At 45.7% G+C, this 45,317-nt stretch carries 52 protein-coding genes; 18 read left to right on the top strand and 34 right to left on the bottom strand.

All coding sequences use genetic code 11. The features are described 5' to 3' along the window. Positions 1–424: 424 nt before the first annotated feature. The 9 genes from petJ to QUA16_RS05385 form a co-directional block, all read right to left on the bottom strand. Positions 425–763 (bottom strand): cytochrome c6 PetJ, encoded by a 339-nt coding sequence (gene petJ / locus QUA16_RS05425; RefSeq protein WP_333102037.1) that lies wholly within the window; start codon positions 761–763, stop codon positions 425–427. Positions 764–1,365: 602 nt separating this feature from the next. Beyond that, positions 1,366–1,866, bottom strand: coding sequence for a photosystem II cytochrome PsbV2 (psbV2, locus tag QUA16_RS05420; RefSeq protein ID WP_190663568.1), 501 nt, complete (start codon positions 1,864–1,866; stop codon positions 1,366–1,368). A gap of 154 nt (positions 1,867–2,020) precedes the next feature. Continuing rightward, entirely contained in the window at positions 2,021–2,509 is a 489-nt protein-coding gene (psbV, locus tag QUA16_RS05415) for a photosystem II cytochrome c-550 (protein ID WP_333058459.1), read from the bottom strand. Between the two features lie 247 nt (positions 2,510–2,756). After that, a complete protein-coding gene (locus tag QUA16_RS05410) occupies positions 2,757–2,948 on the bottom strand; it encodes a translation initiation factor IF-2 (protein WP_333058460.1) in 192 nt (63 codons plus the stop codon). A gap of 380 nt (positions 2,949–3,328) precedes the next feature. Then, positions 3,329–4,279, bottom strand: coding sequence for an acetyl-CoA carboxylase, carboxyltransferase subunit beta (accD, locus tag QUA16_RS05405; protein WP_333102039.1), 951 nt, complete (start codon positions 4,277–4,279; stop codon positions 3,329–3,331). Positions 4,280–4,295: 16 nt separating this feature from the next. Next, the gene (locus tag QUA16_RS05400; RefSeq protein WP_333102040.1) at positions 4,296–4,424 is read right to left on the bottom strand and encodes a hypothetical protein; all 129 of its coding nucleotides are present in this window, start codon (positions 4,422–4,424) and stop codon (positions 4,296–4,298) included. Between the two features lie 64 nt (positions 4,425–4,488). After that, positions 4,489–4,704 carry a hypothetical protein gene (locus tag QUA16_RS05395; protein WP_333102041.1) on the bottom strand — a complete coding sequence of 72 codons (216 nt, stop codon included), beginning with the start codon at positions 4,702–4,704 and terminating at the stop codon, positions 4,489–4,491. A 61-nt stretch (positions 4,705–4,765) separates the two neighbouring features. Further along, positions 4,766–5,596 (bottom strand): prepilin peptidase, encoded by an 831-nt coding sequence (locus tag QUA16_RS05390; RefSeq protein ID WP_333102042.1) that lies wholly within the window; start codon positions 5,594–5,596, stop codon positions 4,766–4,768. A gap of 292 nt (positions 5,597–5,888) precedes the next feature. Continuing rightward, complete coding sequence (locus QUA16_RS05385; RefSeq protein WP_333102043.1) at positions 5,889–6,149, bottom strand: hypothetical protein; 261 nt, start codon at positions 6,147–6,149, stop codon at positions 5,889–5,891. An 89-nt stretch (positions 6,150–6,238) separates the two neighbouring features. Between QUA16_RS05385 and QUA16_RS05380 the strand changes: the two genes are divergently transcribed. The 6 genes from QUA16_RS05380 to QUA16_RS05355 all read left to right on the top strand — a co-directional run bounded on the left by QUA16_RS05380 (position 6,239) and on the right by QUA16_RS05355 (position 13,497). Continuing rightward, positions 6,239–7,816, top strand: coding sequence for an adenylate/guanylate cyclase domain-containing protein (locus QUA16_RS05380; RefSeq protein ID WP_333102044.1), 1,578 nt, complete (start codon positions 6,239–6,241; stop codon positions 7,814–7,816). A 274-nt stretch (positions 7,817–8,090) separates the two neighbouring features. Next, complete coding sequence (locus tag QUA16_RS05375) at positions 8,091–9,155, top strand: sulfonate ABC transporter substrate-binding protein (RefSeq protein ID WP_333102045.1); 1,065 nt, start codon at positions 8,091–8,093, stop codon at positions 9,153–9,155. A 24-nt stretch (positions 9,156–9,179) separates the two neighbouring features. Beyond that, entirely contained in the window at positions 9,180–10,883 is a 1,704-nt protein-coding gene (locus QUA16_RS05370; RefSeq protein WP_333102046.1) for a fumarate reductase/succinate dehydrogenase flavoprotein subunit, read from the top strand. Between the two features lie 287 nt (positions 10,884–11,170). Further along, a complete protein-coding gene (locus tag QUA16_RS05365; protein ID WP_172190211.1) occupies positions 11,171–11,398 on the top strand; it encodes a 4Fe-4S dicluster domain-containing protein in 228 nt (75 codons plus the stop codon). A 31-nt stretch (positions 11,399–11,429) separates the two neighbouring features. After that, complete coding sequence (locus tag QUA16_RS05360) at positions 11,430–12,404, top strand: HEAT repeat domain-containing protein (protein ID WP_333102047.1); 975 nt, start codon at positions 11,430–11,432, stop codon at positions 12,402–12,404. Continuing rightward, entirely contained in the window at positions 12,397–13,497 is a 1,101-nt protein-coding gene (locus QUA16_RS05355; protein ID WP_333102048.1) for an Mrp/NBP35 family ATP-binding protein, read from the top strand. The genes QUA16_RS05360 and QUA16_RS05355 overlap by 8 nt, the downstream gene beginning before the upstream one ends. Positions 13,498–13,593: 96 nt before the next feature. On the opposite strand, the gene QUA16_RS05350 is transcribed toward QUA16_RS05355, so the two are convergent. From QUA16_RS05350 to QUA16_RS05325, 6 genes are all read right to left on the bottom strand, one after another. Beyond that, a complete protein-coding gene (locus tag QUA16_RS05350; RefSeq protein ID WP_333102049.1) occupies positions 13,594–14,190 on the bottom strand; it encodes a TetR/AcrR family transcriptional regulator in 597 nt (198 codons plus the stop codon). Positions 14,191–14,232: 42 nt separating this feature from the next. After that, positions 14,233–15,015, bottom strand: a complete 783-nt coding sequence (locus QUA16_RS05345) for an ABC transporter permease (protein WP_333102050.1) — start codon at positions 15,013–15,015, stop codon at positions 14,233–14,235. Between the two features lie 9 nt (positions 15,016–15,024). Further along, complete coding sequence (locus QUA16_RS05340) at positions 15,025–16,272, bottom strand: ABC transporter substrate-binding protein (protein ID WP_333102051.1); 1,248 nt, start codon at positions 16,270–16,272, stop codon at positions 15,025–15,027. Between the two features lie 3 nt (positions 16,273–16,275). Continuing rightward, positions 16,276–17,127 carry an ABC transporter ATP-binding protein gene (locus QUA16_RS05335; protein WP_333102052.1) on the bottom strand — a complete coding sequence of 284 codons (852 nt, stop codon included), beginning with the start codon at positions 17,125–17,127 and terminating at the stop codon, positions 16,276–16,278. Positions 17,128–17,227: 100 nt separating this feature from the next. Further along, entirely contained in the window at positions 17,228–18,394 is a 1,167-nt protein-coding gene (locus QUA16_RS05330) for an acyl-CoA dehydrogenase family protein (protein WP_333102053.1), read from the bottom strand. Positions 18,395–18,562: 168 nt separating this feature from the next. After that, positions 18,563–19,099 (bottom strand): OsmC family protein, encoded by a 537-nt coding sequence (locus QUA16_RS05325; protein ID WP_333102055.1) that lies wholly within the window; start codon positions 19,097–19,099, stop codon positions 18,563–18,565. Between the two features lie 345 nt (positions 19,100–19,444). Between QUA16_RS05325 and QUA16_RS05320 the strand changes: the two genes are divergently transcribed. From QUA16_RS05320 to ssuC, 5 genes are all read left to right on the top strand, one after another. Further along, on the top strand, positions 19,445–20,743 hold the full coding sequence (locus QUA16_RS05320) for an O-acetylhomoserine aminocarboxypropyltransferase/cysteine synthase (RefSeq protein ID WP_333102056.1): 1,299 nt from the start codon (positions 19,445–19,447) through the stop codon (positions 20,741–20,743). 3 nt (positions 20,744–20,746) lie between these two features. After that, on the top strand, positions 20,747–21,802 hold the full coding sequence (gene metX / locus QUA16_RS05315) for a homoserine O-acetyltransferase MetX (RefSeq protein ID WP_333102057.1): 1,056 nt from the start codon (positions 20,747–20,749) through the stop codon (positions 21,800–21,802). A 275-nt stretch (positions 21,803–22,077) separates the two neighbouring features. Beyond that, positions 22,078–23,160 carry a sulfonate ABC transporter substrate-binding protein gene (locus QUA16_RS05310; RefSeq protein ID WP_333181041.1) on the top strand — a complete coding sequence of 361 codons (1,083 nt, stop codon included), beginning with the start codon at positions 22,078–22,080 and terminating at the stop codon, positions 23,158–23,160. Between the two features lie 22 nt (positions 23,161–23,182). Next, complete coding sequence (ssuD, locus tag QUA16_RS05305) at positions 23,183–24,361, top strand: FMNH2-dependent alkanesulfonate monooxygenase (protein ID WP_333102059.1); 1,179 nt, start codon at positions 23,183–23,185, stop codon at positions 24,359–24,361. Further along, the gene (gene ssuC / locus QUA16_RS05300) at positions 24,358–25,143 is read left to right on the top strand and encodes an aliphatic sulfonate ABC transporter permease SsuC (protein WP_333102060.1); all 786 of its coding nucleotides are present in this window, start codon (positions 24,358–24,360) and stop codon (positions 25,141–25,143) included. The genes ssuD and ssuC overlap by 4 nt, the downstream gene beginning before the upstream one ends. Positions 25,144–25,264: 121 nt before the next feature. Here ssuC and QUA16_RS05295 read toward each other — a convergent pair whose 3' ends face one another. Then, entirely contained in the window at positions 25,265–26,551 is a 1,287-nt protein-coding gene (locus QUA16_RS05295) for an aliphatic sulfonate ABC transporter substrate-binding protein (RefSeq protein ID WP_333102061.1), read from the bottom strand. 218 nt (positions 26,552–26,769) lie between these two features. Here QUA16_RS05295 and QUA16_RS05290 point away from each other — a divergent pair, with 218 nt between their 5' ends. Further along, entirely contained in the window at positions 26,770–27,438 is a 669-nt protein-coding gene (locus QUA16_RS05290; RefSeq protein WP_333102062.1) for a cadmium resistance transporter, read from the top strand. 87 nt (positions 27,439–27,525) lie between these two features. Here the strand turns inward: QUA16_RS05290 and QUA16_RS05285 are convergent, their stop codons facing one another. The 7 genes from QUA16_RS05285 to QUA16_RS05255 all read right to left on the bottom strand — a co-directional run bounded on the left by QUA16_RS05285 (position 27,526) and on the right by QUA16_RS05255 (position 33,329). Further along, positions 27,526–28,734, bottom strand: coding sequence for an acyl-CoA dehydrogenase family protein (locus tag QUA16_RS05285; RefSeq protein ID WP_333102063.1), 1,209 nt, complete (start codon positions 28,732–28,734; stop codon positions 27,526–27,528). Between the two features lie 63 nt (positions 28,735–28,797). After that, the gene (locus tag QUA16_RS05280; protein ID WP_333102064.1) at positions 28,798–29,619 is read right to left on the bottom strand and encodes a class I SAM-dependent methyltransferase; all 822 of its coding nucleotides are present in this window, start codon (positions 29,617–29,619) and stop codon (positions 28,798–28,800) included. Between the two features lie 275 nt (positions 29,620–29,894). Further along, on the bottom strand, positions 29,895–30,647 hold the full coding sequence (locus QUA16_RS05275) for an ABC transporter ATP-binding protein (protein ID WP_333102065.1): 753 nt from the start codon (positions 30,645–30,647) through the stop codon (positions 29,895–29,897). A gap of 52 nt (positions 30,648–30,699) precedes the next feature. After that, positions 30,700–31,527 carry an ABC transporter permease gene (locus QUA16_RS05270; protein ID WP_333102066.1) on the bottom strand — a complete coding sequence of 276 codons (828 nt, stop codon included), beginning with the start codon at positions 31,525–31,527 and terminating at the stop codon, positions 30,700–30,702. Positions 31,528–31,815: 288 nt separating this feature from the next. After that, positions 31,816–32,862, bottom strand: a complete 1,047-nt coding sequence (locus QUA16_RS05265) for an aliphatic sulfonate ABC transporter substrate-binding protein (protein ID WP_333102067.1) — start codon at positions 32,860–32,862, stop codon at positions 31,816–31,818. Positions 32,863–32,964: 102 nt separating this feature from the next. Then, on the bottom strand, positions 32,965–33,168 hold the full coding sequence (locus tag QUA16_RS05260) for an FAD/NAD(P)-binding protein (protein WP_445305405.1): 204 nt from the start codon (positions 33,166–33,168) through the stop codon (positions 32,965–32,967). Positions 33,169–33,203: 35 nt separating this feature from the next. Next, the gene (locus tag QUA16_RS05255) at positions 33,204–33,329 is read right to left on the bottom strand and encodes a hypothetical protein (RefSeq protein ID WP_333102068.1); all 126 of its coding nucleotides are present in this window, start codon (positions 33,327–33,329) and stop codon (positions 33,204–33,206) included. A gap of 138 nt (positions 33,330–33,467) precedes the next feature. On the opposite strand from QUA16_RS05255, the gene QUA16_RS05250 reads away from it, so the two are divergent. The 4 genes from QUA16_RS05250 (at position 33,468) to QUA16_RS05235 (ending at position 35,700) form a co-directional block, all read left to right on the top strand. Continuing rightward, positions 33,468–34,070, top strand: a complete 603-nt coding sequence (locus QUA16_RS05250; RefSeq protein WP_333102069.1) for a carbonic anhydrase — start codon at positions 33,468–33,470, stop codon at positions 34,068–34,070. Positions 34,071–34,265: 195 nt separating this feature from the next. After that, positions 34,266–34,658 (top strand): carboxymuconolactone decarboxylase family protein, encoded by a 393-nt coding sequence (locus QUA16_RS05245; RefSeq protein ID WP_333102070.1) that lies wholly within the window; start codon positions 34,266–34,268, stop codon positions 34,656–34,658. 36 nt (positions 34,659–34,694) lie between these two features. Next, complete coding sequence (locus QUA16_RS05240; protein WP_333102072.1) at positions 34,695–35,342, top strand: 2-oxoglutarate and iron-dependent oxygenase domain-containing protein; 648 nt, start codon at positions 34,695–34,697, stop codon at positions 35,340–35,342. Beyond that, entirely contained in the window at positions 35,293–35,700 is a 408-nt protein-coding gene (locus QUA16_RS05235; protein ID WP_333102073.1) for a 2OG-Fe(II) oxygenase family protein, read from the top strand. The genes QUA16_RS05240 and QUA16_RS05235 overlap by 50 nt, the downstream gene beginning before the upstream one ends. A 164-nt stretch (positions 35,701–35,864) precedes the next feature. On the opposite strand, the gene QUA16_RS05230 is transcribed toward QUA16_RS05235, so the two are convergent. Beyond that, positions 35,865–36,899 carry a sulfonate ABC transporter substrate-binding protein gene (locus QUA16_RS05230; RefSeq protein ID WP_333102074.1) on the bottom strand — a complete coding sequence of 345 codons (1,035 nt, stop codon included), beginning with the start codon at positions 36,897–36,899 and terminating at the stop codon, positions 35,865–35,867. Between the two features lie 33 nt (positions 36,900–36,932). Beyond that, positions 36,933–37,490, bottom strand: a complete 558-nt coding sequence (gene ssuE, locus QUA16_RS05225; protein WP_333102075.1) for an NADPH-dependent FMN reductase — start codon at positions 37,488–37,490, stop codon at positions 36,933–36,935. A 539-nt stretch (positions 37,491–38,029) separates the two neighbouring features. Here ssuE and QUA16_RS05220 point away from each other — a divergent pair. Then, positions 38,030–38,848, top strand: a complete 819-nt coding sequence (locus QUA16_RS05220) for an ATP-binding cassette domain-containing protein (protein ID WP_333102076.1) — start codon at positions 38,030–38,032, stop codon at positions 38,846–38,848. Between the two features lie 97 nt (positions 38,849–38,945). Here the strand turns inward: QUA16_RS05220 and QUA16_RS05215 are convergent, their stop codons facing one another. From QUA16_RS05215 to QUA16_RS05185, 7 genes are all read right to left on the bottom strand, one after another. Further along, positions 38,946–39,455, bottom strand: coding sequence for an N-acetyltransferase (locus QUA16_RS05215; RefSeq protein ID WP_333102077.1), 510 nt, complete (start codon positions 39,453–39,455; stop codon positions 38,946–38,948). Between the two features lie 423 nt (positions 39,456–39,878). After that, positions 39,879–40,151, bottom strand: a complete 273-nt coding sequence (locus QUA16_RS05210) for a YgiT-type zinc finger protein (protein ID WP_333181040.1) — start codon at positions 40,149–40,151, stop codon at positions 39,879–39,881. Then, complete coding sequence (locus tag QUA16_RS05205; protein WP_333102079.1) at positions 40,126–40,323, bottom strand: hypothetical protein; 198 nt, start codon at positions 40,321–40,323, stop codon at positions 40,126–40,128. The genes QUA16_RS05210 and QUA16_RS05205 overlap by 26 nt, the downstream gene beginning before the upstream one ends. 105 nt (positions 40,324–40,428) lie before the next feature. Further along, positions 40,429–40,590 carry a hypothetical protein gene (locus tag QUA16_RS05200; RefSeq protein WP_333102080.1) on the bottom strand — a complete coding sequence of 54 codons (162 nt, stop codon included), beginning with the start codon at positions 40,588–40,590 and terminating at the stop codon, positions 40,429–40,431. Positions 40,591–40,705: 115 nt separating this feature from the next. After that, positions 40,706–41,794 (bottom strand): tetratricopeptide repeat protein, encoded by a 1,089-nt coding sequence (locus QUA16_RS05195; RefSeq protein WP_333102081.1) that lies wholly within the window; start codon positions 41,792–41,794, stop codon positions 40,706–40,708. 191 nt (positions 41,795–41,985) lie between these two features. After that, positions 41,986–42,252, bottom strand: coding sequence for a hypothetical protein (locus QUA16_RS05190; RefSeq protein ID WP_333102082.1), 267 nt, complete (start codon positions 42,250–42,252; stop codon positions 41,986–41,988). A gap of 105 nt (positions 42,253–42,357) precedes the next feature. Continuing rightward, the gene (locus QUA16_RS05185; protein ID WP_333102083.1) at positions 42,358–42,522 is read right to left on the bottom strand and encodes a hypothetical protein; all 165 of its coding nucleotides are present in this window, start codon (positions 42,520–42,522) and stop codon (positions 42,358–42,360) included. Between the two features lie 390 nt (positions 42,523–42,912). Between QUA16_RS05185 and QUA16_RS05180 the strand changes: the two genes are divergently transcribed. Further along, complete coding sequence (locus tag QUA16_RS05180) at positions 42,913–43,845, top strand: LysR family transcriptional regulator (RefSeq protein WP_333102084.1); 933 nt, start codon at positions 42,913–42,915, stop codon at positions 43,843–43,845. 153 nt (positions 43,846–43,998) lie between these two features. On the opposite strand, the gene QUA16_RS05175 is transcribed toward QUA16_RS05180, so the two are convergent. Continuing rightward, positions 43,999–44,331, bottom strand: coding sequence for a hypothetical protein (locus tag QUA16_RS05175; protein WP_333102085.1), 333 nt, complete (start codon positions 44,329–44,331; stop codon positions 43,999–44,001). Next, positions 44,328–44,990 (bottom strand): Uma2 family endonuclease, encoded by a 663-nt coding sequence (locus QUA16_RS05170; protein WP_333102087.1) that lies wholly within the window; start codon positions 44,988–44,990, stop codon positions 44,328–44,330. Before QUA16_RS05170 ends, QUA16_RS05175 begins: the two co-directional genes overlap by 4 nt. Positions 44,991–45,317: the final 327 nt, after the last annotated feature.

Below are 45,317 nucleotides of genomic sequence, written 5' to 3'. Positions count from 1 at the left end.
CCAGAACCGTGCTCAAAAGCTGAAACGAATTGCTGTACAACGGGAAAAGACGATAACGCAAATGATTGAAGACTGGAGCGATAAACTCAAAGAAGAAAAGCCGTCCTAGAAGGACGGGGCTTGTACCCATTTCTTTGGTCAGCATTTAGCAATCTCAAATCTTTAAATCTTCAAATCTTCAAATCTTCAATTCTTCAATTCTTCAATTCTTCAATCCAAAATCTAAAATCTAAAATCTAAAATAAAATGTCCCTCCCTCGCCCTTGAGCTAATAAAAATTGGATTTCTGGCGCGCTTTCCCAAATAGGTTAAGATCGCTGCAAACCGATGTTTATTCGCCAAAGGGTGAGAGAGGGTGCGATCGGGTGGACAAGTTTTAAATTAAATCAAACCCGCCCAGGCTGCCCGACTTCAAAAAAGCAGTTTAGCCTTTCCAGTCTTTCTCAGATTGCTGGAGCACGTAGGTTGCTACATCGTCGATTTGTTCGGGCTTCAAGCGGCCGGCGAAAGCAGGCATAGCATTTTTGCCCTTAGTTACCTGAGTGGTAATAGCTTCCAGAGAATTCATGCCGTACTTCTCAAGAGCACTCTTTTTCAAGGTTTTCATGGCCATAACCACGTTGCCGCCACCGATGTGACAAGCAGCACAGTTCGCGCTAAAGACTTTAGCTCCTTTAACAGCATCACCTGCCAAAGCAGGGCGACCAAAGCCGACGGTAAAAATTGCGATCGCTAACAGGGCGATCGATAAGAGTCTTTTCAACGCAGTTCTCCTCTAATGGACACGCAAGGGGTGATTCTTTAGATATTTTACCTGGTGAAATACCTAGCACTGACCTTTTTTACAGTGTAGGCTTCGTGTCTCGTTTGCCGTTGCTCTGTTGGGTATCTCATTACAGAGATTCGTCACTGAAGACGATCCGAGTCTTACACAGCATTTCTGGGCTTTTACACCCTTTATCCCTTCGTAGGGAACCCACGCAGAAGCCCTGTTTCCCAAGGCAAAAACTATTTTCGTACAACAAACTTGGATTGTATTTTATGGTGGGACGTGCCTTACCAACCAGCGGTCTGTTCTTTCCCCCTTTCTCTCGCAGTTGTCCTTGGCCAAGCATATTACTGCTACTGTAGCCTGTTGTTTGCAGTCGAGTGGGTGGGTCGCAACCACTTATATCTTACACATTTTTTTGCTAGAGAAACAGTAAATTGTCGCTCTTTTTCATAGACGTTGCGAAAGCTTATATCCCGACGCCCAATTGAGTACAATTACAGCGTGGGACTTACGCCAAATTAGTTAAAACAGGCGCGATCGCTCAGTTGCATCGCCTTCTTTCGAGTAATTTACCACTTTTTGGCAGTAGCAGTTCAACTCTCAAAATTCTCCACGCCCCAGCCCGGAGCTTTCTGAGCAGCCCGGATCACAAAAGCCGCTAAATTTTCAATCTCAGCCTGTGGCATCCAGCTTTCCGGCACTTGGCGGCACCAAAAAGTCTCCTCAGTACCGTCATAAGTCATGGGTTCTCTCAGATACGCCACCAGACTATTGATATTGTTGCGGGGAGGGGTTGCCCCTTTGAGGTCAGCCAAAGACAGAGATATCGTCGGATCGGGCAAATTAGCCCCTCCGACGTGACAATTCAGGCAATTTTGCTCGAACAATACCTTGCCCGCAGACAAATCCTGAGCCGAAAACAACCGAGTATGTCCCTCAGAGTCCAACTCCAGAGCCACAGGTTCGCTGGCTTGTAAATACCTATTCACGTAAGAATCGGCAGCAGCCAAAACAGGTTGAGGAGCCAACAGCACGAGTGGCAAAATAATTAACATCCCCAACAGAAAGCAGACAAAAGCACCACGACGCAGCATGAGGGACTACAACCTTTTGCGAGAATCAATGAGCCGGAGGTAAATTTTAGATTTCAGATTTTAGAGCGAAAAACGACCAGCCAGCAATTCTTGCCGAACTTCAGCCCTCTCCCAATCCAAAATCCAAAATCTAAAATTTAAAATCTAAAATCGATTAGCGAGCGCCTTTGCCACCAGCCCACTGCTTGGAGACAATTTTCGGCTGCAACAGAATGTGACCGGCAATGGCGTACAAATCGTCATCCGAGAGATTTCTCATCTCAGCGAAAATATCCGCACTCTTCATGCTCGGATGCAGTTCCGAAATTTCCTCAAACCCGTCATAAGTGGTGGGATTTTTCATAAAGTCCACCAGCGACTCAATATTATTCCGGGGCGGGTTGGCCAAAGCCAGAGTTTCCGGGCTCAAATTCACGTTCGGGTCAGTTTTGGTCATGCCCGCAGCGTGACATTGAGCGCAAGCCGAATTGAACAGGCGTTTGCCTTGCTCAACTTGTTTGAGGCTCAGCACCACTGGAGTACCCTTGTCATTCAAAGGCAGAGTGCGAAGTTCAGGACTCAGTTCGATAGCCATCGCACTGCTGACAAATAACTGAAAGCTCAAGAATACAGCGGTCAGAGCAATGAAATATCTTTTAAGCATGGTTCTCCTTAAAAAAATCCGGCAAATTATTGAACCCTAAGAGATCATAAGCTGCTACGCATCTAAATTGAATACAGAGACTGGCAGGATGCCCGTCCCACAACAAGAATTGTAGAAAAATTGACTGTCAAATTAGATGCACAACAGCTTAGCTGGCAAACAGATTTCTGTTCAAAATTCCATGATTCTGCAACAACTGGCGAAAGTTTGTGCAGCCATACCTTTAAAGGTAGAGGAATTTTGCGATCTAATCTGCAAGAAGTTTTGAGTCGCGCCTTTTTTCGAGAGTGGACATAATTGCCTTAACATCCTCCAAAGCCAAACGGGTTTGAGGGTGCTTGTAGGCAATTTCCAACTCGTCGCACAAGCGGATCACTTCTTCAACAGGGACGTTGAAGTCCTCTGCTATTTCTGCGATGGACAGGTCTGCAAAACCCATAATTTTTAGGTCGCTGACAGGTCAAAATTGAGTTGACGGCTATTAACTGAAAGCCGGACAATTTTAGAAAGCGCTGTTAGCTTGTTCTGTTAGTTTGTTCTGAGATTTTGTTCGATCGCAAGCTAACTCACCGCTAACTGCGACTAGGCATTTTTGCCCAGCCTAACTTCAGGGCCAATCAACTTCCGATCAATATCATCCCACTGCTGGGTCGTTATTACCAAGAGGACTTGCGCGGGCGGGGCTCAAAACCCGGTGTCTGCGTGAACGTCTCGTTAACAAACTCAATATTTTTGGTAGAAGCCGGGTTTTGAGCAATTCCTCAGAAATTTCCCTCGGTGCCCCGGACTCACCAACAGACAATCCTCCGGCGCGGCAGCTTAGGGAGAAAGTTTGAAAGCGTGAGTCTGCGGGGGCAAAGCGTGGCTATCGCTGCCATTGAGGGCGGGAAATTCCGAGTCGGCCAAGAAAGGCTGTTGCTGGTGGAGGCTGATGAGCTGACCGAGAGTTTTCTTTAATTGAGTCCGGGGTACAATCAAGTCTACAAAACCGTGGGCGAATGAGTATTCGGAAGTTTGATAATTTTCCGGCAGCTTTTCCCGCAGAGTTTGTTCGATTACCCGGCCGCCCGTAAAGGCCACAGTAGCTTTTGGCTCTGCAATTATAATGTCTCCCAGCATGGCAAAACTGGCGGTGACGCCACCGGTGGTCGGGTGGGTCAAAATCGGGATGTAAAGCAGTCTCGCTTCCCGGTGGCGTTCCAGAGCCCCGGAAATTTTAGCCATTTGCATCAAGCTGAGCATTCCTTCTTGCATTCTTGCACCGCCGGAAGCGCAGACAATGATCACGGACAAGCGTTCCCGCGTGGCGTGTTCGATGAGGCGAGTCAGCTTTTCTCCGACAACTGAGCCCATGCTGCCGCCGATGAACTGAAATTCCATGACTCCGAGGGCGACTGGCAAATTTTCGAGTTTGCCGATGCCTGTTTCTACGGCGTCTAGGTGGCCTGTTTTTTCTTGAAATTCCCGGAGTCGATCGCTATATTTTTTTCGATCGCGAAATTTAAGGGGATCTGTGGCGTGCAGTCCTTCGTTAAGGGGCACCCAGGTATTGGGATCGATCAATTGCTCGATGCGATCGTCACTGTAAACTCTGATATGATGCCCGCATTCCAAGCAAACCATTTGATTTGCTCGCAGGTCTTTGGTATAACTCAGGGCATCGCAAGCTTCGCATTTATTCCAAAGTCCGTCCGCAATTTCTCGTTCCGGCCGTTCTTGGGAGTTCGGTACTGATTTTCGTCGATTTGCAAACCAATCAAATAGAGACATTAAAACTTGGTATTTGTTAACTGTTGACTGTTGACTGTTGACTGTTGACTGTTGACTGTTGACTGTTGACTGTTGACTGTTGACTGTTGACTGTTGGCTGTTGGCTGTTGGCTGTTGTTATTTGTGAGTTGTTAGCTGCTACCAATAACTAATAACTAATAACTAATAACCAATAACCAATAACAACAGACAATAAACAACAGACTTGACTACTGACTATTGTCCTCTTCAACTGGACTGATGAGGAGCCATGCTGTTCGCTGGTGTTGTGGAAGAACTTGCAGGGCTGTAGCACTTCCAGCCCCGAAATAAGATGCTATGCCCAAGTCTACAATCCGGGCCGGGATTTCATGAGCAGCTAGGAGCTGCTGCATTAATTCCGCTTCCCAACGAAAGCTAGTAGTTGTAAGTGTAATCCAAGACACGGAACAATTTTACCAATTTTTGAGACAATATTATGTTCGATCGCGCCTGACTACCTGCCGATCAGAAACTAAAATTCGGGAAAAACAACTGCCAGTAACTAGATAAGATCGCTTCGCCCCACAGAGCAGTAATTGCTGTACCGAGAGCCAGAAACGGGCCGAAAGGCATGGGTTGACGCCGATCGAGTAACCCGATAGCGATCGCCCCACCACCAACAAAAGCCCCGGCGACACAGGCAATGAATCCCGCTAGCAGCAAGTATTTCCAGCCCAGCCAAGCTCCCATCAAGGCGGCCAATTTGGTATCTCCGGCGCCCATAGCATTCTGCCCCAGCCCGATCGTCCCGGCAAGTCCGATCGCGTCAAACAGCCACAACCCGACAACTGATCCGGCGATCCCATCGAGTACCAGATAGTTTACCGAGTCGATCAAACTAAATGTCGGCCACCAACCTTTGGCCATTTGGAAAACCAATCCGAGCACCAAACCCGATCGAGTTAAAGAATTAGGCAAAGTCATTGTATCGCAATCAATCAAAGACAAAGCCAACAGCCAGCTAAACAAAGCCCAAAAACCAAGAGTTTGCACTGTTACGCCAAACCGCCAGAAGATTAGCAAAAACAGCAAACCCGTAGCTGCTTCCACCAGTGGATAGCGGGCCGAAATCCGACTGCGGCAGTGATTGCAGCGTCCCCGCAGCCATAGCCAACCGAAAACGGGTATATTTTCGTAATTTCTGAGTTGATTTAAACATTTGGGACAGCGAGAAGGAGGGTGGATCACCGACAAACCCGCAGGCAACCGATAGACTACCACATTTAGAAAGCTGCCAATAGCCGATCCGACAATAAAGACGATCGCCATGACAAGGCAATTAAAGATTATTTCCATTAAGTTGACTGTTCACTGTTGACTGTTCACTGTTGACTGTTCACTGTTCACTGTTGTCTGTGGTTATTTATTAATTGTTAGATTGTGTCCGGTCAATTACCAATAAGGTTTGTAGTAGGGACTTTAGTCAAAAGTAAAATTATGAGGACTAAAGTTCTCACTACAAACCTATTTTTTGACACTCGTTCGAGCCAACATAAATATTAGTTTTCAATGCCCCATGCCCCATGCCCCATGCCCCATGCCCCATGCCCCCATGCCCCATGCCCCATGCCCCATGACCAATTACTAATTAATACATTTGAGATTCAATTTCGTCAAAAGTAACAAAACGTTCACCCGGCAATAAAATCGGCTGCGAAGCAAAAATTAACTGACCTCGATCGCTTCCTTGACTGACAACTACACCCGCCGGACGCTGCATCTGCTCGGAATGCACTTTCAGATACATACCATAGGCCGATCGAGCAGCTCGGATCAAATCGGGAGCTAGCAAGGTGTGACTTTCGGAAGTTTCTATAGTGGGTTCTGGGTTTGGCTGGTATGGGGTCACTGGAAACTTATCATAATGGTATAAAGTCGAGCTATTGGTGTTGCCTCTACATTGATAGAACTTACCCTATTTTTTAAGAATAAACTTAGGTGGAAATTATTAATAGATTAACCTACAATCCTCCCTTGGCTGCGATCGAACTGCGGCTGCGAGCGCTCCTTTCGGCTCAACTGTACGCTGCTGCGTGGGTAGATCCATCCCCCGCAACGCTAATGGGGGTTTTCGAGCACCTGCGAACTCTGCGCTACATCCTCCACGACTACGTGCCCCGGCCCGTGTCCGAATCTCCGCCCAACCCCGGCGAGGTGCGCTACCAGTGGCAAACAGGCACTTTGCTGTTCACTGATTTGGCAGGGTTTACCTCGCTGTTGGAAGCGAACGCGGCCCAAGGGCGCAAGGGAGCTGAAAGCCTGCTGGGCGTGATTAACGACTATTTTGCCTCGATGATCGAAATTGTCAGCAAATCGGGCGGGGATTTGCTGGAGTTTACCGGAGATGCGATGCTGGTGCAGTTTCCGTCAGGGGTTTACCAAGAGGATACAGCGAGGGCGGTGCGGGCGGGTTTGCGGATGCAGCGGGCGATGGCTGAATTTGCCAATATTGAAACGGCGCGGGGTGTTTTGTCTTTGAGGATGCGGGTGGGCATCCACTGCGGCCGCTATATTAGTGCTGACATCGGTACCCCGCTGCGGATGGCTCACGTACTGCTGGGGCATTCAGTCCAGCAAGCCAAGCAAGCTGAGGGTTGTGGGACTGTGGGGCGGGTGTGTGTGACTGAAATTGCTAGAGAGTCTTTGGGAGAGGAATTTCGTTTTGAACCGGGCAAACCGGGTTATTTTTTGGTGGCGGACGATTTCACGGACGATCGACTCGGAGAGTATGATATCACTTTGACTCGGCGGCGGATGCCAAGTTCGGTATTGCTCGATCGCAGCGTTGCGGGTTTGGTAAGCGAAATCGGGCAAGCTGTGAATCGGCTTGAACCCCTTGCTAGTTATATTCCCAAAACTATCCTGAGACTGCTGGTGGAAAATGCAGACAGGCGGAAAATTCCGCCGGATTTTCCTGAACCGACGGTGATGTTTGTCAACTTGATAGGTTTACCGGAGTCTGTGGAGAAAGCTTCGCCGGAGGAAGAAGTCAATCTGGTAGTGAGTTTTTCTCGGGTGTTTGCGTCGATAGATGCTGTAGTCTCAGCTAAAGGGGGCGTGTTGCAAAAAGTAACGGCGCACTTAGATGGTTCGGATATGCTGATTTATTTTGGCGTGCCCGACGCTCACACGGATGACGCCAGCCGCGCGGCTAGTGCGGCGATTGCGATCCGAGATATCATTTCAGGTTTGCCACCAGTAATTATCGGCGGTGAAGAGGTGGGAGTAAGCTGTCAAATTGGGCTATCCCTGGGGCCGGTGTTTGCTGCTGAGGTTGGGGAACCGCGAGGGCGCAGGGAGTTTAATATCCTCGGCGATACGGTGAATACGGCGGCTCGGTTGATGAGCAAGGCTGCGGAAAACCAAATTTTGATTGGTGAAAGGGTGTGTGAGTCGATCGGGCTAAACTTTATTTGCGACGCTTTGGGATCTGTTGCTCTGAAGGGGAAATCTGCTCAAACTCCGATTTTTGCTTTGCAAGGTGCAAAAGGGGAGAAGGGAAAAGGGGGCGTTTAAATAACTTTGCTGGGCAATAATGGCATACTACTGGTCAATTGAGAGCATGACCAACCATTACCGCATCATTATTATGCGCGATCGTACCCCAAAAATTAAAGTACGGTAAATTGCTATAATTACCGCATATTGCCTGTAATACCGACAAACCCTAATATATCTGTAAAAATAAAATTATCCTTCCTCTGCTTAACTATTAACTCCGGTAAATCAATCGATATATAGTGGTATACTGCCAGTAAAGTTACTCTCAATCCCTTTCTTGTTGGCATTTATGTTGATTAAGCTCGCAGAAACCCACCTCTTAGGCATTTTGAGCTACTGCCGCCAAATTTTCCTTTCTCGGAGAGTTGGCAGTCTTTCCCTGCTATTTGCAACCGGACTCGGCTTGAGTTTGGTAGTGGCGGCTTGTTCTCCTACCGCTACCACACAGCACACGGCCACTGCGAACACTTACGCACCTCCAAAAAGCGTTACAGTTAGCATCGGCTACCAGAAATCTGCTACCGTTCTCAACGCCCTCAAAACCAAAGGTGACTTAGAAAAAGCCTTAGCAGCCTCCAAATCTTCTGTAAAATTTGTAGAATTTCCTGCTGGGCCTCCTCTATTAGAAGGAATGAACGCAGGCAGTATTGACTTTGGCTACACAGGAGAAGCACCGCCAGTTTTTGCTCAAGCTGCTGGAACCCCATTAGTTTATGTTGCTTACGAAACATCAAATCCTAAGTCTGAAGGTATCCTAGTTCCCAAGGATTCACCTATAAAAACTGTTGCAGATCTTAAAGGCAAAAAAGTAGCTTTTGCCAAAGGTTCTAACACAAATTACCTCCTAGTTAAAGCCTTAGAAGCGGCTGGACTGCAATATAGCGACATCAACCCAGCTTTCCTCAAACCAGCAGAAGCCCGCGCCGCTTTTGAAGGGGGAAATGTCGATGCTTGGGCAATTTGGGACCCGTACTTGGCCGCAGCAGAAAAATCCACAGGCGCGAGACTTATAACAGATGCAACAGGAATCGCTGCCAATCGAGGTTACTATCTTGCCCGCAAGGGTTTTGTGGACGAACATCCTGAGATTTTGAAACTCATTTTAGATGAAGTCAAAAAGGTAGATCGATGGGCGGCCGACAATCCCGTAGAAGTGGCTAAATTTCTGGAGACGCAATTAGGAATAGAAGCCTCCGTGTTAGAAGTGTCTGAAAAGCGACGCAAGTATGGCGTTTTTCCCCTCAGCGATGAAGAGATTGCCGGACAGCAACAAATTGCTGATACCTTCCAAAAACTGCAACTTATTCCTAAGCCCGTCCAAATTAAAGAAATCGTTTTGAAAGATGGTAAGTAGGGTCATTAGCCAGGAGAAATTAACGTGAATACTCAATGGATAAAAACTGATGTGGTTGTAATTGGTGGCGGTACGGCTGGCACGATGGCTGGTATCAAAGCTAAACAGGCAAATCCTGACAGCGAAGTGCTGATTTTAGAAAAGGCAAATATTCGCAGAAGTGGCGCGATCGCAATGGGAATGGACGGTGTAAACACTGCCGTCATTCCCGGTCATTCTACACCAGAACAGTACGTTCGCGAAATTACCCTTGCCAATGACGGCATCCTCAACCAGAAAGCCGTTTATCAAACTGGGAAATTAGGCTATGAAGTCATCCAAGAGTTAGAAAGTTGGGGAGTAAAATTTCAGAAAGATGCCCAAGGCAACTACGACTTAAAACAAGTTCATCGCGTCGGCAAATATGTTTTGCCAATGCCCGAAGGCAAAGACCTCAAACAAATTTTAACCAGACAGGTAAAACGCCACAAAGTTAAAGTTACAAATCGAGTGATGGCAACCCGCGTTTTAGTGCAAGCAGGACGCGCTACTGGAGCCGTTGGCTTTGACGTGCGAAATGGCGATTTTGTAGTAATTCAAGCGAAAGCTGTCATTCTTTCTACAGGTGCTTGTGGTCGTTTAGGACTACCCGATTCCGGCTACCTTTATGGAACCTATGAAAATCCGACTAATGCCGGAGATGGCTATTCAATGGCTTACCACGCAGGAGCAGAACTAAGTAATATTGAGTGCTTTCAAGTCAACCCGTTAATTAAAGATTATAATGGCCCCGCTTGCGCTTATGTTGCCGGCCCCTTTGGTGCTCATACTGCTAATGCCGAAGGTCATCGCTTCATTAGTTGCGATTATTGGAGCGGTCAAATGATGCTGGAAATCTGGAAGGAATTAAACTCTGGTAAAGGCCCGATTCAATTAAAAATGACTCATCTCGATGAAGATACAATCGCTGAAATAGAGTCAATTCTTTGGTCAAATGAGCGACCGAGTCGAGGTCGATTTCACGAGGGTAGAGGAGAAAATTATCGTTCTCACGGCGTTGAAATGCACATTTCTGAAATAGGGCTATGCAGCGGCCACAGCGCCTCTGGTGTTTGGGTGAATGAAAAGGCAGAAACAACTGTGCCCGGACTCTACGCAGCGGGAGATATGGCAAGCGTTCCTCATAATTATATGATCGGGGCTTTTGTCTTCGGTAGAATAGCAGGAACTAATGCCATTGATTACATCCAAGATTTAGATCATGTCGAGCCTGATGCTAATTTTATAGAAGCAGAAAAAGCGCGGGTTTATGCACCTTTAAAGCTGCCCAATGGTATTCCTCACACGCAAGTAGAATATAAGTTACGGCGCTTAGTGAATGATTATTTACAACCACCAAAAGTAGGAAACAAAATGGAGATTGGGCTGAATAATTTTGTCCGCTATCACGAAACATTAGAGGAAATGGGCGCGCGCGATCCTCATGAGTTAATGCGCTGCATGGAAGTTCACTTTATTCGTGATTGTGCGGAGATGGCCGCGAGGGCTTCTTTGTATCGCCGTGAGACTCGTTGGGGGCTTTATCATTATCGATTAGATTACCCTGAAAAGAATAATGAAGAGTGGTTTTGCCATGTTAACTTGAAAAAAGAAGAGTCGGGAGAAATGAAATTGTTTAAGCGTCCAGTTGAGCCTTATATGGTGGAGGTGGATTTGCATAAAGAGGATTATGATGTTGTCGCTCGTTAACTTTTTCTCGCGAGTCGATGTATTTTGTAATTGGGGTTTTACTTTACATATTGCACCATTGTTAAAAGCCTGTAGAGGCGGGTTCGCCAAGAACCTTAAACCTCATAGAAGAAGCTAAAAAAACCGCCCCACCCCACGATTGACCCCTTGATTGACAATGGTGCAATATCTGAATTTTAACCGGATTTCTCTATTAGACAGGGTTTTAACCCAGCGGCTTAAAGAGAAGAGTGCTAAAGCACAACTACGTACCTTTGTTTATTCACAATTAACGCTCGCAACTAACTATGGCTTTAATTACACAACGAATTGATGTTCCTGTCACTGTAGATGAGTCTAAGTGTTTGGAAAAATGCCATGTCTGCATTGATGTTTGTCCTTTAGATGTATTAGCCAAAAATCCAGAAACAGGCAAAGCTTACATGAAATATGATGAATGTTGGTTTTGCTTACCCTGTGAAAAAGAATGCCCTACGAATGCAATTACCGTTAAAATACCTTTTTTGTTGCGCTAACTTTGTTCTAGTTTGTAGGAATTATAAAACCATGAATTCTGAGACTGATAGCGAATTAAATCAATGGCTGGAAATGTTGCGATCGCCCGAATTAAGCGATCGCCTTGTTGCCGTTAAAAATTTACAGTATTTGGGTGATGAAGAAGCTACAAATGCGCTACTTCTCGCCCTGTCCGATGAGAGTATTGCCGTTCAAAAAATTGCCATATCTGCCCTTTGGGAAATTGGCAATCCTGTGGCTATTCCTGCTTTTATTGAGTGTCTAGGTTCCGCCGATGCAGATATTCGCCAAGAAGCATTATCGGCATTGAATGAATTAGTTTCACCAACTGACTTACGACAACTACTGGATGCACTCCACCGCGACAATGTTCATATCCAACTCAATATATTAACCTTGTTACGGAAGATTCACGATGCTCAATCTTTACCAGATATTTTACCATTCTTTGCATCCAACATTCCTGAATTGAGAGCAGCAGCAGTTACCACTCTCAGTTATCTCAATCAGGTAGAAAAATGCCCGCAAGCTTTGAATTTAATATCTGATGCAGATGTCAATGTTCGCCGTGCTACGGCTTTAACTTTAGGACATTTAACAGACCTAGAAATTATCTCAATTTTGTGTCAAACCCTCAAAAGCGATACTGATTGGCAAGTGCGACGAAATGCAGCTAAATCTTTGGCAATTCATGCCGATAGTGCGGCAATTTTGGCACTGGAAACAGCGGTAAGTGACGAACACTGGCAAGTTCGCAAATTCGCGCTACAAGCGTTGCAAAAAATTCCCGATAAACGAGTCATGCCTGCTTTGATTAGAGCCTTAACCGATGAATATTCAGATGTGCGGAAAGAAGCTGCGATCGCCCTAGGTAATCTCAGCAATCCGGCGGCGATGAATGCGCTACAGCAATCCCTCGACGATCCCGATAAAGAAGTCTCTATCTTTTCTGAAAGAGCAATTCAACACATTCAAAAATTACTGCAAAATTCCCCCAATGGTTAATTATTCCTCCTTACCAAAAACTGACTCGCATCTAGCCTCAGAAAAGCTCGATCCGCTGGGAGAAGTGCGACAGCAAGAAGTTGTAAACTATCTCAAACACGTCATTGAACCCACCCTCAAAAATGATATCATCAGTTTGGGCTTGGTGCGAAATTTGCGAATTGTTGATGGTTACATTTATTTGCGCCTTTATATTGGTTCGCATCAGCAAAACTTACAAGCAAAAATTGAATCTGTTTTATCACCTATCACCTGGTGTAAAAAAATTTATATTCAAATTTGCACGATAGCTAATGTGCGAACTACTTTAGCTATTTCTAGCGGTAAAGGGGGAGTAGGAAAATCTACGACTGCCGTCAATTTAGCTGTGGCTTTAAAATTACAAGGGGCAAAAGTAGGCTTACTAGATGCTGATGTTTACGGCCCGAATATTCCGCAAATGTTAGGCTTAGGACAAGCAGATATCGAGACAGTTAATACTGATCGAGGTCAGAAATTTTTACCCTTGGAAGCACAAGGAATCAAACTGATGTCTGTGGGTTTACTAGCCGAACCAGAACGACCTTTAGCATGGCGCGGCCCCGTTCTCCACAAAATTATTACTCAGTTTATTCAAGAGGTAGAATGGGGCGAATTAGATTATTTATTAATTGATTTACCCCCAGGAACCGGAGATGCTCAAATTACCATTGTGCAAGAAAGTCCCATTTGTGGAGTGATTCTGGTTACTACGCCTCAACAAATATCTATTTCCGATGTTCGTCGCAATATTTATATGTTTCGCCAAGTTGGGGTTCCGGTTCTTGGCATTATTGAAAATATGAGTTATTTAATTGGCGATCGCGATTCAGAACCGCTGCAAATTTTTGGCAGTGGTGGCGGTAAACAGCTAGCAGAAGAACTCCAAGCACCTCTCCTTGCCCAGATTCCTATAGATCCACGAATCTGTGCGGGCGGTGATACAGGAAAACCGCTAACCCTCGCAGATCCGAACTCGGCGGTATCTCAGATTTTTATGCAGATAGCTGCAGGGCTAGATGCTACTTTTTCTACTGCGATCGCAACTGATCTACAGCTATTTTCCGGTGAGTGAGATACAGATAAACTTGGTAATCTCCCAACTTTTACCCTGCAAGGATTTTCGGTAGTTTTTTGAGACAATTTAGTACACTAAGTACGGAAGACCCAATTATTCAGACACAAGTTCATTTTGCAAGGATGCTTGCAACAAATAACGACATCCATCAAGGCAATATTGTAAGCGCTCAGGGTTATCGTATAAGCGCCCTAGCAATAATGCCCCCTCGATCGCACTCAAAAGCTGTTGTGCCAGTCGTTCAGGATCGATCTCTGGCTTAAGTTGAGCGCGGCCAGCAAACAGCAAACTACCTATTTCCTGCTGCCAGTCATCAAAAACCTGGATCAGATGTTGACGAAATGTAGGGTCATGTTCCACTAGCTCTACAATCAAATTACCAAGAAAACAGCCAGCACAAGGCTCTTCAGCCCGATGAATGGTTTCTAACTGGTCAATCATTTGAAAAAGTTGGGCGATCGCATCAGTCTGAATTTCACCAAATAGTATAGACTTTAGCTTGCTCCACTTCCAGTCAATTAGAGCATGACCTAGCTCATCTTTCGAGGCAAAATAGTTATAGAAACTACCCGAAGAAATACCACTATGGGTTAGCAACTCTTTCAACCCTGTTGAGTGAAATCCTTGGCGATGAATCAAATCTAAAACAGCGGACAGTACATCTTCACGAGTACGTTTGAGGTTGACCATTAATACACGAAATCTAAACAGCGAGATTATGCTAAGCCTGAATTAAGATTGATGAGTCCATTGCTGATAAGCAAATCTTAGCGCACTATCTAAACCATAACCAATGACACCAATAATTAAAATTACAGCCATTAGTTCTGAATAAGACAGGCGATCGCGCGTATCCAGAATGTAATACCCCAAGCCCGCACTGACACCGAGCATTTCCGCTGGAACCAGCACCATCCAAATAATACCAATTGCCAAGCGCACACCCGTTAATAGGTGGGGCACAATCGCCGGAATAATCACCCCAGCAATTGTTTCCCAACGGGTGGCACAAAGACTTTGGGAAAGTAATAACCATCGTGGATTGACGGCTAATACGCCTGCGGTTGTGTTTAATACCAGCGGCCAGATCGCGGCGATCGTTAGTAGGAAATAAACAGGCAGATCGCCAATGCCTAAAACCATCACGGCCAGAGGCATCCAAGACAAGGGTGAAATCATCCGAATAAACTGGAACAGAGCAGAAGTAGTTTGCTCTAAAGGGCGAGACAAACCCAATATTACCCCCAGGGGCACCCCGATCGCGATCGCCACCGATAACCCCACCAACACCCGGCGCAAACTGGTTACGATATGGGGAACGATCGCACCTGTGCCAAATAGTTGTATTAAGGCGACGACAGTTCGCTCTGGGGAAAAATCAGCTACAGTCGGATCGCTATGCCAAAGTGGAGTTGTCAACAGCCACCAGATTAGGGAACCACCGAGCAGCCCTGCTAGAGGTAGAGGAAACTTAAACTTGAAAGATGATTTGAGAGGAGTAAGAGTGGATGTCATAGATTTAATTTAGACGGCGATCGTCTCAGAGCGAGAGAAGTTATCCTGTAAACCAAAAGTCTTTAATCCACCAACCTGTTGTATCGCTTGTTTAACGAAGGAATCATCTACCAAATCTTTGGCAACCTCCTTTGGATCGAGCGCTTGCAAAAAAGCCATATCTCCCTCAACCTGAGTATCTTTCAACAACCGCACCAATTCTTCTGTATAAGAAGGAAAAGGATAGGGCTGGAAATCAATACGATTAATGTCCCAGTCAGGATGCACAATAGCGCCCTGTTTGCCGTAGACCTCTTTTTCGTAATAAGTCATGGTACGTTTCAGCGCAGGTAAAGGATGGGGTGTATATTTGCCACTACCATCTTTTGATAAAATCTGGGCTGTTTCTTCGCGATTGTCTCGAATCCATGCCTGAGCTTTAACAATCGCATTAACCACACTCTGCGTCCATTCTTGACGTTGGGTAATATCGTCTTCATGTAGACAGACAACGCAGCAAGCATGATTCTTCCAGACATCTCCCGTAAAGCGGAGAATTTTACCCGTTTTCAGGTTTTCAGCCGCCGCATTAAAAGGTTCTGCCACAATGTAACCCCCGATCGCCTTATTTGCCAGTGCTGACACCATATCCGGCGGGGGAAGCACGACCAAATTCACTTCATTGGCGGCTACTTCTGCATCTTTTGGTTTTCGGGTAACTATCAATCCGTCCTTCTTCAGCACTTGTTGCAACACAACGTTATGGATGGAGTACCAGAAAGGAATAGCGATCGTTTTCCCACCCAAATCTCTCACAGTTTCTACTTCAGGTAAAACCGTGAGCGCAGATCCGTTAACGTGGTTCCAAGCCACAACCTTAGCGGGAAATTTGCGCCCATAACGTAGTGATACCGTGATGGGTGATAGCACATGAACTACATTCACCTGACGGGCGAGAAACGCTTCTACCACTTGTGCCCAAGAGCGAAAGAGGCGCGGTGGTTCAGCCGTTAAGCCCTCTGCTTCATACAGCTTTTTAGCGTGGGCAATTAGCAAGGGGGCTGCATCAGTAATCGGTAGATAGCCAATTTTTACTGGTTGGTCAGCGCTGGATTTGCCCGTAGAAGTGGGGCTAGGACTATTCCCGGCTTGGGGTGGGGTTGATTGGCAACCATTGGCTGCTAAAGTTAAACCTAGAGAAGTAGAAAATAGACCCGTCATTTTCAGAAAATCGCGCCGACTCATACCGCAGCAGGCACAGACATTAGGCAATGTCATAATTTAGTCTCCTATGAAAGCATGAGGAAGATTGGCAGATGTATCCATCACGGTGGATAAAGCCTCTAAGATGCTGAATCGAGTTTCACTTAGGGTATGGGCTTGCTCAAATCGGGGCTTAGGTTGGGTGATTTCCCAAGTTCGGTAAATTCGCCCTGGATGTCGCGCCATTAATACGACGCGATCGCCTAGTAGTAGTGCTTCGTCAATATCGTGTGTCACCATCAAGACTGTTGTTTGTTGTTGGGTAATGATTTGCAACAGCAAAGCTTGCATATCCAACCGAGTAATTGCATCTAGGGCGCTGAAGGGTTCGTCCAGTAGCAGCAGTTGGGGGCGACGCGCCAGTGTTCTTGCTAGTGCTACGCGCTGTGCCATCCCCCCCGACAACTGATGTGGATAATTGCGCTCAAACCCCTGTAGTCCCACCTGGGCGATCGCGACTGCAATGCGCGATCGCAGTTCTGGCTTTGTTAGCGATCGCATCTGTTTTAGCCTCAGTCCAAAAGCAATATTTTGGGCGACAGTAAGCCAAGGTAACAGGCAAGGATCTTGAAATACAACGCCTACTTGAGGATGACTTTTACGGACTGGAATGCCGTGCAGGTATATTTCACCGCGATCGGCTGTCTGCAAACCTGCGATCGTTGCTAGCAGGGATGACTTACCACACCCACTCGCACCCAGCAAACAAACGACTTCACCAGAGTGAACCTGTAAGTCAATACCATCGAATGCAGTCAAATACCCTTGGCGAGTTTTGTACTGCTTCTGCAAATTTTGGACTGAAAGCAGAGAAGTTGCTCGATCTTGCCAAGTTTCATTTGTTAGTGATGCAATAAAAGGCTTGCTCATATCCGTTAGAGGAAATGGGAAAAAGGAGATGGGAAAAAGGGGAAGAATTTTCCCCCAATTAGTAATTAGCCATTAGCAATTAGCCATTAGCAATTAGCAATTAGCCATTAGCCATTAGCGGTTGCTCTAGATGATGCAACATCTTTTTAAGTTGTTTAATTGCTGGTGTAACCATCGCCACAAAGTATGCTTCGCGTAGTCGTCTGGCTGGTTTAGAACCCTGTAAATAGGCGCGTGCACCGACATGGAGCATGGCAGCATTAGCAGCTCGTAATGAGAGTTCAGACCCAGTAAGCCGCAACTGAATTACCTCTTTGAGCAAATCTGGAGTGATGCTTACATCTGGCTGACTCAACCGATCGGCTAGGGTGTAGGTTTTCAGACGGGCGATCGCTAGTTCATCAGCCAGATCCTCTGCTCCATCGTCGAGAAAGCAATTGACATGACCTAAACGAGAATGAGTTGCCTCAATCATGTTGATACAATCAGCGATCAACCCTAAGCCCATACCAACTTGTGTCAGAATAAAACCCGGACGAATTCGTTGTACATAGTCTGCACAGGGTACTGCTAAAACCTGTTCGTCAGGAATAAATACTTCTTTGAAAACACAGCTAAAAGTGCCACTGCCTTCTAAAGCAATAAATTGGGAATTTTGTCGAAGCGATAATCCAGCGAACCGATCTGAGACGATCGCCATTAAGTAATCATTCCCCTCGGAAAGTTGGGCGGCGATGCCAAAGGGTTGTCCTGTACCAATATTAGAAACCCAAGGCAATAGACCATTCAGTACATAACCACCTGGTTTTCGCTCGGCGGTGAGGGCAATTTTTTCAATCTCAGCAAAGTGTTTCATTGGGTTTGATAACCCTGTACCACCAAGCACTTGCCCTGTTGCTATGCAGGGCAATAAATTTGTCTTGAGATAGGTATTGTCGCTGCACTGCATATACCAAGCACAGGCAATCTGACACCAAGTCATAAATCCCGTACACAAGCATTCTTCAGAGATAGCTTCAATTACTTGAATGGCTGCTTTTAAACCGTTACCCGCTCCACCAAACTCTGGCGCAACAGCTTGACCAAAGCCTCCTAATGCACCGACACGCTGCATAAAATCACGGGGATAAACACCCTCTAGATCGATACTTTGCACTTTGGGTACAAGGTCTTGAGCGATCGCGGCTTTTAATTCGGTAATCAAAGGGCTAAGGGCGATCGGTTCTTCTAAACTTTTGTTGGGAACTAATGTTGAAGCAACCTGCATAGGTCAACCTTCTTTACAAGAATGGTGAAATAGTTAGGACTTACCCACCCAGGGCAAAAAACCTTTTCTAGAAACCGGGTTTCTGAACCAGAATTCTTCATGGTTGGCGTTGACTAAGACCAGAAACCCAGTTTTTTGCAGGATATATCCACTGCGAAGCAAGCTTGTTTAAGCAAGGGATACTGCTAAATTGACAGGGTTGCGGAGTGTGTTGGCTACAGGAGACCAATTATTAGAGTGAGCAACTAGAGCTTCTAAGGCTTCGCGACTGGCATCGCCTTCTAAATCGACTTTGACGCGAATATCTGTAAAGCCAAGACGCTTTTCTGATAAATCGCCGATTCCCCAAACACCGGTGATGTTAATGTCGCCTTCTAGTTCTAGTTCTAGCTTGGTCAGAGTAATGCCACGCACGATCGCATTGGCATGAATTCCCACAGATAGGCAAGACCCTAGTGCTGCCAGTAATGCTTCTGAGGGGTTAGGGGCTGTATCTTGTCCCAGCAAGCCTGGTGGTTCATCAATGACGTGCTCTGGTAAGTCTCGTACATAGTTCAAGTTACGAAACTGCCCTTCACAGACTGTTTTGACTTTTAATGACTTGATCGTATTTGGGTTGGCTTTCGCCGTTATTGCCAGGTTTTCTAAGCCAGCCTTGCTAACTGGGCGCAGAGAGGTTTGTGTTGAAACAGTTACTTCAGTCATAATCAAGGAAATAGAACAATCTATCCAATTGCCGCGGAATTAGTTACACAGCTTTCCTTCCAGTAGCTGTCACAACTGACAGCATAGGTAGACCATGTATAGTACGGTGACTCAGTAGGTTTACCGTATTTTGTAAGAATCTCATAGATTCCAAAGAATGTCAATCTTTAGGCGATCGCATTTTGTTGGAACTGAAGCAACCAGAGAGGCAACCACAGGGGGATTGCCACCGAATTAACTTAAAAAATGATTTCTGAACTTGACTTACTCGATGTGCATCTGTAGAATCTTGTTTGCAAGCCAGAAAATACGGTAAATCGATGAAGTTTAAGTATTTTACAGCAAATGACAGAACCCTATCGTTTTGAAACCCTCCAAGTTCATGCTGGGCAAGAACCTGCTCCGGGAACCAATGCCCGTGCCGTGCCTATTTATCAAACAACCTCCTATGTCTTTAATGATGCGGATCATGGGGCGCGCCTCTTTGCCTTGCAAGAGTTTGGTAATATCTACACCCGGATCATGAATCCGACAACAGATGTGTTTGAAAAGCGAATTGCCGCTCTGGAGGGGGGTGTTGCGGCCCTGGCAACATCTAGCGGTCAGGCAGCTCAGCTTTTGGCGATCGCCAATATTGCCCAAGCGGGAGATAACATTGTTTCCACCAGCTATTTATACGGGGGCACCTACAACCAGTTCAAAGTGACGTTTCCTCGGCTGGGCATTCAGGTCAAATTTGTGGATGGCGATGAGGCAGAGGATTTCCGGCAGGCGATCGACGATCGCACCAAGGCACTCTATGTTGAAACGATCGGTAATCCCCAATTTAACGTGCCAGATTTTGCCGCCCTAGCTCATATTGCTCACGAAAATGGCATTCCCCTGATTGTAGACAATACGTTTGGTGCAGCAGGCTATCTCATCCGTCCCATCGAACACGGTGCTGATATCGTGGTGCAGTCTGCAACTAAATGGATTGGCGGACATGGCACCTCAATCGGCGGTGTCATCGTTGATTCCGGCAAGTTCGACTGGGGAAATGGCAAGTTTCCTGTGTTTACAGAACCAGCTCCGGGCTATCATGGCCTCAATTTCCAAGAAGTTTTTGGCCCTCAAGGCTCATGGGGCAATATTGCCTTCATTATTCGTGCCAGAGTCGAAGGACTGCGGGATTTAGGCCCTACTCTGAGTCCCTTCAATGCCTTTTTGTTTTTACAGGGACTGGAAACTCTTTCCCTACGGGTACAACGTCATGTAGATAACGCCCTGGAACTGGCCCAGTGGCTCAAACAACATCCCAAGGTGGAATGGGTAAACTACCTGGGATTACCAGAACATCCCTACCATGAGCGGGCTAAAAAGTATTTACAACATGGCTTTGGCGGTGTACTGAACTTCGGTATCAAGGGGGGGCTCGATGCCGGTCGCTCTTTTATCAACCAGGTGAAACTGGCAAGCCATTTGGCGAATATGGGAGATGCTAAAACACTGGTCATTCATCCCGCATCTACAACCCACCAGCAACTCACAGACACGGAACAGAGATCGGCTGGTGTGAGCCCTGATTTAGTTCGGGTATCGGTAGGAATAGAGCACATCGACGATATTAAAGGCGATTTTGAGCAGGCCTTTGCCGAGGTTTAGCAGATGAATTATCAGCAGTTCATTTCCCCCCAAAGCCAGTTTTATCAACTCCCAGAACCCTTTGAGCTGGAGTCTGGTAAAGATTTGATTGGAGTTCAGGTGGCCTATCGGACTTGGGGACAGCTCAATGGGGCTGGAGATAATGCTGTGTTGGTTTGTCATGCTCTAACTGGTTGGGCAGATCTGGATATTTGGTGGGAACCCCTTTTAGGGCCAGGACGGGCGTTAGATCCCGATCGCAGTTTTATTATTTGCAGCAATATATTGGGTAGTTGTTATGGAACAACTGGGCCGACCTCCATCAATCCTAAAACAGGGACAGCTTATGGCCCAACCTTTCCTGGGATTACGATTCGGGATATGGTGCGGTTGCAAGGGGTTTTACTGGAAGCCTTGGGCGTGCGATCGCTACAATTAGCGATTGGTGGTTCTCTCGGTGGTATGCAAGTGCTGGAGTGGGCATTGCTTTATCCCGATCGAGTCCGGGCGATCGCGGTGATTGCCACCCCCGGTCGCCACTCGGCCTGGTGCATTGGGTTTAGCGAAACCCAACGGCAGGCTATTTATACTGACCCTAACTGGCAGAATGGTTACTATAGCGCGAAACAACAACCGGATCGGGGGCTGGCTGTGGCCCGCATGATTGCTATGAGTACGTACCGTTCCTGGGCTAATTTTTCAGCTCGCTTCGGACGACAGGTTAAGTCCGATCGCGTTACTGAGTCATTTGCGATCATGGATTATATGCGTTACCAGGGCAAAAAATTGATTGAACGGTTTGATGCCAATACCTACATCACGTTGACCCATGCTATGGACAGCCACGATCTAACCCGTGCCGATCGGGATTATCACACGGTTTTGAGCAGTATTGAGCAGCCCGCCCTGATTGTCGCTATTAATTCGGACATCCTATATCCACCCGTTGAGCAGGAAGAACTGGCAGCCCTGATTCCCAATGCAGAACTACAATGGCTGGAATCTCCTCATGGCCATGATGCCTTCCTAATTGATATGGATATTCTCAACAGTTTGGTCGTCAGCTTTTTATACAGATAGCAGCAGTGTTAGAGGCTACTTTTTCTCCTGTGGGCCCAACTGATATATTGCCCGCGAATATTAATCAAGTAAGCAACTAGAGAAGTAATAGAAACAAAAATCTACAGAATGTGCTTGCATTTTTGAAGCCATCTGTGGAATAATAGGGGCTTGTCAGAGTTAACTACGGTATATCGGTCGATTTATTGTAGTTTGCGATTCAATAATGATTAGCTCAGCTTTTACATGGCGAGCGCATTTCTGGGTTTTCAATACTTGAAATATAGGAAGGCACAGTGTTAACCCGATTAAGAGAGAGCCCATTTTTAGCTAAATTGAGGCATTTTGGGAGCCAACTCAAACATAGTTCTATCAAGACCTTTGCTTTACTTTTTGCAATTGGCTTCAGTTTGAGTTTGACAGTTTCCGCCTGTGCTCCTACTCAGCAAACAAATACAACTACAGCCCCAACTTCTGCTACCACATCGGTGGCTAGTTCTAACTCACAACAGAGCAATGTAATTCGGATTGGCTATCAAAAATATGGAACTCTAAGCATCCTTAAATCACGAGGCAGTTTAGAGAAGCGTTTGGCCTCTCAAAACACTTCTGTACAGTGGCTTCAATTTCCCGCTGGTCCTCAATTACTAGAAGCTTTGAATGCAGGCAGTATTGACTTTGGTCATACAGGAGAAGCACCGCCTATTTTCGCACAAGCCGCTGGCGCACCATTGGTATATGTTGCTAACGAGCCTCCTAATCCTAAAGGCGAAGCTATCTTAGTACCGAAAGATTCTCCCATTCAAGATGTCGCTGGTTTGAAAGGCAAAAAAGTTGTATTTAATAAGGGTTCAAACGTGCACTACCTAGTAGTAGAAGCATTAAGAGCGGCCGGATTAAAATATAGCGACATTCAGCCTATTTACTTGCCGCCAGCAGAGGCGCGGGCAGCTTTTGAACAAGGTAGCGTTGATGCTTGGGCGATTTGGGATCCGTTTTTTACAGTAGCGAAACGAGCCACCGGCGCTCGCGTTCTTAAGGATGGAGAAGGGCTTGTAGCTAATCGGGAATTCTATCTAGCTGCTAAACCTTTTAACGACCAATATTCTGACCGGACTAAGGCAATTTTAGAGGAACTTCAAAAAATCGATGAATGGGCGGCGGCTCAACCAACTGAGGTGGCAAAACTGCTATCTCCCGCTCTTGGTATTGACGTTCCAACTTTAGAGGAAGTTGCACGGAGACGGCCTTACGGCGTGCAGCCCATTACAGCGGAAGTCATCACTTATCAACAAAAAGTTGCTGATACTTTCTTGGATTTGAAGCTGCTTCCCAAACAGGTCAAAATTAGTGAAGTCGCTCAGGTAACTAAACAATAAATAGTGATGGAGACTAAGGCAAATGGAATTATTTTGGTTTATCCCAACTCACGGAGACGGACGGTATTTAGCGAGCGGAATTGGAGGGCGATCTGGCAGTTTGTCCTACTTAAAGCAAATCGCCCAAGCCATTGACCATTTAGGATTTACGGGCGCTCTACTTCCGACGGGACGCTCTTGCGAAGACGCATGGGTAGTGGCTTCTTCTCTCATGTCTGTAACGGAAAAAATGCGTTTTCTAGTAGCAATTCGTCCGGGATTAATGTCTCCTGGGGTAGCAGCACGGATGGCAGCAACCTTTGATAGGCTATCTAACGGGCGCTTGCTGATTAATGTGGTTACGGGCGGCGATCCGGTTGAATTAGCGGGAGATGGAGTGCATCTGAGTCACGACGCACGTTATGAATTGACTGATGAATTCTTGACTGTCTGGAGGGCAATGCTTGAAGGAAGTAACTCGACTAATCTGCGAGAGCAAGAAGTCGATTTTAGCGGTGAATATCTCCAAGTTAAGGGCGGAAAAGTTCTATTTCCACCTGTACAGACTCCTTATCCTCCGTTATGGTTTGGCGGTTCGTCGCCGATCGCACAACAAATTGCAGCAAAACATATTGATGTTTATCTGACTTGGGGAGAACCGCCGCAACAAGTGGCAAAAAAAATTGAAGGTGTGAAAAATTTAGCAGCAGAATATGGTAGGACTGTGCGGTTTGGGATTCGCCTTCACGTCATTGTACGCGAAACTGAAAGCGAGGCTTGGGAGGATGCAAATCGATTGATTAAATATGTCGATGAAGATGCGATCGCGGCCGCCCAAAAAGCTTATGCCAGAATGGATTCTGAAGGGCAAAAGCGGATGACTCAACTGCACGCAGGCAACCGCGAAGCTCTAGAAATTAGCCCCAATTTGTGGGCGGGAATTGGGTTAGTCAGAGGCGGTGCCGGTACTGCCTTAGTGGGAGATCCCGATACCGTTGTTGCGCGAATATTGGAATATTCCGAATTGGGGATTGAAACTTTCATTTTTTCCGGTTATCCCCACTTAGAAGAAGCGTATCGAGTCGCTGAATTGCTATTCCCCCGCTTGCCGTTGAAGAACCAACCGACTGTAAATCAACCGCAAATGTTTAGTCCTTTTGGCGAAATTGTTGCCAACGAAAAGTTTCTCCACCAACAAGTTATTCCTACGAGTGCGTCATGAATACAAAATGGCTCAAAAACCCCTATTTTCAGCAGGTAATCCCTTGGATTGTACCAATGCTGCTGATTGTTAGCTGGCAATTATTGGTGCAGGTGGGTTGGCTTTCCACAAGAGTTTTACCCGCACCAACAGGTGTTTTAAGTGCAGGAGTTAGATTGGCAATTACCGGGGAACTGTTTCACCATATCGGAATTAGTGCTTGGCGTGCCGTCGTTGGTTTCCTCATCGGCGGAGGAATTGGTTTGACTCTTGGTTTCGTCAATGGTCTGGTTCCAATCGCCGAAAAGCTGCTAGATACTTCTGTACAAATGGTTCGTAATGTTCCCCACCTCGCCTTAATTCCCCTAGTAATTTTATGGTTTGGAATTGGCGATGTAGCTCGCTTATTCTTGGTGGCTTTGGGTGTGTTTTTTCCCATGTATATCAATACATTTCATGGCATCCGCAGCGTCGATGCCGGATTGATTGAAATGGGAAAAGTTTATGGTTTGAGTCCTACATCTCTTTTGTGGCAAGTTATTCTGCCTGGGGCTTTGCCTTCAATTTTGGTAGGCGTGCGATATTCATTGGGGATTATGTGGCTGACGCTGATTGTCGCAGAAACAATTGCTGCGGATTCTGGTATTGGTTACATGGCAATGAATGCTCGCGAGTTCTTGCAAACTGATGTGGTGGTGTTGAGCATTATTATGTATGCTTTGTTGGGTAAGTTTGCCGATGCGATCGCCAGAAAGTTAGAAGAGAAATGGCTTGCTTGGCATCCCAATTATCAGCCAGCTTAGGTAAAAACAAGAAGCCATAAGAAAGAAAGATGAGAGTGTCCCATTTTTCTTTCTTAGTTCATCTATAAATTACAGCTAATAACCCAGAAAGCCCACCCTTTTTATTGGTGGGAGTGTCAGATTAATAAGTCCAGTTTTGCTTAGTCTGCAAGCTATAGGTTCCATCTTTCACATTCACCCGCTCAGGAATTAGATCTAAATCTTTAAATATATTTGCCTGATGCTGTAGGGCCGTAAGCGATTGGTCGTCGATCGGGATAATAGCGCGTTCGGCACTACGTTGCTGTAAAATTTCTACAATGGATGGATCGATTTCATGATGCTCTGCCAATCGCACAGTAGCTTCTAATTCCTGTTTCTTAGCCCAAGCTCCAGCTTCGTTTACCTCTTCTAAAATCACCTTGAGCAAGTCGGGATAGTCGCGTACCAACTCTGGAATCGCGTAGTAATAGGTCGGAACTTCTAAAGAGGCTTTGTCACCAAAGATGCTCTCTAAGTCTGCAATGGAGCGCCCTGGATAAGCACTTCGGACTTGAGTTGTTGTGTAGGGAACCCAAATCACCCAAGCATCGACCTCACCCGCGCGGAATAGGGGCAGCGCCTGTGGCTGGGTCAGATAAATTGGCTCAATGTCACTAAACTCTAATCCCACTTTTGCCAGTGCTCGCACCAGCACATAATGAGCGCTTGAGCCTTTGTCAAAAGCTATCTTTTTACCCTTCAGGTCGGCAACCGTCTGAATTGGCGAATCTTCTGGTACTAGAATCGCTTGACCTTTGGGAGCAGTATATTTTTCTTTAGCCACCCGCACAAACACATGATCTGCTGCTTGCGAGAAGATGCTGGCCGTACCACCGCCGCCGCAGAAATCGATCGTCCCATTGCTTAATGCTTCTATCAGAGCAGAAGCTGATAAGAAGCTTGTCCAAGTAACACTCAGCCCAAATGGTCGCAAACGGCTTTCGAGCAAACCTTGAGCACGCAGGACTTCCAGATTTGTCATACCCTCTGGATAACCGATTTTGAGTTGCTTGAGCCGCCGCGCTTGCTCAGCTAATGGTGTATTGCCCGAATGAGCAGAACGCTTAGAAAACCAGCGATCCAAAACTATACAGAAAATGATGCCTCCCACAAACAGTCCCACAGTTTCCAGTACCCGAGTTGTTGAGTATTTAGGTTGTGTGGTCTGATTTACCTGACTGACTAGAGGGGAGAGTACATTGCCAGAGGCAGAAGCGGCAACAACATGACTGTCAGAAACCAGACTCAAGACCAAAATCGTGGCAAGACTGAGGCAAAATCGCACTGCAAACCGATAGGCAAGCGATCTGGGAATAACCGATCTGAGCGATCGTAAGATATTTTGACCTGTGCCTTTAGGCCGATGGTCAATCAAACGGCTAATCATAACGACTCTTTTGATAAACACAGGTGATGGACGCTGGAGGAATTGAAGATGGGGGATCGAGTCAAAGCACCGCTTGATACATAAACTACCAGATTGGCTCGCTCGTTACACCCCAATAGGGGATACCCACATTATCCTACTGATATTGTGGTAATTTATACAATGGTTGAGGAATCGCTCGTTTCGGCGATCGGATAGGTGGTCAGTGAGGGATGGTAATGGACTGGTTAATTGAAACAATTAAGATCGGGCTAGCTGCTGCTGTGGCAACAACGTTTGACGACAATATTTATCTGACGGCTTTCTTCAGTGAGGTTAATCGTACTTTTCGCCCTCAGCACGTTGTGGTTGGTGAGCTTCTAGGGTTCACGGTATTGGTGATACTAAGTTTGGTTGGTTTCTTACTGGGGCTAGTGATTCCGTCCACTTGGACTGGTCTACTGGGGATTCTGCCGATACTGATTGGCTTGAACAATTTGCTCAATCTTAATAAGGATGATTCAGCCGAAGATAAGTCAGCCAATCTGAAAAGAAACTCTAAATTCCGAGGATTTGATTCTAGAAAGCCATCGCTCTGGGATGTAATCCGCGATCCGCAGACCTATCGCGTCTCCTCGGTCACGATTGCTAACGGCAGCAACAATCTAGGGATTTATATCCCTTTGTTTGCGAGTAGCTCAATCCAAAATCTGTCCGTAATTATACCCGTTTGCTATCTCATTATTTGCTGCTGGCTGTTTATGTCCTATACTCTGACCCATCTACCTGGTATTGCTTTGGTACTCAGCCGTTATGCGAGCAAGTTTTTCCCCTTCGTGCTGATGTGGCTGGGTTTCAGAATTCTGATGGACAGTGAATCCTATCGTCTTTTTCTACCTAATACTTGATAGCCAAAGGCATTTAAAAAATCTAGGCAACAGTACCATAGATTGCAAGTTTAGAGATGACAGAATGTATCAATCATTAGATGTTTTTTACGTATAAAAGCTGGGATTGGGGAGCTGATCGTTGAGTACCCAGTTACCCAGATCGTGAATTTTATAGTCAACAGAATCATGTAGCGTAAACGTTCTCAGATTACGCCAGTAGCGATCGAAACCATATTTACTGGTGGTAGCACGCGCCCCCATCACTTCAAAAATGCGAGTAGTCACATCTAAACCAATTTTTGTGGCAGCAACCTTTGCCGTTGCGATCGCGATCGCGCATTTTCCACGTTCTTCTGTGGTTAAATCTATGCCTTTTTCCCAAGCTGCTTGCAGAAGGGCGGCGGCTCGATCGGTCAAACTGCTAACCGCTTGCAGATCGACCCACATTTCTCCGTAGTGTTTCAGAATGTAGGGATCTTGCGTCACACTAGGAGCATTGGAAGTCAACCAGGGTCGTCCTTCGGTGCAAGTATAGTCTTTGGCAGCAGCAAATGCTCCTTCCGCAATACCCAAATAAATATGGGCAAGATTTATTTGCGTCAAGCAAGCTCGTAAAGTACGGAAAGGAATATCAGCACGGGTGCGATCGCCAAACACTTCCGAGTCATAAACGCGCACTTGGTCGAAACTAATACTACCGCTATCGGTTTGACGTTGCCCCATATTATCCCAATCGTCATGAATTTGTATTCCCTCTCTTTGAGTGGGAATTACAATAATCGTGAGTTCGGAGGTATCTTGACGAACAGCAGTGATGGGTAAGATATCAGAATCTTTAGAGCCAGAACAAAAGCTTTTTGTACCGTTCAGTAAAAAGCCTGTACCATCAGGAGTTAAAGTGGCACGGCGATCGAGGGGATTGAGGGCATTGCACCAGAACCAATTGTTTGTCACCGTATCTGTGTAGAACTGTGCCTTGCGTTCCTCCGTGCCAAAAAGATGCGGGATAACCACCCCTAAATGGTGATAGGAATAAACATGAGCTAGAGAACTATCAGTCTTTGCCAACTCGCGGGAAATTTGGAGTGCAGTAATCCACGTTTCGCCAATACCGCCATATTCTTTAGGAATAATCAAACCGAGCAAACCGCTAGAACGAATGCGATCGCGTTCATACTTTGGCGTACCGCCAACACGATCTCGTTCGATGGCAGTAGCAGCAAATTCTTGACCAAGTGATTTCGCGATCGCTACATAATCTTGCTTGCTGTCTTGTTGTGCTGTGCTTTTCGAGTCTGCAAGGGATGTTTTCATATTGATGATACAAAATTGAGGGAAATAATGAGGTACAAATGATTTAGGATTCCTAGAGGTTGGTCAGTCCTTAAAACCCAAGTAAACAGAAATCGGTACATCTTCAACAAACTGACCTGAAGGTTCGGCACTGAGAATTGCTGCTTTAATTTCCGCTTCAAATACAGAAGTATCGCCATTAAAGTAATCACGACGGCAGTAAGCAGTGGAGTAGAGATAACCAATAAAATTATCAATCGTCCAGTGTTTTTGAAAGTCAATCTTATGGCGCTTAATCCGAACGAATGGCGATCGATCCAAAACTTCTAAATCCGACTTGTAGAGCAAAGGAACGCTACTCGATCCCACACGCCGCTCTTCTCCTAGCCACCGTTTGATCGTAGCTAGCACATTTTGTGCCCAAACAGAGTCATTGGACCAAATATCTTTTTCAGTTTGAATAATCGCTATCCCCCTATTAGCGTTACTGGTGCGATCGAGCAGATCGTAGCTACGCTGTAGCACCAGTTCTTGATCCATCCAATGAAAAGCACGACCAATGGTGACAAGGGAAAATGTACCAATTGCCGGGGAAATATTTTCTGCTAAATCCCTTACCCAAGCGATATTTGAAGCATGAGCCAGTTTAGCTTCTTGCTTGGCAACTTCGAGCATTTCTGGATCGGGATCGATACCCAAAACAGATTGAAATCGATCGTGTAAGGCGATCGCTACCAAGCCAATCCCACAGCCGAGATCGAGAAGCTTGCCTTGCCCATCTAATTGAAATTCCTGTGAGATTAAATCGTAAATAGCATTTGGGTAGCGCGGTCGATATTGCAGGTAATAAGAAATCGCTCCTTGAAAGAGAGTGGGATCGTAGCTTGGGAGTATTTTAGTAGTCATGATTGAAGTCAAGTTTTGCTGAGTTAGGATTTAGGTTTGGAGATAAGCTGTTCGACATTTAACAAACGATTGTCGGGTGCGTCCTATCAATTCCGGTTGTATCGGAATGATTAAACCACAGAGGGCACAGAGGACACAGAGAAAGAGAAGAGAGAGAGAATAATTCCGATGTCAACGGATTAGATATCAGCCCTTGGGTTTCGCTCAGGGCGAGAGATCGGAGCGGCGTTTCCCTTGCCTATATTTAGATGTTGATTGCGATCTCAGCCTGGGATTTAAACCTCTAAGGGAACAGTTTGCGTATTGGATAAATCTAAGGTACTCAATAATTTTTCTTTCCAATATTGCAAATCGCGATCGGTACGCCTGCGGGGACGGGGAAGATCGATATCTAGCTCTAGATGGATGCGTCCAGGGTTGCCACGCATGACGATCGCGCGATCGCTTAAAATCAGTGCTTCTTCAACATCATGGGTGACAAGAATCATCGTCTGGCGATCGGATTGCCAAATTTCTAACAGACGATCTTGTAATTGCATTCTAGTAAAGGAATCGAGAGCACTAAAGGGTTCATCTAGCAATAAAATAGAAGGATTAGTAACAAGAGCACGCGCGATCGCCACCCGTTGAGCCATTCCTCCTGATAGTTGGCGCGGCAGCAAACGAGCAAAATCTTGTAATCCAACCTTAACTAGAGCATCACTTGCCCGTGCCTTGCGTTCATCTTTCGGTAAATGATGCAAACCAAACTGCACATTTTCCCAGACGGTTAACCAAGGCATCAGCCGAGGTTCTTGAAATATTACACCCATTTCTGGATGATGTTTGTTAATGCGAATATCGTCTATTTGCACATCTCCATACGTTGGCAGATCTAATCCGGCAACAATCCGTAAAAGTGTACTTTTGCCGCAACCACTCGTACCAATTAAACTAACAATCTCGCCGCGATTAACAGTTAAATTAATAGACTCCAATCCTACCAAACCATTTTTAAATCGCTTATGTAGTCCTTCGATGAGTAGCATATATGTTTCCTCCTTGGCGCTTTGAATGAATGCTTGAAATTAATGCTTTGAACTAATGGTTGGAAGCGTGAACATCCTGCCAATGGAGTAGCCAATGTGATGCAAGGCCAATAATTGAGTCAGTCACTTTTCCGAAAATCGCAAACAAGAGAATGCTGGCGAGGGTGATGGCGGGTCGTCCAGTCGCTTGCCCATCGATCAATAGGAAGCCTAAGCCCTGACTGGCTCCCATCAATTCAGCCGCCACGACAAACATCCAGCCCAAACCCAAGCCACTTCGCAAACCGACAATGTAGGCAGGCAATGTCGCGGGCAAGAACACACGACTGATGAGCTGCCAATCATTAAGTCTATAGATTTTGCCAACCTCAACCAATTTGCGATCGACATTGTGAATGCCGCTCATGAGATTTAAGTAAACGGGGAAAAAGACTCCAACGGCGATCAGAGCAATTTTAGAAGGCTCATGAATTCCCATCCAGAGGATAAATAGTGGCACCCATGCGAGGGAAGGAATGTTACGGAGTGACTGCAAAAGTGGGTCGAGTAAATCGTGAATTAGGCAAGAATAGCCTGTTAATCCTCCTAGAATAGTGGCCAAAAATGTACCAATCAAGAAGCCAACAAAAACCCGATAGAGTGTAATGCCGATGTGCTGCCATAGTTCCCCTGCTACACCGAGCTGCCAAACTGTTGTGAGAATAGTTGAGGGAGCAGGTAACAAGTTAGGAGCAACCAAGCCAAACCTAGACAGACTTTCCCACAACATTAAGAGAAAGACTGGCAAGAGCAAGCCTTTTGCTCTGCCCAGACGACTGAGAAGTCGCCAAATATTAGCTGTTTGTGCATTTGGGATTGCGTTCGCAAGTCTTTGTTCCATAACTTAGTGTTGGCTGTCCTGCGTAGATAGCTTTGGGGCGGAATTAAAAATTAAAAATGCCAAATTAAAAATAATGATTAATTTGATTTTTAACTTTTAATATCATGTCCGATAGATCGCCCATAATACATAGGCCGGGGCGGGTTTTGGAGATAGTCCGTTTTTGGCAAATATTATTGGTGAACCCGCCCCTACAGGAATCGGGGTAATCGACCGGACATGATATAACTTTTAATTTTTCGATGTGCGTTGGTGATTTGGTGTATATCCACAGCAGATATTTTTTACTTATAATTTGGCAACCTTTGCCACATACTGCGGATCGATTAAATTGTTAACTACTGTACTGACATCAACCGAATCCTCGATCACGCCGCTTTTTTTCAAGACATCCCCAGCCGCACTAATAACGACTTTTTGTTCGTCACCAATCGATGAGTTTGATATATCGGTTCGCTCCTCTAATTGTTTAGTTGCTACCGCTTCTGTCAGCTTTGATGCTTTAATCACCACTTGCTTGAGTTCACTAGGATTTGCGATCGCCCATTTCCGTGCCTTCTCATAGGCGGTTAGCACTTGACTAACTTGTTCAGGATATTGTTTGGCAAATGCCTCGCGGACATTCAAAAAGCCTTGACTAATTAGTTTGGGATCGCGGAAGAAGAGTTTCGAGCCTTTTTCTACTTCTGTCTGTGCCATAAAGGGATCGAGACCAGCCCAGGCATCGACATCGCCTTTCTCAAGGGCAGCTTTACCGTCAGCGTGGGGCAAAGGCACAATTTCCACATCTTTGGTAGTCAAACCGACTTGATCCAAGGCACGCAACAAGAAAATAAACGGATCTGTTCCGCGCGTTGCTGCAACTTTCTTGCCTTTTAGATCGGCGACTTTTTGAATGGAAGAATTCGCCGTAGTTACTAATGCTGTCCATTCGGGCTTCGAGTAAACGTAAATAGACTTGATGGGATTGCCATTGGCTTTTGCAATCAGTGCGGAAGCACCAGAAGTCGAGCCAAAATCAATGCTGCTGCCATTGAGAAACTCTAATGCCTTGTTACTACCTTGACTGAGTACCCATTCCACTTTGATATTGGTTTTGGCTAAGTCTTCCTCCAGCCAGCCTTTCTCTTTCAGCACGAGACTGACAGGATTGTAGTAGGCATAATCTAAACGTACTACCGCAGGAACTGCCGTAGGAGATGAGCCTGGCGATGCTGCTGTAGTGCCAGTTCCAGGAGAGGAAGAATTACAGGCATTGACTAATAGCGCTAGAAACAGCCCAGAAATAAAAAATAGCAGTAACCTACGTCTGGCAATGGCCAACCACTTGCTCATGATTCGTCTCCTCAACTCCCTGGTGAATGTCTCGTTAAATTAGGACTTACGTAGTTTATACTATAAATCGATTGGTTTACCGTAGTATAGCTGAATTTTATCTTACAGCAAGGCACACTCAAGATCAAGGGTTAAAAGACCAACTGGACTGTTGGTGGTGCTATGGGCAACTCCCTTGCCAATATGACGCTCGCGCTCAATCAGCTTGATTAGCAAGGGGCGGTTAGCTGTTTTTAACAGGTGAGTCGCTACTAAAGAACCACTAAAGCCAGCACCGACAGTCGCGCGCGATCGTTGTTGGAGTATCAGAAATCATCAGTATCGTCGGAACCATATCAACATCAAATAGAAGAGTTCGGCTTGTCAGTATTTTCGGTATTTGAAGTTGTCGCAGTCATTAACTGACGGACACCCCAAATCGACGGTGTTTTGCCGATCGCTTGCAGAATATGGTCGTGGGTTGCCATCACTGCCCTCAAGATGGAAAAGATATCTATAGGAACATTTTAATAACGGTAATAGTGGTAAAATACGGTTTGCTTACCGAGATACAGTATTTTAAGGTTGCTTGCAATCATAATTCAACAATTTGGGAAAATTCAAGCATGAGTCAAGTTCTGCAAGAAGTGCTGTCTGCTAACCAGGAATATGCTGCGACCTTTGGCAAGAAAGGCAATTTGCCCCTGCCTCCTAGTCGTCGTTTTGCCATTCTGACCTGCATGGATGCTCGCCTCGATCCTGCAAAATATGCTGGGCTGGCAGAAGGGGATGCCCATGTCATCCGTAACGCTGGAGGACGGGCAAGCGATGACGCAATCCGATCGCTCGTAATCTCCTACAAGCTATTGGGAACTGGTGAATGGTTCGTCATTCACCATACGGATTGTGGAATGCAACTGTTTACCGACAGCATCATCCGAGAACTATTGACAAACAGCCTGGAAACTGCTGTAATCGAGGAAAACGGTTGGCGAGATGTAGGGCAGGGTTCGGGTTCGACGGAAGGTGAATTTGTCGATTGGTTAACGTTCAAAGATTTGGCAGAAAGCGTGTTTGTGGATGTCAAACGAATTCGCAACCATCCCCTTGTACCACCAACCATTCCGATTTATGGCTTTATCTACGATGTGAAAACAGGGCAATTGATTGAAGTCCCCAGCGCAACTGAAGTCGGTCGAGCAACAGTTCCAGCTATCGCGTCATCGTAATGGACGATCGCAAAAATGCAGAATGCTTGGCGGTTTTCTCAACTAGGAATTAGTGCTTTTTACGATATCACCATTATTGCAACTAAGCTAATCCGCATTTAAATTGCATGGTAAAATAAATTTTTACTCTTGTGGGGAGTAGGGGTTGGGCCAGAAAGCCCGCCCTCAACATACAATTTAAATGCACAACAGCTTATGAGCCATTTGATTGAATACGAAGACGCAAATGATGAAGTACGCGCAGTGTATGACGACATTCGTGCCACACGCAAAACCGAGTACATCAACAACTTTTGGAAAGCGATCGCCAACCATCCGCCTACCCTGCAACGTACCTGGCAGAATGTGAAGGAGGTGATGACGGGTCCGGGAGAACTCGATCCCCTGACCCGCGAGTTAATCTACATTGCTGTCAGCGTTACAAATAATTGCCCATACTGCATTTCATCTCATACAGCCGGAGCGCGAGCCAAGGGAATGGATGATGCCATATTTGGGGAACTGATGGCGATCGTGGCAACCGCAAACGCTACCAATCGACTGGCAAATGGCTATCAAATTCCGGTGGATGAACAATTCAAATTATAAAAGGCGTTCAATCTTAACGACTTATAATCCCTCTCTATGGCAACTGAATTAACAGTAGATGTTTCTCAGATTCCCGTTATCGATATTAGTTCGCTGGTATCGGATAATCCCCTAGATATTGTTGTAAACCAAATCCGACAAGCTTGCTGCGGCACAGGTTTTTTTTACATTGTTGAGCATGGTGTAGACAAAGGCTTGCAAAACCGTTTGGAGCAACTGATCCGTCAGTTTTTTGCTCTAGATTTAGAAACCAAAATGCAAATTCGGATGGCGCTGGGAGGTCGGGCATGGCGCGGCTACTTTCCGGTTGGAGGTGAACTGACGAATGGTAAACCAGATTTGAAAGAAGGAATTTATTTCGGATCTCAATTGAATCAAACCCATCCGGCTGTTCAAGCGGGCGTTCCCATGCACGGAGCAAACCTGTTTCCAGATATTCCTCTTTTTCGCGAAACAATACTAGAATATCTGGCGGTGATGACTCAACTGGGTCACGCAGTAATGGCTGGAATTGCCCTGAGTTTGAACGAAGACGCCTCTTATTTTCGCGATCGCACTTGCGACAGATCCCCTGATTTTATTTCGCATCTTCAACTATCCACCACAAAGCAATCCGCAAGGGCAATCCTGGGGAGTGGGAGAGCATACCGATTATGGTTTGCTCACGATTCTCAAGCAGGATGATTTAGGTGGGTTGCAAGTGAAGACAAAATCAGGCTGGATTGATGCTCCCCCGATCGCCAACTCGTTTGTTTGTAACATTGGCGATATGCTCGATCGCCTCACAGGTGGGCTTTATCGCTCTACTCCTCATCGAGTCAAGAATGTGTCAGGACGCGATCGCCTCTCATTTCCATTCTTCTTCGATCCCAATTTCAATGCTGAACTCCACCCGATCGAAATCAAGGGAGCGATCGTCCATGATGACAAGAACGAACGTTGGGATAAAGCCAGAGTTCACGAGTTTCGCGGCACTTACGGCGATTATATCCTCAACAAAGTTGCAAAGGTTTTTCCCCAATTGCGCCAGGAAGTTTTGTAAACAGTCACCTGGATTTATTAAACGATATTAGAGGCTCGGAACTCGGCATTTTAGGAACCATCTCAGCATCGAATCGAATAGGAATGTATCTATTGTTAAGACATCGGAACTAGGAAAAGAAATCGCTGCCTCGGTATCCAACATTTACCCACAAGCATGGATTTTTAATTACCGGGTTTCCAAACTACTTCTTCAACTTTGATCTGCTTGGGAATTAAGCCGAGTTCAAAAAAAGTATCCGCAATTTCCTGTTGCTCGGCAACCATATCAGCTTGGATCGGTTCAAATCCATAAGTCCGCCGTCGAGTCACTACATCTAAGATAGAAACATCAATTTTCAGAATGGGAGCGAGAATCTTGACTACTTCTGCGGGATTCGCATCAGCCCAAGTCGCTACTGCTTGAGTTTCTTCTCTAATTGCCTCAATGATTTTGACATTCGGCTGAGCAAATGAGCGATTAGCTAAGTAAAAATCTCGGTTAGCTGCTAGTCCTTTACTATCTTTAACAACACGAACATCTCTTGGCGCTTGAGCTGCTGCATAAAACGGGTCCCAAATTACCCAAGCATCTACGTTACCTTGTTGGAAGGCAGCTCTGGCATCGGCTGGTGTCAGGTTGGCAGGCTCAATCTCAGTCCATTTTATCCCTGCGGATTTCAGTGCTTTTGCTAACAGGTAATTGGCGCTTGAACCTTTTGTAAAAGCTATTTTCTTACCCCGCAAATCTGCAAGGGTTTGAATTGGTGAATTAGCAGGAACTAAAATACCTGAACTGCGGTCTTTGGGGGCGCTACCGCCAATGTAAAGCAGGGGTGCGTTAGCAGCCTGGGCAAAGACTGGAGGAGCGTCCCCGGTGCGCCCGATGTCGATGCTGCCGGCGTTTAGCGCTTCCAACATCGGGGGGCCTGACTGAAATTCTTTCCACTCAACGGATATACCTAGAGGCTGCAAGCGTTTCTCTAACCCGCCTCTAGCTTTGACTAGGGTGAAGGGGTCGAATTTCTGATGGCCGATGCGGACTACCTTAGCTGCCGTTGCTGTGGGGGAAGTGGCGGGGCTTGCAGAGCTGGTAGGGGTGGGAGTATTGTTACAGGCGGCGATCGCCCAATTTAAGCTGATTCCCAATAGAAATAGCGCTGCTAGGGAAAGGTGCGATCGCCATAATTGAGCAAGGAATGAAATCAGTCTTTTGAGCATAAACAATAATATTGTTTGTTGGTAACTTTCCGATCAGAGACTTCCAACTAATTCGGGTTTGCCAATTTGCAGGGCACCAACAAACTCTTGCAACTGCGATCGCAATCTTTGTTCTGTTTCCTGTTCAAGTTGTACGCTTGTTTCGTCATAACTTTGGATCTGCGTGTCTAAAACATAGGCACCAGCCAAGATATGACTAGCGCCCAGCTCGGATAACACTGGTTTGAGGGCGTAGTTAATTGCTAATAAGTGACCCAGCGTACCTCCGGTGGCTATGGGGAGAATAACTTTACCAGCTAAACTCTTCTGCGGGAGCAAATCTAAGTAAGCTTTGAGTACGCCTGTGTAGGCTGCTTTGTAAACAGGTGTGGCGATGATTATGCCCTTGGCTTCTACTACTAAATCATTGACTGCTTTCAAGTCTGGGTTCGCGAATTGTCCGTAAATTAATACCTCTGGCGGGAGATCGCGGACGTTGATAGAGGCCGTACTCAGTCCCTCTTTCTCGACAGCGCGGCGGGCGTATTCCAGCACGGCAAAGGAGCGGGATGGATGAGACGGGCTACCTGCGATCGCAACAACATTAGGCATTTAATAGTCCTCCTATTTTTGACTCATTTAAAATTGAACGATTTACGGTGTGGCTCGTAAATACGGTAAATCTGTAGATTTACCGTATTTTATAGAGTAAGCTAGCACAGTCAATTTTAAAAAGCAAGTAAGTTGAGATGTAAAGTTTGATAACTTTTATGTAAATTGTGCGCGATCGCGAATCTCGGCGGGAATCAACTGTCAGGTTTTTTCTCCCAAATACAGCATAATCTCACCGGACTCAAAAACAGAACCTTTACAGGAACAGGGTTTGCTTGTTCTGAACAATTATTGATCAAAGCCGCAGAAGTTCGGCGAAAAATTATCTTGCTTTTTGTAGATACCTATGCAATAATCTTGTTTAATCAGAAACTCCTGTAACTTGACAGAGTTGCCGTAGATTAAATTTATAAATGCTAATCTGCTATTCACCACCACCGATGAGTAGGAGACGAATTGACATTTGCTCAACAGCCACCTTTGACAGCCAAAAAGGTTTTGAGCCTGTGGCATAGATCGCGATATGGAGGTTTTTTAGAATGGAATCACCACTCTCAGGAATAGGTCTAGAATTAGTAGGACTCCAGAAGTCATTTGGAAATATTAAAATTTTGCGGGATATCAACATAGAAATAAATCCCGGAGAATTTGTAGCAATTGTAGGTCGCAGCGGATGTGGCAAAAGTACCTTACTGCGCTTAATCGCCGGACTAGAAGTTCCCACTCAAGGCACTGTCTTTCTAGATGGAAAGCCGTCCCGCAAACTCAACTCTAAAGTGACAATGATGTTTCAGGATGCACGGCTACTACCTTGGCAAAAAGTGGTGGCAAATGTGAAATTAGGGCTACTCACGGCCAAAGAAAACACGCACTACAAAGCGATGCAAGTGCTTCACGCGGTAGGGCTTGGCGATCGCGCTAACGATTGGCCGGCGGTACTCTCCGGCGGTCAAAAGCAGAGAGTTTCTTTAGCAAGAGCCCTTGCCTGCGAACCTCATTTACTGCTGCTTGATGAACCCCTGGGCGCGTTGGATGCTTTGACTCGCATTGAGATGCAGCAATTGTTAGAAAATTTATGGCAAGAAAAAGGATTTACCGCGCTACTGATCACTCATGACGTAGAAGAAGCAGTGGTGCTAGCTGACCGAGTTATTTTAATAGAAAATGGTCAGATTGCAATGGACTGTTCTATTGATATGCCACGACCGAGGCAGAGAGGAAATTCTCTATTTGCTGCGAAAGTAGAGGCGATTTTGCAGCGCGTTATGGGTCAAAAAGAAAGTAGCAAAGATGCAGAGAAAGTTGCAATAGGTAGGTACAAAAAACCCCACTATGTAAAGATAAGTAAATACGGATAACGGATCTACCAAGTTAACTCAGATATGGGCGCTCGTTTAAGAATTTTTCTGACTCGCGAGCTCTTCGTCAGCTAATCCGATGCACCGGGATTTGATATCACTCGCATAGACTAAACTCCGATCGATACTTCACTGTTCCGCTGCAATCCTGCAAAGATCCACTTTCTAACTCCAAAACCATAAAAGCTTCATCGGGCACATCATATTCACATTTTAAGCTCTTTCTACTAGCAGGAATGAACCCAAAACGCGGATAAAAATCTGGATGACCAAGCACAACTACTGCCTGAAATCCCGATCGTCCGCACTCTTTTAAACCTTCCCGAATCAGCAGCGTTCCGATACCTTGCCGCTGATAGTTGGGTAGAACTGCGACTGGCGCCAACCCCAGAATCGACAAATTCCTAGAACATTTGCCTTCGACGACAACCGGACTGAAGAAAATGTGTCCGACAATGCGATCGGATTGCACGGCCACGAATGAAAATGTAGATCCAATTCCCCGCAGTCGATCGACTAGATTTGCCTCATTTTCTCGTCCGAATGCCACAATATTAACGTTGCGAACAGCTTCTACATCTTCGGGCTTTTCGGTACGAATATTCATAGCTTAGATTAATTGTTGTGCAGCCGAGCTTGCAGACAAATTACTACAGAAATTGTTTCTATCTTTCGAGAGCGATATTAATCAAATTATAGTGCTCCTGAAGCCTTTTTCCTCTTTTTGAGTTATATATTTTTGCAAACCAATTATACAACGACTTGCAGATGAATGTCAAATCGTCGCCAAAGTCGGTCGATCGCTTCGGGAGCATCTCATATTTGTAAAAACACTTATAATGGCTCCTTCCTTCTTCCTCCTTCCTTCTTCCTCCTTCTTCTTTCCTCCTGACTCCTGACTCCTGACTCCGGGCTCCAATTTCTAGCGGAGGGCTGCATAAGTGAGATGCTCCCATCGCTTCCAATCTTCACGCCCGGACAGTCTCCTTTATCGTCACAGCGTTTTAATGAAATTAAAGCGCTCCACTGGTTATGCTGATTCTAAATGAGTAACCGGAATTTGTTCGGTTCTTTCAGGCAATCTCGCTCCAGTTGCAACGGCATGAACCGCATGAAGAATATCGGCTGAATAGTATCGATTGCCGCAGTTATCGCAAACACCGATGGTCACATCTTCAAGAATGACAAATCCATTTTTATGTTTGAATGCCTCGCGCTTGACAGTGCGGGGTTGAACGGTTCCTTCGCAATACTCACATCTGTATTTATACATACAATTAGCCATTAAGTTGAGTGACTTCATAAACCGTGATGATTAGATAACGTCCGTTACTAGCGAAACGTCCAACCACTCCAACAGGTGTTTGTCGATCCAGTGCTGTCCCCACTACTACATATTTTGTACCTCTGGGGTCGTCTTTTTCAACCCGGATAATCTGACCCAAAGCATCCAGGATACAAGCCCCCGGATTCATTCCGAAAGCAGACTCAGGACCGGTGAAATAAAAAACCTGTATCCGATGAAACTTGCCGAACGTATTTATCCGTGGGGTCAATGCTTCAATTCTTTAATCTAAAATCTAAAATCTAAAATCTAAAATCGCTTGACCGCTCAGAACCGCATCTTCTACATCCAGGATAGTCAGCAAGTCCTCAGCCATTTCTTCCATTGCGTGGGATGACATATCGTACTGGCGGAGGCGAATTTTCTCTCTGATACGGTCAATATCGTTGCGGGGCACTGGCTGATTAATGTTACATCCCGGCAATCATAGCAAGTTATTGTTCAAAAATCTATCATTTTCACTTTCTTAAATATCTGGTTTTACTTCCTTCGACCCGACTTACTAACTACTCTTATTGCGGTACACGCTGACTGGAAGACAATCGCTTAATGCCCTCCCTCGCTGTAGTTTCTCCGGCTTTATCACCGCCCTCGCGGGCAATTTTTAAAGCTCCCTCGTAGGATTCGAGAGCTTTAGGATATTGACCAAGACTTTCATGAATGGCGCCCATATTGTTGAGCAAGCGTCCGATGCTTGTCTTGTCACCGATAGATTCTAACATCGGTATTGCTTGCTGAAAATAGATCAGCGCTTGAGTATCTTTGCCTAGTTTGCGGGAGGTAAGTGCCATGTTGTTGAGGAGGCGGCCGACGCCAGCCCGGTCTCCGATTTCCCGGCGAATTGCTAAAGCTTGGTGATAAAATTCCATCGCTCTATTAAAGTCGCCGATGTTGTAGTAGACGCCGCCCATGTTATTGAGGGTACGGCCTAAATCGCGCCGATCGCCGGCGGCCGTGCGAATCGTCCGCGCTTGTTGGTAAAATTCGATCGCCTTGGCGTAATCTGCCTGTTCTGCGTACACGGCCGCGATGTTGTGGAGAGATTCTCCAATTTCAATTTTGTCGTCAGTAGTTTTGGCCAGTTCCAAAGCTTCTTGGTGCAGTTTCATCGCTTCGGAAAAATTGTCCCCAATCCGGTTGACGAAACCTATGAGATTGAGAGTGCGCGCGGTACGACGCCCTCCGCTGATTTCTCGGTGAATGACTAAAGCTTGCTGCAGAACTTCCAAAGCTTTGGGCCTCAAACCCATTTCGCCATAAACTTCCCCCATATTGTTGAGGGTTTCTCCGATTCCCGATTTGTCACCTAGTTGCTTGCGAATTGTCAAAACTTGCTCAAAAGTCTCGATTGCTTCTCGAAACAAACCCTCGCGGTGCTGTTTTACTCCTGTTTCAAAAAGTTGGTCTGCTTGCGTTTTGGGGTCAGTTGCCTGAGCGTGTAAAGCGAAGCTATCCCGTAGGGAATCGCTCGCTTGGTCGCGCCTCGCATTTATAATTGGGGCATAAGCCCAGGCGTCTGAAATTGCCAGCAGGCTGAGTGCGGGCGATAAGACAATACTTATAGCTGCGAGATAGCTGAAGTGATAAGAGCGGCAGTGCACCGATCGAGTCCTCCAATAGCTAAGTGATAACTATTAAGATAGAGCTTTTTCGGGTGTTCCTGCCGAATTTTTTCTCAATCGCTAGGTTCTGATACCAGTTTCAAAAAAGAAGGCAACTGTAGACCCGTGCTTCAAACCCATACACAATCAGTCATTCCCAATTCTTCAATCCAAAATCTAAAATCTAAAATCTAAAATCCCATGACTGGGTTTTTGTCTTGCCAGACTGCCATAATCAGCGGCATATTGTTGAGAGCGGATATGACAGCAAAGTTTTTGCTGGGTGGAAGCGATGCTTTTTCAGGGCTTTGCAAGATGATGTCCTGTTGGTCAACCGTGATCCAAGCAATTCCTGACAAAACTTGAATTTCTCGATGAGTTTGAGGCAATCTGTATACCTCGTTTTCCATCAGAATAATGCGATCTGGCGCTGCACATTCGGAAGATATTTGAAGCATAGCATCTCCTACTTGGTAATTGGTAATTGCTAATTGGTAATTGCTAATTGGTAATTGCTAATTGAGGACTGTATTTCACTTCATTTCCACGCAACCCACACACTACTATTGGCAATAACGCCGATCGAGCCAAGCGCGCATTTCATCATCCGTCGCCACGCAGGTAGAACGGCCAGACGCCCGATCGCAACCGTGCCACCAAGTGTTACCATAGCGATCGCACGTCTGCCAAATTCTCAGTTCGTCCTCACTAGAAATGAGGTAGAGCAAAAACTGCCCAATTTTTTTTATAGCTGAAAAGAGAGATAGCCCTTTATGTTTTTCGGACGGTTTAGCTCGCTCGGCTATCAAAAAAAACATCATTATTCGGGGGTTTATGCGACTGTTGTAAGTAGACATAGCCAACACCTTAAAGTGATAACTCCTACAAAGATTGCACCAATAAAATTACAAAAAATAGCTTTTAGCTGCAATAACGTCCTCGCAATTACAGCACAATATCGTTGTCGTGCAAGCCCTGTAAAAGTCTATCTGTTACCTGATAAATTAACCTTAACTCTGGGGCAATGGACAATCAAAGCATTGCTTGCATAGGTTGTATGAATAAAATCGATATATCGAAGCCCTTGTGACAATTTGGGTACTACTGGCACAAACGCTATGAACGAAATCAATACGCGGCGGATGAAACTCTCTCAGATTCAAGCTTTGATAGCTGTAGCAGACTGTGAAAACTTTAGCGAGGCGGCTTTGCAATTGGAACTGTCCCAATCCGCCGTCAGCCACGCCATCGCCTCTTTAGAAACAGAATTGGGAGTGCAATTGTTCCACCGGGGGCGACACGGTGCTCAACTGACGCCAGTGGGGGAAAGGGTAGTGAGTCACGGGCGTCAAATAGCCTGCGCCTTAGAAATGATGGTCAAAGAAGCGGATTTAGAAAAAGGTTTGCAGGGAGGCCAGGTACGGATAGTTACTTTTCGGAGTGTCGCAACTCATATCCTACCGGGTATTATTGCTAAATTTCGCAGTTGCTTTCCCAAAATTACGGTCAGCATTGCCGAAGTTTATTATACCCAAGCTGTGGAAGAGGCTTTGCGATCGGGCAAAGCAGACATCGGTTTTGTCTCTCTTCCCATCTCGGATGAATTTGAAACTAGAGAAATTTTGCGGGATAAATATGTTGTGTTGCTGCCGCCAACTGCCAAATTGTCAAGTGCTAAGATTACCTGGAAAGAATTAGCGGCTTATCCGTTGATTTTGCAGCCGGTGGAAAATGCTTGTTCTGTACCGCTGCGAAAATATTTGACAACTTCGGGGTTTCCCTTAAATATCGCTTACGAACTCAGCGAAGATTCAACTATTGTCAGTATGGTGATGCAAGGTTTGGGTGCAGCAATTCTGCCGCGTTTGGCGGCGGAACCGATACCTACTTCGGTGAAAGTTTGCAGTTTACCTGCGGATTTTGAAAGGGTAATTGGGGTGGCTGTTTTGAGGGATGCGCTGTTAGTTCCGGCCGTGTTTGCCTTTTTGGATGTAGTTACAAGTGTGATAGATGTTGAGAGTGAGGGTGAGTTTCCGATTAATCCTTCATGATAAACTTAAGTCAGTTGTTATTGGTTATTGGTGAGATTGGGATTTTGTTACCGCAGATATCAGCAGATGAACACAGATGGGATTTTATCTGCGTTTTTCTGCGTTCATCTGCGGTTAAAAAAAATGGTCTAAAATAGTACGATCGCTGATTGCCTATTTCATGCGCTTTGCAACAAGACTAGAACTGTCGCCTTGGTGGAATTTGATTCGACCATCTACCGAGTTTTTATCCTTTAATTTGAGCCAACCGCTACCAGATGCAGCATCGTTCTCGTCATTACCGTCCCATGTAAACTCAAGTCGCTGATCCTTTCCATCTTTTACGACTTCGCCGTCAATTTCACCTGATACTAAACCGAATTGAAATTCTCCTGAACCTGTTTCATCAATCTCGATATAGGCTTCAACTTCCATGTCCAAGTAATCACTATCCCACATTGCCATCTCTGTGATGCGCCATTTACCGCTATATTGCATTGCTTTCATCCTCCACTTGTATTAATATTCGTCATCTCTCTCACCCAGTTGCGGAAATTCACCTCCGCTTCTACTTCATCTAGCTGCGCTGCTGCCAAGAATTCGTAGAGCTTTTCTTTGGGCACGATCGGAAAAGTGGGGCTGACAGATACTTCCAAATACTCATCGTTCTCTAGCTGATAAATTCGCCATTCTCTACCATTGTACCGCCAAAACTCCGGTACTCCCATACTGGCATAGAGAGCTGGCTTATCAATATCAGTATGGGTGATATCTACTTCGACGACTAAATCGGGTGGCGGATCTGTGGCTATATCTACTGTACGACCGGCTACGAGGGGCTGATTTTGGATGTAATAGGCATTATCTGGTTCTGCACCGCGCTCTAAGTCCGATCGATCCAAGGTTGTCGAACCCATTGTTTTGATTTTTAAACCTAGCTCTACAGCTAAAATAATAATCAGTCGTTCGATTAAGCGTGCTGAAAATTCGTGTTCTTCTAAAGGCATGGTAATTTCTAAAATTCCCCGGTCGAATATCAATGTAGCCGCTCGGTTATCGCCTAAAATCTGTAGCAGTTGTTGATAACCCTGCCAAGTAATATTTCTCAACACTACTCGCTTTTCGCCTATGAGTAACGGTGGTGCGATCGGTGCAACAGAAATCATATGTTTACTTCCAGCTATGATATTTCTAGAATAACAAAGAAACAGGCAAGATGCCTGTTCCACACACAAAATATTATTGAACAGGCAAGATGCCTGTTCCACAACTAACAAATTATTATTGAACATTGAACAGGCAAGATGCCTGTTCCACAACTAACAACAAATTATTATGGAACATTGAACAGGCAAGATGCCTGTTTCACAACTAACAAATTATTATTGAACAGGCAAGATGCCTGTTCCACAACTAACAAATTATTATTGAACAGGCAAGATGCCTGTTCCACAACTAACAAATTATTATTGAACAGGCAAGATGCCTGTTCC

The sequence above is a fragment of the Microcoleus sp. S13_C3 genome, from assembly GCF_036700905.1.
Taxonomy (GTDB): domain Bacteria; phylum Cyanobacteriota; class Cyanobacteriia; order Cyanobacteriales; family Microcoleaceae; genus Microcoleus.
This window is presented reverse-complemented; position numbering and strand designations above follow the sequence as displayed.

What these genes read in the sequence shown, in the direction of transcription:
- QUA16_RS05375 (WP_333102045.1), top strand. Translation starts at nt 8,091, where the DNA reads ATGTTGATTAAGCTCGCAGAAACCCACCTCTTAGGCATTTTGAGCTAC.
- QUA16_RS05275 (WP_333102065.1), bottom strand. Translation starts at nt 30,647, where the DNA reads ATGCTACTCATCGAAGGACTACATAAGCGATTTAAAAATGGTTTGGTA.
- QUA16_RS05170 (WP_333102087.1), bottom strand. Translation starts at nt 44,990, where the DNA reads ATGATTTCTGTTGCACCGATCGCACCACCGTTACTCATAGGCGAAAAG.
- QUA16_RS05175 (WP_333102085.1), bottom strand. Translation starts at nt 44,331, where the DNA reads ATGAAAGCAATGCAATATAGCGGTAAATGGCGCATCACAGAGATGGCA.
- QUA16_RS05365 (WP_172190211.1), top strand. Translation starts at nt 11,171, where the DNA reads ATGGCTTTAATTACACAACGAATTGATGTTCCTGTCACTGTAGATGAG.
- QUA16_RS05240 (WP_333102072.1), top strand. Translation starts at nt 34,695, where the DNA reads ATGGCAACTGAATTAACAGTAGATGTTTCTCAGATTCCCGTTATCGAT.
- QUA16_RS05270 (WP_333102066.1), bottom strand. Translation starts at nt 31,527, where the DNA reads ATGGAACAAAGACTTGCGAACGCAATCCCAAATGCACAAACAGCTAAT.
- QUA16_RS05345 (WP_333102050.1), bottom strand. Translation starts at nt 15,015, where the DNA reads ATGACATCCACTCTTACTCCTCTCAAATCATCTTTCAAGTTTAAGTTT.
- QUA16_RS05255 (WP_333102068.1), bottom strand. Translation starts at nt 33,329, where the DNA reads ATGGCAACCCACGACCATATTCTGCAAGCGATCGGCAAAACACCGTCG.
- QUA16_RS05350 (WP_333102049.1), bottom strand. Translation starts at nt 14,190, where the DNA reads ATGGTCAACCTCAAACGTACTCGTGAAGATGTACTGTCCGCTGTTTTA.
- ssuC (WP_333102060.1), top strand. Translation starts at nt 24,358, where the DNA reads ATGAATACAAAATGGCTCAAAAACCCCTATTTTCAGCAGGTAATCCCT.
- QUA16_RS05290 (WP_333102062.1), top strand. Translation starts at nt 26,770, where the DNA reads ATGGACTGGTTAATTGAAACAATTAAGATCGGGCTAGCTGCTGCTGTG.
- QUA16_RS05360 (WP_333102047.1), top strand. Translation starts at nt 11,430, where the DNA reads ATGAATTCTGAGACTGATAGCGAATTAAATCAATGGCTGGAAATGTTG.
- QUA16_RS05320 (WP_333102056.1), top strand. Translation starts at nt 19,445, where the DNA reads ATGACAGAACCCTATCGTTTTGAAACCCTCCAAGTTCATGCTGGGCAA.
- QUA16_RS05250 (WP_333102069.1), top strand. Translation starts at nt 33,468, where the DNA reads ATGAGTCAAGTTCTGCAAGAAGTGCTGTCTGCTAACCAGGAATATGCT.
- QUA16_RS05285 (WP_333102063.1), bottom strand. Translation starts at nt 28,734, where the DNA reads ATGAAAACATCCCTTGCAGACTCGAAAAGCACAGCACAACAAGACAGC.
- QUA16_RS05205 (WP_333102079.1), bottom strand. Translation starts at nt 40,323, where the DNA reads ATGAATCCGGGGGCTTGTATCCTGGATGCTTTGGGTCAGATTATCCGG.
- QUA16_RS05390 (WP_333102042.1), bottom strand. Translation starts at nt 5,596, where the DNA reads ATGGAAATAATCTTTAATTGCCTTGTCATGGCGATCGTCTTTATTGTC.
- QUA16_RS05215 (WP_333102077.1), bottom strand. Translation starts at nt 39,455, where the DNA reads ATGAATATTCGTACCGAAAAGCCCGAAGATGTAGAAGCTGTTCGCAAC.
- QUA16_RS05355 (WP_333102048.1), top strand. Translation starts at nt 12,397, where the DNA reads ATGGTTAATTATTCCTCCTTACCAAAAACTGACTCGCATCTAGCCTCA.
- psbV (WP_333058459.1), bottom strand. Translation starts at nt 2,509, where the DNA reads ATGCTTAAAAGATATTTCATTGCTCTGACCGCTGTATTCTTGAGCTTT.
- QUA16_RS05210 (WP_333181040.1), bottom strand. Translation starts at nt 40,151, where the DNA reads ATGAAGTCACTCAACTTAATGGCTAATTGTATGTATAAATACAGATGT.
- ssuD (WP_333102059.1), top strand. Translation starts at nt 23,183, where the DNA reads ATGGAATTATTTTGGTTTATCCCAACTCACGGAGACGGACGGTATTTA.
- ssuE (WP_333102075.1), bottom strand. Translation starts at nt 37,490, where the DNA reads ATGCCTAATGTTGTTGCGATCGCAGGTAGCCCGTCTCATCCATCCCGC.
- psbV2 (WP_190663568.1), bottom strand. Translation starts at nt 1,866, where the DNA reads ATGCTGCGTCGTGGTGCTTTTGTCTGCTTTCTGTTGGGGATGTTAATT.
- accD (WP_333102039.1), bottom strand. Translation starts at nt 4,279, where the DNA reads ATGTCTCTATTTGATTGGTTTGCAAATCGACGAAAATCAGTACCGAAC.
- QUA16_RS05190 (WP_333102082.1), bottom strand. Translation starts at nt 42,252, where the DNA reads ATGCTTCAAATATCTTCCGAATGTGCAGCGCCAGATCGCATTATTCTG.
- QUA16_RS05330 (WP_333102053.1), bottom strand. Translation starts at nt 18,394, where the DNA reads ATGCAGGTTGCTTCAACATTAGTTCCCAACAAAAGTTTAGAAGAACCG.
- QUA16_RS05220 (WP_333102076.1), top strand. Translation starts at nt 38,030, where the DNA reads ATGGAATCACCACTCTCAGGAATAGGTCTAGAATTAGTAGGACTCCAG.
- QUA16_RS05180 (WP_333102084.1), top strand. Translation starts at nt 42,913, where the DNA reads ATGAACGAAATCAATACGCGGCGGATGAAACTCTCTCAGATTCAAGCT.
- QUA16_RS05410 (WP_333058460.1), bottom strand. Translation starts at nt 2,948, where the DNA reads ATGGGTTTTGCAGACCTGTCCATCGCAGAAATAGCAGAGGACTTCAAC.
- QUA16_RS05325 (WP_333102055.1), bottom strand. Translation starts at nt 19,099, where the DNA reads ATGACTGAAGTAACTGTTTCAACACAAACCTCTCTGCGCCCAGTTAGC.
- QUA16_RS05295 (WP_333102061.1), bottom strand. Translation starts at nt 26,551, where the DNA reads ATGATTAGCCGTTTGATTGACCATCGGCCTAAAGGCACAGGTCAAAAT.
- QUA16_RS05230 (WP_333102074.1), bottom strand. Translation starts at nt 36,899, where the DNA reads ATGCTCAAAAGACTGATTTCATTCCTTGCTCAATTATGGCGATCGCAC.
- QUA16_RS05340 (WP_333102051.1), bottom strand. Translation starts at nt 16,272, where the DNA reads ATGACATTGCCTAATGTCTGTGCCTGCTGCGGTATGAGTCGGCGCGAT.
- QUA16_RS05245 (WP_333102070.1), top strand. Translation starts at nt 34,266, where the DNA reads ATGAGCCATTTGATTGAATACGAAGACGCAAATGATGAAGTACGCGCA.
- QUA16_RS05280 (WP_333102064.1), bottom strand. Translation starts at nt 29,619, where the DNA reads ATGACTACTAAAATACTCCCAAGCTACGATCCCACTCTCTTTCAAGGA.
- metX (WP_333102057.1), top strand. Translation starts at nt 20,747, where the DNA reads ATGAATTATCAGCAGTTCATTTCCCCCCAAAGCCAGTTTTATCAACTC.
- QUA16_RS05335 (WP_333102052.1), bottom strand. Translation starts at nt 17,127, where the DNA reads ATGAGCAAGCCTTTTATTGCATCACTAACAAATGAAACTTGGCAAGAT.
- QUA16_RS05265 (WP_333102067.1), bottom strand. Translation starts at nt 32,862, where the DNA reads ATGAGCAAGTGGTTGGCCATTGCCAGACGTAGGTTACTGCTATTTTTT.